We start from the raw sequence: 44,853 nt of genomic DNA, 5'->3' as shown, positions 1-44,853 counted from the left end.
GGCGATGGCTGGTCAGGTGGTGAACTTGCCCTGGGCATCGTCGTCGGCGTTGCGATAGTTCGCCATGGCGATCTTGATGCTCTCCTCGGCCTCAGTGAGGACGTCCTTGAACTTCTCCAGTTGGGTGAGAAAGCCCTGGTGGTCGGTGGCGACCTGCACCAGGAGAGGCGCCATGATCTTGGCATTGTTGCTGCTGCCGAGCTTAGGCTGCTGGGCAAGCGCGTTGAGCTTGTAGACAGAGTTTGAGTACCACTGCTGCATCTCGCGGATGGCGGCCAGGATGGCGTCGCCGCCGTGCTGGTTGACGGTGAACTCGCCTGCTCTGGCGCTGGCGGAGAACTTGCTCATGTTCTTGGCCATGCCGTCCATGTTTGCCCACTCCATAGTCGTGCCCCCTGATGGAATCCGTTGGTGTGGAATCCGATGGTAGTGAGGGGGTGATAGGGCGGTGGGAGGTTTCGGGGATTGGCCGCGGCGAGGTGGCGCAGGGCATACGCTCGGGGGGTGAGTGCGATGGGGTCGCCGGAGTGGCGGCATGAGCAGGCGGACGCGGCTGGGCGGTGGCGGGCCAGCCTGGGGCAGTTGCGGGACAGGGCTGACAACCTGGACGCGTCTGTGGTGCTCGCCGCGCGGGAGATTGACCGGCAGCCGACCGAGAAGGCTCGGGAGCACTACCTCGACATGTTGGTGAAGCTGACGCACGTCGCCGACGGGGTGCGGGCGTTGGTGGACGGCGAGATGGAGCGGGTCGGGGTGCGGCTGGAGTCCATCAGGAACTTCGACCCCGACGCGTCGGGCGAGTCAGCCAGCGGCTGAGCGGGGGCCCGAAGCGGCTAGCCGGCAGGCTTACCGGCATGGCACAGGCCGTGGTGGTGACCTTCGATGACCGGGCCGACGCGGCGGTGCGGGCGCTGTGGGGCAAGCTCGACGCGGCCGGGCTGCCGTCGGCGCGGAGGTTTCCGCCGCATCTGACGTTCGCGATGGCGTCGGACATTCCCCGCAAGACTCGGGCGGCGCTCAAGGCCGACCTCGGGCTGTTGTCCATGCCGAGCATGTGGCTTTCCGCGTTGTCGACGTTCTCCACCAGTGCGAACGTGCTCATGCTGGCCGCGGTGACCGACGGCGAGCTCTTGGCCGTGCACTCGGCGGTGCATGACGTGCTCGCGGGCAAGGTCCGCAATCCGAACGCCTACTACCTGCCCGGGTCTTGGATGCCGCACTGCGCTCTCCTGCACGGCGTTAGCGACGCGGAACTGGTCACCGGGTTCGGCACGGTCTTCCCGGTCGAGCCGATTCAGGCCAGGGTGCGTCGGGTCGCGGTCCTGGACACGCTTACCGACGAAGTGGACGTGCTGGTCGAGCGGTAGTCACCGGCCGAGCACGTCGGACAGGAAAGCCTCTACCGCGCCCCGGTAAACGTCCGGCGCGGAGTCGTGCACCAGGTGGCCGCTGCCCGGCACGATCAGGTGCTTCCCGCCGCCGGGCGCGCGGGCGGGGATCTCCGCCTGCTGGCCGGGCGGCATCACCGTGTGCTCGGCTTCGATCGCCAGCACCGGGCACCGCACGCGCTCCACGAACTCCCAGTAGTCCCGCCTGCCCCACTCGGCGGCGATCTCTAACAACTCGTCCACGTCGGCGATCAGGTGATAGCCGTCGGCGCGCTCCTCGACGCACTCGGCGAAGTAGGCGCCCGCGGGCCCGAAGAACTCGCGCACGTGCGCCAGCGACGGGAACGGCACCGGCCACGCCTCGAACAGCTCCCGCCAGCCGTCCACGGTGCGCCCGCGCAGGTCGACGCCCACGTCCTCGACGACCAAGCCGCGCACCAAGTCGGGGTGCTCTGCGGCGAGGACGATGCCGTGCAGCGCGCCCATCGAGTGCCCGACGACCACGGCGGGCTCCCCGAACCCGGCGACCAGCTCGGCGGCGTCGCCCACGAAGTCCGGGGTGCGCCACTGCCCGCCCCGGTGCGGGTTGCGGCCGTGGGCACGCGCGTCGAGCCCCACGACCCGGCCGTACGCGGTGAGCCACCGGGCGACCGGCCACCACGTGCTGGCCCGGCCCATCAGGGCGTGCAACACCAGGATCGGCGGCCCGTCGCCGCCGAACTCGACCACGTGCGGCCTGCTCATGGCCCGAGTGTGCCCGAGGCAACTCCGGCTACACAGGGCACGGGTCATGATGGAGGCCCCGACCAGCTTGGAGTTGCTCGATGTCCCCTCGCCTCGTCTGCGTCCTGCTGGCCGCGACCGCGTTCACGGGCTGCACGAACGTCGCCGAGGAACCCGCGCCGACGACGCCCCCGCGGCCGGAGCCGGGCCCGCAGGTGACCGGCGGTGTCGGTGCCGAGGGCATCGGCGACCCGTACTACCCGGACGACGGTAACGGCGGCTACGACGTCACCTCTTACGCGGTGAGCATCAGCTACGACCCGTCTACCAAGCGACTGGAAGGCGACACCACGGTCACCGCGACCGCCGCGGACGCGCTGACCCGGTTCAACCTGGACCTCACCGGCTTCGAGGTCGCCTCGGTCGAGGTCGACGGCGCGGCGGCGGCCTTCGCCCGCGCCGGTGAGCACGAACTGGTCGTCACCCCGGCCGCGCCGCTGGCCAAGGCCGCGTCGTTCCAGGCCAGGGTCAAATACGCGGGCCTGCCGGAGGTGGGCAAGGACACGCCGCTGGGCGCGGGCGGCTGGCAGATCGCCAAATCCGGCGGCGCGTTCGCGGCCGGGGAGCCGTTCTCGGCGAGCAGTTGGTTCCCGGTGAACGACCACCCGCTGGACAAGGCGACCTTCCGCCTGTCAGCGCGGGTTCCCGAAGGGTGGAGTGTGATCTCCAACGGACGGGAAGAGCCGCCGGTGTCCGACGCGGGCTGGACTACCCACACCTGGGTAGAGCCGAACCGGATCGCGCCTTACCTGACCACCGTCGGCATCGACAAGTGGACCATCGAGCGGTCGACGCTGCCGGACGGCACCCCCGTGGTCAACGCCTACGCCCCCGGCGCCGAGGACAAGAAACCCATCCAGGCCCGGATGCCGGAGGTGCTGGCGTTCCTCACCGAGAAGTTCGGCCCGTACCCGCAGAGCGCTGCGGGCGGGATCTTCCTCAACGAGAACATGCCGTTCTCCCTGGAAACCCAGGGGCGGCCCATCTACGCCAAGTGGGCGGAGCTGGAAGTCGTCGTCCACGAGCAGGCCCACCAGTGGTTCGGCGACAGCGTGTCGGTCAAGAACTGGTCCGACATCTGCCTCAACGAGTGCTTCGCGTCCTACTCGCAGTGGATGTGGGCCGAAGCCAAGGAAGGCGAAAACCTCGACCAGCGCTACCGCACCCAGGTGGCCCGCAACGCCGAACGCCCCCGCTACTGGAACCGCAAACTGGTCGACATGGGCGCGGGCAACGAGTTCACCGCCGTCTACGACAAGGGCCAGCTCGCCGTCCACGCCCTGCGCAGGCAGATCGGCGACCCCAAGTTCGACGAGCTCATCAAGAAGTGGACCTCGACCCACAAGGACGGCAACGCGTCCTGGGCGGAGTTCGAGACCATGGCCACGCAAGTCGCGGGCCAAGACCTCACCCGCTTCTTCGACGCCTGGTTCCACCAAGCGGCCAAACCCGCCGACGAGTTCCTCTACCCGGGGCCGCTGCGCCAGTAGGCTGGCGGCATGGCAGTCGTGAAGATCAATGCGATCGAGGTGCCCGATGGCGCCGGACCCGAGTTGGAGAAGCGCTTCGCCGCGCGCCTGGGCGCCGTCGAAGGCGAGCCCGGATTCCTCGGGTTCGAGCTGCTGCGCCCCACCTCGGGCGAAACCCGCTACTTCGTCTACACCCGCTGGGAGACCGAAGAGCACTTCCGGGCGTGGATGAGCGGCTCAGCCAAGGAAGCCCACTCCGGCGAGCGCGCCAAGCCGGTCGGCACCGGCTCCAGCCTGCTGGAATTCGAGGTCGTGCACACCGCGGGCCCCCGCACCGCCGAGTGACCGACGCGCTCGACCGGGCGGCGGCCATGGTGGCCGCCGCCGACACCGTGCTGGTCTGCGCGGGCGCGGGCATGGGCGTGGACTCCGGCCTCCCCGACTTCCGCGGCAGCGAGGGCTTCTGGCGCGCGTACCCGCCGTACGCGCGGCTGGGCCTGCGGTTCGAGGAACTGGCCGACCCGGTGCACTTCGCCCAAGACCCCGAACTGGCGTGGGGCTTCTACGGGCACCGGCTGGCCCTGTACCGCGCGACAGTGCCGCATTCGGGATTCGAGATCCTGCGCGAATGGGACGCGCGGGTGTTCACGTCGAACGTGGACGGACAGTTTCAAAAGGCGGGCTTCGCTGACGTCGCCGAGGTGCACGGTTCTATTCACCACCTCCAGTGCACCCTTCCGTGCCGGTACGAGGTGTGGCCCGCTGGGGCCGATGTCGAGGTCGACCCGGAGACTTTGCGTGCTGTCGGGCCGCTGCCGGAGTGCCCGGACTGCGGCAGCTTGGCGCGGCCGAACATTCTCATGTTCGGCGATGCGCACTGGGTTCCTGATCGCAGCCAGACGGGTCTTGACGCGCTGATGGCGTGGCGCCGGGCTCAGCATGGGCGGAATCTGGTGGTGGTGGAAATCGGGGCGGGGAACGCGGTGCCGACTGTTCGTCGGCACGCTGAGCTGGCTAGTGCTGCTACGGGGAACTTGATCCGGATCAATCCGCGGGAGCCATCGATCCGGCATGGCCGGGGTGTCTCGCTCGCGATGGGCGCTGTTGAGGCGCTGACCGGGATTCAGTCGCGGCTGTGACGGTCGTGGGGGCTGGCTGTGGGGGTTGCTCGATGGGGTGGAGCATCTGGCGGCTTTGGGTGCGGTTGGCAGGTGGGCGGGTTCGCTGTTCCAGCCCATCGAGCACCTGGCAGGGCTAGTGCTGCCTGGCAGGAGGACGGACGCGCAAGGCGTGCGTGGCAGGCCGCGCCATGTCCTCGGAAAACCTTCATTCGAAGCCCCGACAGCCCCACAACAAAGCCCCACCCACCCTGGGGGCTGACCCCGCTCCAGTCTATCGCCGCAGGTCAGCGCGGGGAAGGGGACGAGCGCGCCTGTGGATAACTCGCGATCATGAGTGGTCCGGAAGATCGGGGACAGTTGGCGGGTTCAGGGCGGGTGTGCCTGTTGGGCGGGCTAGTTTCGCGGGCCTGGAGGGAGTGCCAGTTCGGCGAAGACGGCGTTGTGGTCGCTGCCGGGGAGGTCGTAGACGGCGACTTTGGTCACGCCGACTCGGCGGTCTACCAGGATGTGGTCAATGGTCACCGGGGGGCCGAAAGGGGGTTGGGACCAGGTGGGGCGTAGTCCTTCGCCCGCTAGTTCCGCCGCGTCGTGGTAGCCGCGGTCCAGGAGGTCGTTCAGGGCGCGGTGGTCGAGGGTGGCGTTGAAGTCGCCGGAGAGGATTCGGGGGCGGGCGCGGGCGTCGGGGGGTGGCATGGCGGCCAGTTCCTGGTTCCAGCGGTGTCTCACGGTGGCGTTGGGGACGGGCGGGATTGTGTGCACCGACAGGATTTCGATGTCGACCGGTCCCGATAGGTCCACTACGGCAGCGGGTTGCTCGAAGGACATGCGGTTCTGGACCAGCACTATCTGGCGCAGTGGGACGCGGGCCAGGATGCCGCTGCCTTCGCCGCCCGTGCGGGTGCGTAGGACGCGGTAGGGCAAGAGGTCGGCGAGGCCTGCTTTGTCCAGGGCGGCCATGGCCTGCGGGGTCAGTTCCTGCAGGGTGACGATGTCGGCTTGGGTGTCGCGGATGAGCCGCACGACGGTGGCCGGGTCTGCTCTGCCGAGGAGCAGGTTGGCCGAGAACACGCGGACGTGTTGGCCCTCGGGGATCAGGTCGCCGTCGGACAGCAGGCGGGGGATCACCAGGATCGCCAGGGACGCGGTGAGCACCAGCGCGACCAGGGTGATCAGGGCGCGGCGCAGGGCCAGCGCCAAGAGGGTCACGAGCAGGCCGTACCCCGCGAAATAGGGGGTCAGGGCTAACGCCGCGACGGTAAACCGGTTGCCGTCGATCCGACCGAGCCGCAGCACGCAGATGGCGAGTAGCGGTAGGACTAACAGGACCAGGAAAGCCGTGACTCCGCGCCTGCGCCGCCGCCGGGGCGGTTCAGGGTCCAGGTCTTCGATCGCGGTGGGCTGTCTACGCACACCGCTCCTCAGCTCGCCGTTGTGCCATGTGACCAGGATGCCTGACCAGCGGCGGTTGACCGCTGTCACGCGGCGACAGTGCTAACAGCGTCGTGTGCGAGGGCTGACAGCGCTGCCGTGCACTCTGGATCGCATAAGAGACAGAGGGGGACTCACGGAATGACTTACGCGATCGAGGCCGAGGGGCTGGTGAAACGGTTCGGCGACACCCGTGCGCTCGACGGTGTCGACCTGGCCGTGCCCGCGGGGAAGATCCTCGGTGTGCTCGGGCCGAACGGGGCGGGGAAGACGACCGCCGTGCGGATTCTGGCGACGCTGCTGCGGGCCGACGAGGGGTGGGCCCGGGTCGGCGGGTACGACGTGGCGCGGGAGGCGACCGCGGTGCGCGGGCTGATCGGGTTGACCGGGCAGTACGCGTCGGTGGACGAGGACCTGTCCGGCACGGAGAACCTGGTGCTCATCGGGAAGCTGCTGGGCCTGTCGAAGGCGGCGGCGAAGGCGCGGGCGGCCGAGTTGCTGGCGAACTTCGAGCTGACCGACGCCGCGTCCCGCGGGGTGAAGACCTACTCCGGCGGTATGCGCAGGCGGGTGGACCTGGCGGCGAGCCTGGTGGGCCGCCCGGAGGTGCTGTACCTGGACGAGCCGACGACCGGCCTCGACCCGCACAGCCGCAACGAGGTGTGGGCCACTGTCCGCGGGCTGGTGGACGACGGCGTGACCGTCCTGCTGACCACGCAGTACCTGGAGGAGGCCGACCAGCTGGCCGACCTGATCACGGTGATCGACCACGGCAAGGTCATCGCCGCGGGCACGCCCAACGAGCTCAAGCGCCGCACCGGCGGCCAGAGCCTGCAGGTCCGCCCCACGCTCGCCGCGGACGGCAACGCGGTCGCCGCGATCCTGCGCCAGCTCACCGGGGTAGACCCGCTGGTCGACAAGGAGACCGGCGTGCTCTCCAGCCCGGTGGACAACCCGATGCTGCTGTCCGCGCTGGTCCGCAGGCTGGACGAGGCGGGCATCACCGCCGACGAACTCGCCCTGCGCCTGCCCAGCCTCGACGAGGTGTTCCTGACGCTGACCGGCCGCGTCCCGGCGACCGAGGGGAGCGCGGCGTGACGACCCTCCACATCGGACCCGCCCGCCACATCGGACCGGCGGCGACCGTCCGGCACGGGCTCGCGCTGGCGGGCCGCAGTGTCACCAAGATCCGCAAGAACCCCGAGTCGCTGCTGGACGTGACGCTGCAGCCGATCATCTTCCTGCTGCTGTTCGTGTACCTGTTCGGCGGCGCGCTCGCGGGCAGCCCCGGCGAGTACCTGCAACTGCTGCTGCCCGGCCTGATGGTGCAGAACATCGCGTTCGCGAGCCTGGGCACCGGCATGGCGCTGAACACCGACATCACCAAGGGCGTGTTCGACCGGTTCCGCAGTATGCCGATCGCCCGCTCGGCGCCGCTGATCGGCGCGGTGCTCGGCGACGTCGTGCGGTTCGTCGTCACCCTTGCCGTCCTCATCGGCTTCGCGATGATCCTCGGCTTCCGGGTGCAGACCGATCCCGGCCGGTTCCTCATCGCGGTCGTGCTGATGATCCTGTTCGGGCTCTGCCTGTGCTGGGTGTCGGTGTTCGTCGGGATGCTGGTCAAGAGCCCGCAGGCGGTGCCGGGCACGCTGGTGGCGTTCATCTTCCCGCTCACCTTCGGCAGCAACGTCTTCGTGGACGCGGCCACCATGCCGGGCTGGCTGCGCGGCTGGGTGGAGGTCAACCCGGTCACCCATCTGACCAACGCGGGCCGTGGTCTGCTCCTGGGCGGAGAGTGGGTCGGCGACGCCGCCTGGGCCTTCTTGTGGGCCATCGCGATCGCCGCGGTGTTCTTCCCGCTGGCGTTGCGCGCTTACCGCCGCCGAGTCGGCTGAGGTCGAGACCGCGAAGGCCGCTTCCGGGAGTCCCGGAAGCGGCCTTCGTCGTCAGCCGTTGCGCGCGGCGGTCCGGAAGGCCGGGACGAGGCCCGAGGTGGCGCGGATGGCGACCTCGGAGGGGACGTGCACGGCCTTGCTCCAGACCGGAGCCGGCGGCAGACCCGCCGGGCTGGGCGTCCATCGGCCCGCGCTCGTCGGGTCTCCGATCATCGTGTCGGCACCCGGGTAGAGGGCGCGGAATGGGTTATGGGGTTCGACCATGACTGGGCATGTTGACAGCTCACCCCGCCGCCCGCAGCGCCATTCGGGCGTGGCGGGCGAAGACCATTCCATCGAGTGACTGGTTTCCGCTTACCGCGCGAGCAGGCCAGGCCAGTCGCGGGCTTCGACCCGGCCCGCGCGTCCGGCGGTCAGCGCGCGGGCGGCTTTGGCGGCCTCGCTGCCGTCGGCGAGGTCGACCGGGCGAATGAGGGCTGGCCAGGCGCCCGCGCCGATGAGGTGGCGCTCGTCGGCTTGACGGCTGGCGTAGCACGGGTCGTGGGGAAGTCCGGCTTGGACGCTCAGCTCGCGCATCGCCGCGGCGGTCTCTTCGCCGAAGACTCCGTCGGGAGTGACCGTCTTACCGCGGTCGCGTAAGAGGTATTGGGCGGCGAGGACACGGGGACCGGTGTCGCCGGGCCGCAGCAGCGGCCAGGTTTCGCGCGGGGCGACGGTTTGGCCGAGTTGGTCGGCCACGGCTTGCCGTAATTCCGGTAGGCGTGCATAGAGGATGTTGCCAGGACACTCGGTGGTGTTGAAGTCCCGGTGGCCGCGGATCTCGGCGGGCGCGATGCCGTACTGCCGCGCGATGTAGGCGACCAAGCCGACCAGCGAGTCCCACAGCGGCGCGGGCACGTCGAGGTCGGTGTAGGTGCCCTCGTTCTCGATGCCGATGGCCGCGCTGTTGTGGTTGGCGACGTGGGCGCCCAGCACGTGCTTCGTGCCGTGGCCCAGCGCTTCGAGGCTGCGGTGGCGGCCCTCGGCGAGGTGGCCGCCGCGGCTGTTGGTCAGCTGTTGACCGCTGTCGATCCAGCCGCGCGTGTCCATGTGCAGGTTCTGGATGTGCCGCGCGAGGGCGTAGGCGTGCTCCAGCGAGAAGTCGTCGCTGTTCTCGGTGGCGGTGTGGTGCACGACGATGTAGGTGGGCTTGCGGTCGAGCATTTCGACGGGCGCCGCGGCCGGGCGGGCTCCCCAGTCGACGCAGGTGGCGATCACCGGGACGGCTGGGCTCGCGTGCGCGGGGCCGGTCAGCGCGGGCAGGCTCGCACCGGCCAAGCCGACGGTGACGCCGGTTCGCAGCAGGGCGCGTCGGGTCAGGGCCATGGCGACCTCCCTCAGCAACGATATGTAGCCGAGGGTAGGTGCCGCACCACGATCCGGCAACGCTTGACCAACTATCGTGTTACTTAGTTACTCCCTGTCGGTGCTCGCCGGGGAGGGCGAACCGGCCGTCCTCGGTCTGCTCGACCAGGCCGTCCACCACCAGCGAGTGCAGGCACCGGTCACGCTGGCAGGCATCGCTCCACACCAGGTCGAGGCGGGTTTTCGGGGCCGGGTCAGTCGACCCGCGCAGCACGTCGAGCAGCAGCCCGCGCACCTGCCGGTCAGTCCCGGCGAACCGCTGCACGGCCTTGGCTGGCCCGTCGTAGGCCGGACGGCCCGCGCGCTGCCAGGCGCACGACGACACGACCGGGCAGTCACCGCATCGAGGGGCCCGAGCGGTGCACACAACCGCGCCCAACTCCATCAGCGCCGCGGACGCGCGCGCCGCGGTGGCCGGGTCGGCGGGCAGCAGCGCCTCGACGTCGGCGAGGTCGCGGGTGGTCGATGGCGGACCGGCGTCGCCTGCGCCGTGCGCCGCGCGGGCGACGACGCGGCGCACGTTGGTGTCGACCACCGGGCAGCGCTGCCCGTAGGCGAACGCGGCGACGGCCCGCGCCGTGTACGCCCCGATGCCCGGCAGGGCCAGCAGCGTGTCGATGTCGGCGGGCACGACGTCGTTGTGCTCCGCGGCGATGACCCCGGCTGCGGCGTGCAGGCGCAGCGCCCGGCGCGGGTACCCGAGCTTGCCCCACGCCCGCACGACCTCGCCTTGGCTCACCGCGGCCAGCGACGACGGCAGCGGCCACCGGGCCATCCAGGCCAGCCAGATCGGCTCCACCCGGGCGACCGGGGTCTGCTGCAGCATGATCTCGCTGACCAGCACACCCCAGCCGGTGGTGCCCGGCTTGCGCCAGGCGAGGTCGCGGGCGTTCGCGTCGAACCAGTCGAGGACTTCGATCACGTCGAGGCTGGGCACCCGGAGAGTCTAGGTCGAGACAGGATTCGGCTAGAGCACCTCGGTGAGCGCGGCGGTCTGCACGTCGTAGACGAAGCCGCGCACGTTGCCGGTGTGCGGGACGAACGGGCTGCGCCGCACCCGCTCGACCGACTGCCGCACGCTGTCCTTGACCTCGCGGAACGCCTCGACCGCCCACGGCGGCCGCAGCCCGGTGTCCTCCGCGACGCTGTCCCGGAACTCGTCGTCGGTGAACGTGGACAGGCCGCACAGGGTGTGCTGCATGACGATCACCTCGCGCGTCTGGAGCTTGCGCTGGCTGATCGACAGCGAGCGGATCACGTCGTCGGTGACGATGCCGCCCGCGTTGCGCAGGATGTGCGCCTCGCCGTGCCGGAGGCCGAACACGTCGAAGACCTTGATGCGCGCGTCCATGCAGGTCACGATCGTCAGGTGCAGGTTGGGCACCGGGGTCGGGACCTCGGGCGCGCCATGGTCTGGGCCATCGATGTGGCGCTGGAGCAGGTCGTCGATCGCGGTCACGGCCACCTCCGGTTGGTTCTGTTGATCACTGATTGGACCTTGTGTCCCAGTTGTCCCACAAGGCGTATTTGGTAATTATCACTGTTCGTGTCGCCACCCGGGGCGAGACCCGCCTATCGGGTGAGCGAAAAACCGGCGTTCGGAGGCCGCGGCGCGGATACCGTTCCCGAGGTGATGGAGCCATCCGGACCTCTGCCCAAAGGCGTTTACCTGCGGCGTCGGATTCTCGCCGTCGCCGGGACGGCATTCGGCGTCGTCGTGCTCATCTGGCTCATCGACGGCCTGATCGGCGACCAGCATGACCTGCCGCCGGGCGCCGCCGCCGTCGCCGACTCCGGCCCGACCAGCTCACCGCCATCCACCTCCTCATCGCCGCCGACCGCGTCCACGACCTCTGATTCCCCGCCAGCGGCGACCTCAACCGAGACGTCGACCACACCGCCGCCACCTCCCCCGCCGGACCCGAGCGAGCCCTGCCCGGACGCCTCAGTCGCGGTCACCGCCGAACTGGGAGCGCCGACATACCGGGTCGGGCAGAAGCCGGTCCTGCGGCTGGTCGTGGCCAACACCGGGCCGCACCCGTGCACCAGGGACATCGGCCGCGCGCAGCGTGAACTGGTGGTCACCGGCCCAGATGGCGCGACGCGGCTGTGGTCGAGCAACGACTGCTACGCGGCCAAGGGCGAGCACTGGCACGTCCTGGCGCCCGGCGAGCGGCACGACTTCGACCTGACCTGGGCAGGCCGCACATCCGCCCCGGGGTGCCCGCCCACGCGCACGGCCGTCCCGCCGGGCGACTACCTGGTGACGGCCAAGCTCGGCCCGCTGGCAGGACCGGGCGTGCCGATCACGATCACGCCGTGATCAGGGGCCGAACCAGCGCTCGTCCGCGGTGCGCGGCGGCGCCGAGGTGGAGCCGAGCACCAGCTCGGTGTCCAGGGTGATCTCGCGGGGCCGGGTCGGGTCCACCGAGGCCAGCAGCAGCTTGCCCGCCGCGCGCCCCTTCTCCAGGACGGGCTGGCGGACCGTGGTCAGGCCCACCCGCTCGCCGTCGGGGATGCCGTCGAACCCGGTGACCGTGAGGTCCTGGGGCACCCGCAGCCCGCGCCGCTTCGCCTCGGTGAGCGCGCCGAGGGCGAGGATGTCCGAGGTGCAGATCAGCGCCGTCACGTCCTGGTCGGCGTCGAGCAGCTGCGCGGCCGCGGACGCCCCGCTGGCGGTGCTGTGGTCGAACCGCTCGACAACCGGCACCCGCGCCCAGTCGACGCCGACGGCGCCGAACGCGCCCTGCAACCCGGCGAGCCGGGAGCGCTGGACGTGGAAGTGGGCGCTGTGCTGCCGGTCGACCGACACGAAGCCGTCGTTGCGGTCGCGGGCGAGGCGCATACAGATCACGCCGATCCGGCGGTGCCCGAGGGCGATGAGCCGGTCGGCGAGCGCGGTGATGGCGGCCTTGTCGTCGATGCCGACCCGGTCGACGCCCTCGACGGTGGGCTGGTCGGCCACCACGGTCGGCACCGGCCGGGAGAGCACGGCGGCGAGGTGCGGGTCGTCGTCGGGCACCGAGTAGACGACGAAGCCGTCGACGCCCGCGCGGTGCACGGCGGCGACGTCTTCGCGCTCGGGGTTGACCGGGACGAGGTGCAGGCCCTGGCCCGCGCCCTCGCAGGCCAGCGCCAGGCCTTCGAGGAAACCGAGGGCGGCGGGGTCGCGGAACGCGTAAGAGAGGTTCTCGGTGAGTAACAGCCCGACCGCGCCCGCCTTGCGGGTGCGCAAGGAGCGGGCGACCGGGTCGGGCCCGGGATAGCCGAGCCTGCGCGCGGTCTCCAGAACCCGTCTGCGCAGCTCCGGGGACAGCTGGTCCGGCCGGTTGTAGGCGTTGGACACCGTGGTCCTGGAGACCCCGAGTTCCGCCGCCAGCGACGCGAGAGTCGCCGGCCGTCGCACATGCATTGACCGCGCCATGGACTGACCGTAACGGTTCAGAACCAATTGCAGAAGTCCGGTCCGGTCACGCCCTGGTTAGCGCGGCCACCCGATCGATGGGCGCAGGTGGGCTATGGTGACGACAACGGTTTCCATTGTCGCACCGAGGCGACCACCAATCACCCAGGAGAGCGCACATGACCTCGCGTCCCAGAAGGTCCGGCACGGCACTCACGGGCCTGGCCACCCTGACCCTGCTCGGCGCGGCGGCGTGTGGAGACTCACCGAGCACCCCCGCCGGCCCGGCGGCGGACAACAAGATCAGTGTGGTCGCCTCGACCAACGTGTGGGCGAGCGTGGCGCAGGCCGTCGGCGGCGACGCGGTGACCGTCAAGGCCATCCTGAGCGACCCGGGCGCCGACCCGCACGGCTACGAGGCCAAGCCGTCGGACGCCACCGCGTTCGAGGGCGCCAAGGTCGCGCTGTCCAACGGCGGCGGCTACGACGACTTCTTCACCGGACTCGCGGACACCGCGGGCAAGGACGCGCGCAAGATCGTCGCGTTCGACCTGTCCGGCAAAGGCAAGGAAGAAGAGGGCCACGAGTCCGAGGCCCCCGACGCCGACGGTCACGCCCACGAGGTCAACGAGCACGTCTGGTACGACCTGCCGACCGTCCGGAAAGTCGCCGACAAGCTCGCCGAGGAGCTGACCGCCGCGGCCCCGGACAAGAAGGACGTGTTCACCGCCAACGCCACCGCGTTCGGCGGCAAGCTCGACGAACTCGCCAAGCGGGCCGCCGAGATCGGCGCGGCCAAGCCGGGCGCGAAGGTCGTCGCCCCCGAGCCCGTCGCGGGCTACCTGCTGGAGACCGCGGGCCTGGACGACGTGACCCCCGAGGCGTTCGCCGAGGCCATCGAAGAGGAGACCGACCCGCCCGCGGCCGCCGTCGCCGAGACCGAGGCGCTGGTCACCGGCAAGCAGGTCGCCGCGGTGGTCTACAACGAGCAGACCGAAACCCCGATCACCGAGCAACTCAAGGGCAAGGCCACCGCGGCGGGCGTGCCGGTCGTCGGTGTGACCGAGACCCTGCCCGAGGGCGCGACCGGCTACCTTGACTGGATGAGCAAGCAGGTCGACGCGCTTGCCGGAGCCGTGGCGAAGGCATGACGGTAGAGCGTTCCACGGCACCGCCCGCCGCGCCGCCCGTTCCCGGCGGCGCGGCGGCGGTGTCGCTCACGGACGCCCGGCTCGCCTACGGGGACCGCGTCCTGTGGGACGGCCTGGACTTGGACGTGCGTCCGGGCGAGTTCCTGGCCGTCCTGGGGCCGAACGGCTCCGGTAAGACCAGTCTTATGCGAGTCCTCTTGGGACTGCAAAAGCTTTCCGGCGGCACGGTAAACGTGGCCGGTGAGCCGCCCGGTAAGGGCAACCGACGCATCGGATACATCCCGCAGCAACGCGCCCTCGACCCCACACTGGCCCTGCGCGGCCGCGACCTCGTCGGCCTCGGCTACGACGGCCACCGCTGGGGCCTGGGCGTGCGCGGCATCCGCGAACGGAGGCGGCGGGTGGACGAGGCGCTGGCCGCGGTCGGCGCGACCGGCTTCGCCAACCGCCCCGTCGGCCTGCTCTCCGGCGGCGAACAGCAGCGGCTGCGGGTCGCCCAGGCACTGGTCGGCGACCCGACCGTCCTGCTCTGCGACGAGCCCCTGCTGTCCCTCGACCTGGCTCACCAGCGCGCGGTAAGCACCCTGATCGACGCCCGCAGGCGCGCGGCGGACACGGCGGTCCTGTTCGTCACGCACGAGATCAACCCGGTGCTGCCCCTGGTCGACCGAATCCTGTACCTGGTCGACGGCCACTTCCGGATCGGCTTGCCCGAGGAGGTCATGACCTCGGAAACCCTGTCGCAGCTGTACGGAGCCGACGTCGCCGTCGTGCGCGTGCGCGGCCAGATCCACGTCGTCGGCGCCCACAGCGACCTGTGCGAGGACAACCCGCACCACCACCTCGCGGAGCACTAGATGGACAACCTGTTCGACGTCGAGCTGACGATGAAGCTGCTGAGCCTGGACTTCGTGCTGGGCGCGCTGCTCGTCGCGGCGATCCTGGGGCTGCTCGCGGGCGTCCTGGGACCGCTGATCGTCGCCAGGAACATGGCGTTCTCCGTGCACGGCACCAGCGAACTCGCCCTCACCGGCGGCGCGGCTGCCCTCCTGCTCGGCTGGGAAGTCGGCAACGGCGCCCTCGCCGGAGCCATCGTCGCCGCGCTCGTGCTGGGCCTGCTGTCCCGCCGAAGCTCCGACTACGACTCGGTGATCGGCGTCGTCCTCGCGTTCGGCCTCGGCATGGGCGTGCTCATGCTGTGGCTGTACAAAGGTCGCGCGTCGAACAAGTTCGGCCTGCTCACGGGGCAGATCGTCGGCCAAGACTTCGCCAGCATCGCGCTGCTTACCGGCTGCGCGGTAGGCGTTTTCGTCGTGCTGGCGTTGCTGTACCGGCCGCTGCTGTTCGCCAGCGTGGACGCCGATGTGGCGCGCGCCCGCGGGGTGCCGACGACCGGGCTGGCGCTGGTGTTCGCGGTCCTGGTCGGCGTGGCCACGGCGCTGGGCGTGCGCACGGTGGGATCGCTGCTGGTGCTGGCGCTGATGGTCACGCCTGCCGCCGCGGCTTGCCGGGTGACCGCCAGTCCCCTGCGGGCGACCCTGCTGGCGATTCTGTTCGCCGAGGTGTCGGCCGTTGGGGGAATCGTGCTGTCGCTTGCGCCGGGGGCTCCGGTGAGCGCGTTCGTCACGGCGATCTCGTTCCTGATCTACCTGGTGTGCTGGGTGATCAGCCGCGTTCGCCGCGCTGCGTTTGCTTAGGTTGCCTGGTTCCGCGGGGTCCGCTCGATGGGGTGGAGTGGGTGCCGGTTGGCAGGCGAGCGAGTGCGGCAGACCGAACGATGCCCTCAAACGACCTTCATTCGCCGCCCAGCAGCCCCACAACAAAGCCCCACCCACCCTGGGGGCTGACCCCGCTCCAGTCTATCGCCGCAGGTCAGCGCGGGGAAGAGGACGGTCCGCGCCTGTGGATAACTCGCGATCATGGGGGTGCCGTTGAGTGTTCGCAAGCGGGGCCCAGGCGTGCATGAGGGCGGCGTAGGCGGGTGAGGTGGCCAGCAGGGTGGGGTGGTCGCCTAGGTGGGTTTCGCGGCCGTCCATGAGCAGGACTTGGGGGGCGCGGATGGCGGAGGTCAGGCGGTGGGCGATCACGATCAGGATGCCGTCGCGGGTGGCGAAGGCATGTTCGGCTTGGGCTTCGGTTGGGGGGTCCAGGTTGGCGGTGGCTTCGTCCAGGACGACGATGGTGGCGGGGCTTGCGTAGACCCTGGTCAGGGCCAAGAGTTGCCGTTCGCCCGCGGATAGGCCTGCGCCTGCGTGGTCTAGGAGGGCGGAGAGGCCGCCTAGGCGGTGGATGAGGTTTGCCGCGCCGACCGCGTCCGCCGCGGCTTGCAGGTGGCGGTCGTCCGCGGTGGGGGCCAGGAGGGACAGGTTCTCTCGGACTGTCCCGGCGAAAATGTAGGACTCCTGAGGGGTGAAGGCGATCAGGCGATGTCGGTGCGCCGGGTCGATGTCGGTGACGGGGACACCGCCTAGGCGGACTTCGCCGCTGGTGGGCAGGAGTGTGCCGGTCAGGATTCCGGCGAGGGTGGACTTGCCGATGCCGCTGGGGCCGACCACAGCCAGGTGGTCGCCGGGGGCCAGGTCCAGATCGAGGTCGCGCAGCACCGGTTCGGCGTGCTCGCCCCAGCGGTGGGTCAGGGCTCGGACGGTGATGACGCCGTGGGCGGGCTTCTCGGTGCCGACGGTGGGGGGTGGGGGGTGGACTTCGTCCAGTCTGCGGAGGGCGACTAGCAGTCGGAGGACAACGGTGCTCGCGGTCGCGGCGAGGCTGTGCAGTGCGGGGGTGAGGGTGCCGGTGAGGTAGACCAGGGTGCCGAGTACCGCCCCGGCGGTAAGGCTGCCGTGGCTCACCGCGGCGGGAGCCGACAGGAGAACCAGCACCAACGGCAGGAACGCGCCGACCGCGATGACCAGGGTCCGTGAGGCCGCCGCGGTGGCCATTCGGACCGCGGCCCCGGCCTGGGCGCGGACAGCCGCCCGCACCTCCCCCGCCGCCACGTCCCGCGCCCCGCAGGCCACCACGTCCCGCATTCCGGTGAGGACCCCGCCGACCGTGCCCGCCGTGTGCTCGTCGGCCAGGGCGAGTGCCCGCTGCCTGCGGGCCAACGTGGGCAGCAGCGCGACGAACACCGCCAGCGCGGCCACCACCGGGACCGCGACCAGCCAGGCCAACTCCCCCGCCATGGCCGTCACCCCGGCCAACGCCCCGACGACGGTCACCACCAGCCCCCGCGCCTGCACCAACAACCCCGCCGTCGCGTCCCGAATCACCTCCACGTGCTGCGTGATCCGCGCCACCCCAGCCGCGTCCGGCCCGCCACGCGGTGGCGCCGGATCGTGCAGCACACCCCCCACGACCAGCCGGACAAGACTGTCCCGCAGCGGCTCGATGACCACCCCAAGCCGCTGCCACACCAGTCGCGCCCCGAACGCCCCCACCACGGCCGCCACCGCGAACCCGGCAAGCCAGGCCAGCCCCACGCCAAGCCTGCCAACGGCGAACCCGTCATCAACGGCGCGCTGAACCAACCTGCCCGAGAGAAACGCGGGAAGCGCCTCTAACAAAGAGCAGGCAAGCAGCGCCGACCAGGCCCGCCAGTGCCCGCCGAGCCCCCGCCAGTACGCCCTGGTGACAGTCACCACGCCCCACCCCCCAGCAGGCCAACCCGGCACGCCACCCGAGCGGCCGCCAAGTGGCGGTACCTGACTGTGGATGCGGCGTGGCAGATAAGTGGATTGGTTCGACAACTGGAACAGGGACAGCGACCCAGCCCACCTGGCGACGAAACCCGCCCCTGCCAGGCGCTCGATGGGGTGGAGTGGTTTCTTCGGGGGAGAAGGAAGATCGCCAAGCTGGCTCCGCACGTGTGCGGCCGAAGGCTTCCCACCCGTCTTTCACACGGCGATCTTCCTTCGTAGGGGCCCCGGAGAAACCACTCCACCCCATCGAGCCAACCCCACGAAGCACCGACAGCGGTATTCACCGTGCCTCCTCTTCAGTGAACACCGCGCGGTAAGCGGACTCCCCCCAGAGAACGTCATGGGGCCCGAACCCACGCACCCGCCCACCGTCCAACCACACCACCAGGTCCGCGCGGCTCGCGACACCCGCGCGGTGAGTGATCGTGACGCGGGTGTGCGGCCGAGCGGCGAGGGCGGCCTCCACCTGCGCCTCGGTAACCGTGTCCAGGCTCGCCGTGGCGTCGTCAAGAACCAGCAAGCGGGGAGTGCGAACGACCGCTCTGGCCAGCCCAAGGCGTTGGGCTTCCCCACCGGATAGCGGCGTCCGGGACAACGGGGTCGCGTAACCGTCAGGAAGGCGAACCACCAAGTCGTCCACCTGCGCCAACCGACAGGCCGCACGCACCGCCGCCTCGTCTGCCGTCACGCCGTAAGCCACCGCCGCGCGGACGCTCGACCCAAGCAGAGCAGGCCGTTCAAAAGCGCAGCCGATAGTGGCCCGCAAGTCCGCGTCGGCCACAGCGGACAGCGGCACTCCGTCCAACCGCACCTCACCGCGGTCAGGCCGCCGGAGTCCCGCGAGGACCGACGCCAGCACCGACTTGCCCGACCCGGACCGCCCGACCACCGCCACCGCGGTCCCAGCCGGGATCACGAAGTCGACCTCGGACAGCGCGCCGTCGACGCCGACCCGGCGCACCTCGACCACGCCCGGTCCCGGCGGAAGCGCCTGACCCGCGCTGTCTTCCGCGGGGGTGTCGAGCACGGCGGCTATCCGGCTCGCGCAGGAGCGGGCCCGTGACAGCGTTGTGAGCAGGGGGATCTGGCGCACCACGCCCAATCCGAGCACCGCGTACCCGAGTGCGGCGAGCATGTCGCCGATGGTGAGCCGTCCGGTAAGCACGCCGAACCCGGCCGCGGCCAGGACCGTGACCTGCACGGCAGGCATGAGCAGGCCCGCCCGCCAGACCATCCGCGCCTGGGTGCGCCACATGCCCGCGCCCGCCGCGCTCAGCCGAGGCAGGGGCCGCAGCACGCGGGCCGTCTCCTGGTCGGCGACACCCGCTGCGGTGATGGTGCGCAGGCCTGCCACCGCGTCGAGCAGGCGGGCGCCGAGTTCGCCGGAAACCTCTTGGTACGCCTGCACATCCGCGGCTGTCAGCCGCAGGTGGGAACGCGCGAGCAGCAGGGCGAGCGGCACCGCGCACAAGAACACCGCGGCGAGCCGCCAGTCCAGCAGCGCCAGCGCGGTGATCGCGCCCGCGGACATCAGCAGCGCCCCGAGCAGTTGCACGGCAAGCGCGGCGATCTGCCCCGCGCCTATGCAGTCCCCGGTAATGCGACTTACCGCGTCACCGTCAGCGAAGTCCGAGTGCGTGCCGAGACGGACCAGGTGGTCGCCAAGATCGGCGCGTAGGCGCGCGGTGGCGTTCGCGGTGACCCGGGCGGTCAGGACCACGCCCGCGACTTCGGCGAGGATGCCGACCGCGCCGAGCACGACCACCCACAGCACGGCCGAGCCTCCCGCCCGCACGCTGTCGAGCGCGGCGGCGAGCGCGGCGGGCAGCAGCAGCCCCGCGGCCGTGGCGATCAGGGCGGTCGCGACCAGCAGCGCCACCCAGCCGCGGTCGCGGCGCACCATCGACCGGAGCAGCCGATCGCCGGGAACGCCCACGTCCGGCCCTTTCTCGCGCCAATGCCAACAGTCCAGAATGGAAGCGGGAGCGGCGCACCAGTCCTGCGCCGCTCCCGCTTGCCTACTTACCTAGTGGCAGGTCAGCAGGCTGACGGTGCTGTTGGCACAGGAGGCGAGCAAGCTCAGGTTGCTCGCGCCGCCGTGTCCGCCGCCGTCGTTGTGGCTGAGCTCGTTGGGGGCCTCGAGCTCCTGGAGGTTCAGGATCATCTCCATGATGTGTTCCTTTCTTTCTCACCGGCCGGATGACCGGAGATCGGGGGGTGCGGGGCATCGCCTAGGAAGGGCAGGACCCGGCCGTGGCCGTCGAGGGTGGCGGTGACGGCGAGCAGGACGCCCGCGCCGCCGGTGGCGAGGTCCATCGAGAGGCGCAGCAACTGGTTTCCCGGCATGGCGATGCCGCCGTCGCCGTGCGGGACGGCGTGCCAGCCCAGCGCGGCCAGGTGCCTGCCGATCACCTCGGCCCGCTCGGGGTCCGCCGCCCGCCGCTGGGCCGCGGCGAGGGTGACCAGCAGCCCGCACCGGCCGAAGAGCAGGCCGGGGTGGATGACGAACTCGCCGTGGCAGGCGCGCAGCAGGTCCGGTTGGCGTTCCAGGATCGCCGAGTCGGGGCGGCGGGCGGCCAGTTCCTCGGCCACCAGGGCGATTCCCGCGCTACCGATCGACAGGTAAGGCAGGGTCCGGGCGCCCTGATCGCGCACCTGGAGAACGCCGTCGTCGGTGGTCACGCACTCGTCGAGGTCACGGGATATGGCCTGCTCAGCGAGGTCGAGCCAGCCGCGGTCGCCGGTGTCGTCGTGCAGCCGCAGGAACAGCAGCGCGACCCCGGACCAGCCGTTGAGCAGGCCCGCGCGGGCGAACGGGCTCGGTGTGGCGGCGCGCAGGGCGTCGGCGAGCCGGTCGCCGATGCCGTGGGCGCGGGTCCGCAGGTCCCGGTCGTGCCGGGTGCCCGCGAAGTGCAGCAGGTTCAGCGCGATTCCGGAGAGCCCGCCGTCGAGGCTGTGGTCCCGGGTCTGCGCGACCAGGTTGTCCGCGCCGTCGAGCACGGCGGCGGCGTCCTCGTGGTGGCCGAGGTTCTCCAGGACGTGCGCGATGCCGTGCGCGCCGTCGAAGAATCCGGGTCGGGCGGGCGGCGTGCGGCGGACGGTGTCGATCAGCCAGCGCTCGTGCTCGGGATACCGGCCGGTCCCGGCGGCGTCGAGGGCGTGCAGCACGCCCGCCGCGCCGTAGCCGAAGCAGGCGCCGCCCACCCGGAACTGCTCGATGTCCCCGGGGAACAGCCGGTCGTCCCGCTCCGGGGTGGCGCTGGCGAGGATGGCCACGGCGAGGGCTTTGCGGACCTGGCCCCAGTCGGGGTCGGGCCGGTCGAGTTCGGTAGCCGCCGGGGCGGTCGCCGCCTGGTCGGTCTCAGCCTGGTCGGTCTGCCGTAGCTCGCGGCGGATGCCGTCGCCGTAGCCGGGCGGGAGGGGGAAGCGGCGCTCGATGACGTCCACGAGGGCGTCGAGCCTGCCGGGGGCCAGTTCGAGCAGGGCGTTGAGCGGCAGGAAGATCCATAATCGGAGGGCGGCCAGCGCGTACCGGTCGACGTCGAAGCCCGTGCGCCCGGCCGGTGCGCGAAACCCCGGTGCGCCGAGCGCGGGTCTGCCCGGTTCGGCCGCGGCCGAGGCCATCTCGAAGTCGATCAGCGAGACCCGGTCGTCGTCATCGATGATGATGTTGAGCGCGTGCAGGTCGCCGAACATCACGCCGCGCTCGTGCACCCGCGCCAGCAGGTCCTCGACCCGCCCGAGCACAGTGAGGGCGCGCTCGGTGTACTCGGCGACGGCCTCGTCGCTCGCGTGCTGCCGGGTGAGCGGGTACGTCCGGGCCAGCCACGACCCGAGCGACTGCCCGGCGACCGGCTCCATGGCCAGGAACGTGTGCTCCCAGACCGTGACGAGGTCGTGCGCGGCGGGGACGCCGTCGACGTCGGCGAGTCGGACGAGGATGTCGTGCTCGCCGCGCAGCCTCGCCACCGCGTCCACGCCGTCCCGGTCGAGCCCGGCGTGCGGGCGGGCCTCCTTGAGGACGACCTCGGCTCCGTCGGACTTCCGGGTGGCCCGGTAGACGCCGCCGCCGTTGGAGAAGTGCATCGACGCGGTGACCCGGTACGGGAAGTCGTCGGGGTTGCCCGCTTTGCGGGCGGCGATGTGCGGGGCCAGGCAGTCCGGGACCGTGACCCAGTCGGGGACCGAGAACGTGGGCTCGCGTTTGTCCGGCACGAGCGTGCCGTCCGGTGTGCGCACCGCGAGCACCCGGGTCCCGTCGATCTCCACCCACTGCTCGGCGAAGCCGCCATAGCGGACATAAAGCGGTCCGGAACCAATGCGCAGGTCACTGAGGATGTACGGGCCTGCCTCGCCGTCCAACAATGTCGACAATTCGGCCAGCACCTGGCTGAAACTGTCGTCGTCCACCGGATAGATGGTGACAAGTTTTCCACTGCCGGAGCGGGGCGCGTATTTGGAATTGCGCGCGAGCAGCACGCTCGGGCTGAGCAGGTGCTTGTAGGCGAGCCCCCGGTCGAGGCAGTGCGCGTGCACGGCCGACAGCACCCGCTCGGCGTTGCCGAGGGTGGCCGAGACATGAATCTTCCAGCCCTGACCAGGCAGAGTCACACCAACGGGGCGCAGCATCCGCCAGATTCCCGCCACTCCGTCGACCCAGCCCTCATGCGGAGCGGGCAATCTTGTCGAGAACCCGTTTAATGTGGTGGCCGTCTGTCGAGGCTGATCGAAGAAAAGGGGGTCGACAAAGCAGAACGCCTCATACTGTAGATCCATGTCGCACCCCTCCGGCGAAGTCGACCATCGTGGGTTTTGATCGGAAATCCGCAGACGCTGCTTTTACGACGCCGCAACATTCCCTCACGATCTACCGTCGGGCGCTATCCGCCAATCCGGGGATTCCGACTCGGCCAACCGCGTGACAGCACGTCGCCCAATCGGGCAAGAGTGCCACGTTCTGTGGAACAAATTGACGACAGAACCACCCGTTTGACGTGTTTCATCGGCGATTTTCACTCTCTCCAGCGAAGACGCTGGATCGGTGATTCTTTTTCGCGCTCAGAAACGACGAAGGCGGCCTCCCCCAGAGGGGAGACCGCCTTCACGTCGTGCTTGCCGCTAGCTCACTCGGTGGGCTCGGAACCCTCGCCCGACTCGGCGCCGCCGCTGGGCGCGGACAGCTCGACCGGCAGCGAGTCCGGCACCCGGGTCGGCTTGGGCTCGCCGCGGAAGACGAACTTCGCCTTGTCCGCGCTGCCCTCTTCGCCGTCCCAGCCCTCGACGTCGGTGATGATGATCTGCCCTGCCTCGATCTCGCCGAACAGGATCTTCTCCGACAGCTGGTCCTCGATCTCGCGCTGGATCGTCCTGCGCAGCGGGCGGGCGCCCAGCACCGGGTCGAAGCCGCGCTTGGCCAGCAGCTTCTTGGCCTTGTCGGTCAGCTCGATGGCCATGTCCTTGTTCTTCAACTGCGTCTCGACGCGGTTGATCATCAGGTCCACCATGGTGATGATCTGCTGCTCGGTGAGCTGGTGGAAGACGATGATGTCGTCGATGCGGTTGAGGAACTCGGGCCGGAAGTGCTTCTTGAGCTCGTCGTTGACCTTGTTCTTCATGCGCTCGTAGTTCGAGCCCTGGTCGTTGCCGCTGGTGAAGCCGAGGCCGACCGCCTTCGAGATGTCCTGGGTGCCCAGGTTGGAGGTGAAGATGATCACAGTGTTCTTGAAGTCCACCGTGCGGCCCTGACCGTCGGTCAGCCGGCCGTCCTCCAGCACCTGCAGGAGGGTGTTGTAGACCTCCTGGTGCGCCTTCTCGATCTCGTCGAACAGCACGACCGAGAACGGCTTGCGCCGCACCTTCTCGGTGAGCTGGCCGCCCTCCTCGTAGCCCACGTACCCGGGCGGGGCGCCGAAGAGCCGCGACGCGGTGTAGCGGTCGTGGAACTCGCCCATGTCGATCTGGATGAGCGCGTCGTCCTCGCCGAACAGGAAGTTCGCCAGCGCCTTGGACAGCTCGGTCTTACCGACACCGGACGGACCGGCGAAGATGAACGAGCCGGACGGCCGCTTCGGGTCCTTGAGGCCCGCGCGGGTGCGGCGGATCGCCTGGGAGACGGCCTTGACGGCGTCTTCCTGGCCGATGATCCGCTTGTGCAGCTCGTCCTCCATGCGCAGCAGGCGGGAGGTCTCCTCCTCGGTGAGCTTGAACACCGGGATGCCGGTCCAGTTGGCCAGCACCTCCGCGATCTGCTCGTCGTCCACCTCGGCGACGACGTCGAGGTCGCCGTCCTTCCACTGCTTCTCCCGCTCGGCCTTCTGGCCCAGCAGCTGCTTCTCGGTGTCGCGCAGCTTCGCGGCCCGCTCGAAGTCCTGCGCGTCTATCGCGGACTCCTTCTCCCGGCGCACGTCGGCGATCTTCTCGTCGAACTCGCGCAGGTCCGGTGGCGCGGTCATCCGGCGGATGCGCATCCGCGCGCCCGCCTCGTCGATGAGGTCGATCGCCTTGTCCGGCAGGAACCGGTCGTTGATGTACCGGTCGGCCAGCGTCGCGGCCGAGACCAGGGCGGCGTCGGTGATCGTGACGCGGTGGTGCGCCTCGTACCGGTCGCGCAGGCCCTTGAGGATCTCGATGGTGTGCTCCAGCGACGGCTCGCCCACCTGGATCGGCTGGAAGCGGCGCTCCAGGGCCGGGTCCTTCTCGACGTACTTGCGGTACTCGTCGAGCGTGGTCGCGCCGATGGTCTGCAGCTCGCCGCGGGCCAGCATCGGCTTGAGGATCGACGCCGCGTCGATCGCGCCCTCGGCCGCGCCCGCGCCGACGAGGGTGTGGATCTCGTCGATGAACAGGATGATGTCGCCGCGGGTCTTGATCTCCTTGAGCACCTTCTTCAGGCGCTCCTCGAAGTCGCCGCGGTAGCGGGAACCGGCGACCAGCGAGCCGAGGTCGAGGGTGTAGAGCTGCTTGTCCTTGAGCGTCTCGGGCACCTCGCCCTTGACGACCATCTGCGCGAGCCCCTCCACGACGGCGGTCTTGCCGACGCCGGGCTCGCCGATGAGGACGGGGTTGTTCTTGGTGCGGCGGGACAGCACCTGCATGACCCGCTCGATCTCCTTGGTGCGGCCGATGACCGGGTCGAGCTTGCCCTCGCGGGCGGACGCGGTCAGGTTGCGGCCGAACTGGTCGAGCACCAGCGAGGAGGACGGGGTGCCCTCGCCGCGGCCACCGGTCTCGGTGGACTCCTTGCCGCCCTGGTAGCCCGACAGGAGCTGCAGGACCTGCTGGCGGACCCGGTTGAGGTCGGCGCCGAGCTTGACCAGCACCTGGGCGGCCACGCCCTCGCCCTCGCGGATCAGGCCGAGCAGGATGTGCTCGGTGCCGATGTAGTTGTGGCCCAGCTGCAGCGCCTCGCGCAGCGACAGCTCCAGGACCTTCTTCGCCCTCGGGGTGAAGGGGATGTGCCCGCTGGGCGCGTGCTGCCCCTGGCCGATGATCTCCTCGACCTGCTGCCGCACGCCTTCCAGCGCGATCCCCAACGACTCGAGCGCCTTGGCCGCGACACCCTCACCCTCGTGGATCAAGCCCAGGAGGATGTGCTCGGTGCCGATGTAGTTGTGGTTGAGCATCCTGGCTTCTTCCTGGGCCAGGACGACCACCCGCCTCGCGCGGTCGGTGAACCTCTCGAACATTCGCACTCCCTGACTGCTGCGCCGGCGGCCCTTCTCCACATCCTTCGCGTGGATTCAGCACCGTGAGACCACTGTAGTAGGCCCGGCCCCGGCACTGGCGTGCCAGTTGCGACCGGACCCGTGCCGCCTCGGCCTGACGGTGGTCCCTTTCGTCATACCCAACGTGCGACGGCGCATTCGGATTCCGCAAGACGCGCCCTGTCCGCTGAGCGCGAACACTCCGCCACCCACAAGTGTGCGCTTCCCAACGGGCGATCCGTCTGACGGATGTCAGCGAGATTCGGTAAGGTAAGGCAATCCTCACTACCCGGACAGCCCAGTAAGGAGGCACCCATGTGGCCCAACGTGTGCCTCCGATGCGCGGAAGGTAGGCGGCGATGACGGCCGGATACCGCATCGAGGCAGGCCTCAGGGACCGGCAGGGCTACCTCGCGGATTCACTCGATCGGGTAAACCCGCGGCAGGCCCGCGCGACGGTGCGGTTCGGGCTGCCGGAGGACCGCTCGCGGTGGACCCGGTGCGCCGACTTCCTCGCCATGCCGGACGGATTCGCCCGATGGCGTGAAGGTCTCGCCAGCTGGCTGACCGAGACGTACGGGGATTCACCCGAACGTACGACCGCGGGCTACGTGATGAACTGGTACCTGACCGTCCCGGGCTACGTCGCGGGCCTGCTGTTCCACCACGAGCGCCGCGTCCCGTCGCTGCGGCCCGCCGACCTGGCCTTCCGGATGGCCCAGCCGCGGCCGCACCCGGACGCCATCGCGGTCCTGTCGCCGCGGTTCGTCTGCCTGCCCGACGACCCGGCCGCGGGGACCCCGGAGGCGACCGTGGTGTCCGACGAGCGGGCGCTGGCCGCGGTCCTGCGCGGGCGGTTCACCGCGCACGCGGCCCGCTTTGTCGAGGTGTTCGCGCCGCAGGTGCGGCTGGGTCGGCGGATGCTCTGGGCGGCGGCCACCGACGTGCTGGACAACTCGCTGTGGCTCGCGGGCCGCTACGGCGGCGACGAGGGCGCTGGCGTGCTCGACGCCGCGCTCGTGCTCGCGGACGGCCCGGCCCCGCTCACCTCGGACTCCACGCTGCGCCCCCTGGCCGAGAGCGGCGGGCCGACGCGGTGGACGCGGCGGCGGGAGAGCTGCTGCTTCCACTACCTGCTCGAAGCGGGACAGGGCACGTGCCAAACCTGCCCCAGAGTGTGCCGGAAAAACTGATTTCGCGCGGCGACACTTCCACACTTTGCCGACGCCTAACAAACGATCAGCGGAAACGCAAGAGGCTGCCTACCCAAACGGCAGCCTCTTTAGTGACCTCGTCACGCCTGCTGGTTGTACGCGTCCAGAACGTCCGACGGGATTCGCCCCCGGTCGGAGACCTTCATACCCTGCTTGCGGGCCCACTCGCGAATTGCCTGGTTCTGCTCGCGATCGGCGGAAGCCGTGCGCGGCACGCGACCGGACGCGGCCTTCCCGACCGGGCGTTTGCGCCCGCCGGAACGACGAGCGTGATCGATGAAGTCGGCGAGCGCCTCGCGCAGCCTATCGGCATTGTCCCCGGACAGATCGATCTCGTAGGACGCGCCATCCAACCCGAACTGGACAGTCTCCTCGGCTTCGGAGCCATCGAGGTCGTCCACCAGCGAAACCGTGACCTTCTGCGCCACCTGCGCCTCCTTGCCGCTTGAATGTGCCTGCCCGATGAGCGACTCGCAAGAGCTCTCACGTTGAGCGTTCCGGCCACTGGTGCGAATACTGTCAGCAGCAGGTTAGCGCAAATCTCGCGGATTGCGTTAGTACCGGATACCCGAACGGGTCATTCGGGACGGACCAGCGGGAAGAGGATGGTCTCCCGGATGCCGAGCCCGGTGAGCGCCATCAACAGCCGATCGATGCCCATTCCCACACCGCCACTTGGTGGCATTCCGTACTCCATCGCGCGCAGAAAGTCCTCATCGACGCGCATGGCCTCGTCATCGCCCGCCGCGCCCAGCCGCGCCTGATCCTCCAGCCGTTCGCGTTCCACGACCGGGTCCACCAGTTCGGAGTATCCGGTCGCGAGCTCGAATCCGCGGACGTAGAGATCCCACTTTTCGGCCACCCCGCGCTCGGTGCGGTGCTGGCGGGTCAGCGGCGAGGTCTCCAGCGGGAAATCCCGCACGAACGTCGGCGCGTGCAGGTGGTCGCCCACCAGGTGCTCCCACAGCTCCTCGACCAGCTTGCCGTGCCCGTAGGCGGGGTCCAGCTCCAAACCGAGCGCCACCGAGTGCTTGCGCAGCAGGTCAGCGGGGGTGTCCGGGGTGATTTCCGTGCCGAGCGCGCCGGAAAGCGACCCGTACATCGTCAGCGTCGTCCACTCACCGGACAGGTCGTACTCCGACCCGTCGTCAAGGGTGACGACCTGCGAGCCGAAAACGGACTCCGCGGCCTCCTGCACCAGCGCGCGGGTCATCGCCGCGTTGGTGTCATAGGTCGCATACGCCTCGTAGTACTCCAGCATCGCGAACTCCGGCGAATGCGTGGAATCGCTGCCCTCGTTGCGGAAGTTGCGGTTGATCTCGAAGACCTTCTCCAGCCCGCCCACCAGGCACCGCTTGAGATACAGCTCCGGCGCGATCCGCAGGAACAGCTCCATGTCCATCGCGTTCGACTGGGTGCTGAACGGGCGCGCCGCGGCGCCGCCGTGCACGGTCTGCAACATCGGCGTCTCGACCTCGATGAAACCGCGCGAGTGAAAACTCTCACGCAGCGAACGCACCACACCCGCGCGGTTGCGGACGGTCTCCCGCGCGCGCGGACGCAGGATCAGGTCGACATAGCGCTGCCTTATCCGCACTTCCTCGCTGAGCGCCTTGTGCGCCACCGGCAACGGCCGCAGCGCCTTCGCCGCCAATCGCCACTCGTCGGCCAGAACCGACAACTCGCCGCGCCGGGAGGTGATGACCTCGCCGGAGACGAAAACGTGGTCGCCGAGGTCGACATCGGACTTCCACGCCGAAAGCGCGTCCGCGCCGACCTTGTCCAGGCTCAGCATCGCCTGCAGTTCGGTCCCGTCGCCTTCGCGCAGGGTCGCGAAGCAGAGCTTGCCGGTGTTGCGCACGAACATCACGCGCCCGGTGACCGCGACCTTGTCGCCGGTGGCGGTGTCGGTCGGCAGATCGGAATACGCCTCGCGGACCTGCGCGAGGGTATGCGTGCGCGGCAGTTCCACCGGGTACGGCTCGACACCGGCGGCGAGCAGCCGCTCCCGCTTCTCCCGGCGGATGCGCATCTGCTCGGGCAGGTCGTCGCCGGTCGGGGAGTCAGGCAGCTCTTCAGTCACGGGCAAAGGGTACGGAGAACCCCGGCGGCGACCCAAACCGGTATCCGCGGCCGACAGGGATACGGTTTCGACCATGGACGAGTCGGAGTTGTTCGCCAAGCGGGCCAGTTCTTTCGGCGCCAATGCGGCCGCCTACGCCCAGCACCGCCCCGGCTATCCGGCCGAGGCGATCGAATGGGTCATCGGCGACCGGATGCGGGTGCTCGACCTCGCCGCGGGCACCGGGCGGCTCACCGAGGGCCTGCTCGCCTTCGGCCTTGAGGTCACCGCCGTCGAGCCGGACGAGGCCATGCGCGCGGAGCTGACCCGCCGCATCCCCGACGTGCCCGCGCTGGACGGCTCGGCTGAGGACATCCCACTGCCGGACGCCTCGGTCGAGGCGGTCCTGGTCGGCCACGCCTTCCACTGGTTCAACACCGACAAGGCCCTCACCGAGATCACCCGCGTGCTGCGCCCCGGCGGCGTCTTCGGCGCCCTGTGGAACCACGACGACCTGACGGTCGACTGGGTCGCGGGCCTGGCCGAGCTCACGGCGACCAGCCTCGGCGAGGTGCAGCGGGTGAAGGTGGACGTGCCCAGCCACGACCTGCTCGAACCGCACGAGCTGAAGACGTTCCCGCACCGCCAGCGCCGCACGGTGGAGTCCCTGCTGGCCACCCTCGGCACCCACTCCCAGATCTCCGTGGCCGACGCCACCGAACGCGCCCAGGTCTTCGACCGGGTCCGCACCTACCTGTGGTCCCGCCCGGAGACCTCGGCGGGCGAGTTCGACCGCCCGCTGATCACCAGCGTGGTACGCGCGATCCGGCGGTAAGACTCAGCGGGAGTTGCGCTCGAAGACCAGGCGCAAGCCCATCAGGGTCAGGTCCGGGCGGTGGTGCTGGATCGTGTCGGACTCGTCCACGACCAGCGGGGCCAGGCCGCCGGTGGCGATCACGGTGACCGGGCCCTGGTGGCCGGTGCGCTCCAGTTCGCGGGAGATGCGGGTGACCAGGCCGTCGACCTGGCCCGCGAAGCCGAACATGATGCCCGACTGGAGGCATTCGACGGTGTTCTTGCCGATGACCGAGCGGGGCCGGACCATCTCCACCTTGCGCAGGGCCGCGGCGCGGGCGGCGAGGGCGTCCACGGAGATCTCGATGCCGGGCATGAACACGCCGCCGAGGAACTCGCCCTTGGCGGAGATGACGTCGATGTTGGTGGAGGTGCCGAAGTCGACCACGACGCACGCGGTGCTGAACAGGTGGTGCGCCGCCAGGGTGTTGATCACCCGGTCGGCTCCGACCTCCTTCGGGTTGTCCACCAGCAGCGGGACGCCCGTGCGGACCCCGGGCTCCACGATCACCCGGGGCACGCGCGGGTGGTAGCGGCCGAGCATGACCCGAAGCTCGCGCAGCACCGCGGGGACGGTGGACAGCGCCGAGATGCCGGTCACGCGGTCGGCGTGCTCGCCGAGCAGGCCGCGCATGGTGAGCGCGAGTTCGTCCGCGGTGATCCTGGCGTCGGTGCGCATCCGCCAGTCGCGCAGCAGGTCGCCGTCGGTGTGCAGCCCGAGTGCGATGTTGGTGTTGCCGACATCGATGGTGAGCAGCACGCCCGGCTCAGCTCTCGTGGGCGAGCAGCGCGTCCAGCTTGGCGGCGTCGGCGGTCTCGGCGGGCGGGTCGGCGGTGACCGCGCCGCTGCGCAGGCCCGAGTCCGCAGGCGCGTGCCCGGCGTCGCCGCCGAGGTGGACGATCCTGTTGTCCGCGTCCACGAACACGATCTTCGGCACGTACGCGGCCGCCTCCGCGGAGTCCATCAGGCCGTAGGAGATCAGGATGACCAGGTCGCCGGGGTGCACCAGGTGCGCTGCCGCGCCGTTGATGCCGATCACCCCGCTGCCCCGCTCGCCCTCGATGACGTAGGTCTCCAGGCGGGCGCCGTTGGTGATGTCGACAATGGCCACCTGCTCGCCGGGAAGCAGGTCGGCCGCCTCCAGCAGGATCGGGTCGACCGTCACCGAGCCCACGTAGTGCAGGTCGGCCTGGGTGACGGTGGCCCGGTGGATCTTCGACTTGAGCATCGTGCGGAACATCTCGGCACCTTTCCTTAACCGTGCTGGGCCAGGTCCGGCCTGCCGAGCAGCACCGGGACGTTGTCGATGAGGCGGGTGTCGCCGAGCTTGGCGGCCACCAGCAGGCGCGCGTCGCCGCGCTCGGGCGCAGGCCCGAGGTCGGGGTCGCGCAGGGCGACGTAGTCGACCTTGAGTTCGGGGGTGCGGGCCAGGACGTCGCGGGCCGAGGCGAGCACGGCCTGCTCGCCTTCCCGGCCCGCGTACTGGCCCGCGGTGAGGGCGGCGGACAGCGCCACGGCGGCGGCGCGCTGATCGGCGTCGAGGAAAGCGTTGCGGGAAGACAGCGCGAGCCCATCGGTCTCGCGGACCGTGGGCACTCCGATGATGTGCGGCTCCATGTCCAGGTCGCGCACCATCTTCTTGATCAGCACCAGCTGCTGGTAGTCCTTCTCACCGAACAGCGCGTAGTCGGGGCGCACGATGTTGAACAGCTTCGCGACCACGGTCAGCACACCGGAGAAGTGCCCGGGGCGGGCCGCGCCTTCCAGCTCCTCGCCCAGCGGTCCGGCGTGGACGGTGACCTGCGCGTCCGGCGGGTACAGCGCTTCCCGCGCTGGCGTGAACACCAGCTCCACGCGCTCTTCCTCGCAGGCGGCCAGGTCGGCGTCGAGGGGGCGCGGGTAGCGGTCGAAGTCCTCGCCCGCGCCGAACTGCAGCGGGTTGACGAAGATCGACGCCACCAGCACCGTGTTCGGGATGCGGCGGGCGCGGCTCATCAGCTCGCGGTGGCCAGCGTGCAGCGCGCCCATGGTCGGCACGAACGCGATCTTGCGGCCGGTGGCGCGCAGCGCCCGGGTGACCTTCGCCAGCTGCTCCGGCGAGGTGTGGACGTGCAGCTTCCCTGCGGTGAACCGGGTCATGGGGTCTCTTCCTCGATGGCGGCGGCCACGTCCGGCAGCAGGTCGGCGCGCAGCAGACCGGCCTCCACGGCCCGGCGGGCGGTGCGCGAGGCCAGCGCCCGGTAGGCGGGCAGCATGTCGGGGGCGTGCTCGGCGAGCACGCCGACGTGTTTGCGGACAGTCCCCGCGTCGCCCCTGGCCACCGGCCCGGTCAACGCGCGGTCGCCGTGGCGCAGCGCGTTGTCCAGGGCGGCGGAAAGCAGCGGGCCGAGCAGCCGCTCCGGGGTGCCGATGCCCGCCGAGCCGAGCAGGTCGGCGGCCTCGGCGACCAGGGTGACCAGGTGGTTCGCGCCGTGCGCGAGGGCGGTGTGGTAGAGCGGGCGGGCGGCTTCGGGGATGCGCACCGGCTCCGCGCCCATCTCCACGACCAGCGCCTCGGCCACGTTCCAGGCCACCTCGTCGCCGTCGGCCGCGGTCACCCCGAAGCAGCAGGCCGCGATGCGCTGGAGGTCTTCCGGGCGGCCGGTGAACGTCATCGCCGGGTGCAGCGCCAAGCCGAGCGCGCCGAGTTCGGCGGCGGGGGCGAGCACATCGACGCCGTGCGCGCCGGAGGTGTGCACGACGATCTGCGTCGGCCCCAGCGCCCCGGCGGCGGCGAGCCCGCGGACCATGCCGGGCAGGGCGTCGTCGGGCAGGGCGAGCAGCACGAGTTCCGCGCCCCGGGCGACCTCGTCCGGCGGGGCGATGGCGACGTCGGGCAGCAGGTCGTCTGCCCGGCGCAGCGACTCGCGCGAGACCGCGGACACGGCGGCGACGGTGTGCCCGGCGCGGGCGAGCGCGGCGCCGAGGACAGCGCCGACGCGACCGGCGGACACGACCCCGACCGACAGCCGGGCGGGGCGCGTCACCGCGAACCCCAGCATGTCGAACCCGTCGAACACATGGCGAAGCGCTCCCTACCTCGTTCCAGTCCCGCATCGGCGCGGGTACCAGACGACGGGCGCGAGAGTAGCCGTCCGTGCCCGGCGAGGTGGCATTCGGGTGACCAGCTTCACCGCACCGGGCGAGTGATTCAGGCCCGCTGGGCCGCCGCGACCGCGGCGGCCCGCGCCTCCCGCAGCACCTGGATCAGCAGCGCCTCCCGGGCCGGGCCGCCCTGGCCCGAGGTGCCCACCGCCATCGCGTGCCACAGGAACGCCAACTCGCTCACCGCGGCCTGATACTCCCCCACCGCCCGCGCGGCCTCCCGCCCCGACCGCGCGCGCACCTTCTTGCGCCACTTGCGCCGCCCGGTCAGGCTCGCCAGCAGGTCGACCTCGGAGGCCACGATCCAGTTCGACTCCACCATCGCGGGCAGCGCGGCGGCGACGATGCGCTGCTCGCGCTTGCGGTGCCAGTTGACGAACAGGGCGACCACGACGAACAGCGGGACCATCACCAGGAAGTACATGCTCAGGAACGTCGACGCCGAGCCGAGGGTCGCCGAGCCGTTCCACAGCGCGTGCAGCAGCACGGCGGCGAGGTAGCCGCCCAGCGGCGCCAGAATCCGCACGGCCCGCGCGGTCGACCGGGCCGCGACACCGACCCCGATGCCGATCATGACCGTGAACAGCGGATGCGTGAACGGCGACACCACGCCGCGCAGGATGAACGCGGCGAGCACGCCCGGGGTGGTGCTGTCGCCGAACCCGTACTCGGCGAAGGCCCGGCCGAAGTAGTAGATGTTCTCCATGAAGGCGAACCCGGCCGCGACGAACCCGGCGTAGACGATCCCGTCGACCAGCCCGTCGAACTCGGCGCGCAGGAACAGGTAGATCCCCAGCACGAAGACGCCCTTGGCGGCCTCCTCGAACAGCGGAGCCGACACCACGGCGCTGATCTTGTCGCCGTTGCCCTTGCCGAGCAGCAGGTCGCCGACGGCCTCGGCGGTGTTGTTGATCAGCAGCGCGGTCAGCGTCGCGCCGCACGCGCCCCACCCGAACGCCAGCCACAGCCACCGGGCTGGCTCCGGCTCCCACCGGTCCAGCCACAGGAACGCCGCCACGACCGGGCCGACCGGCAGCAGCGCCGCCCCGACCCCCACCAGCTCCGCGACCAGCCCCACCCGCGCGGTGCTCACCGCGAGCAACGTCAGCCCGCACCCCGCCAGCACCACCAACCCCGCCACGGGAAGCAACACGGTCAGCCGACGGGGCGTGTGGCGGGATAAGGGCTGCTCAGACACGAAAGATGATCATAGGGCTAGCGCTGTGGCCGGAAACGTCTGCTGTGGTCAGCGGGTCGACCGCGGTGAACGTTCCGGTCACCGCACCAGTGGCAGGCGCATGACCCGTTCACTCGTCGTCCCGCCGCCGACGCCGCCGCGGACTTGCCGCCGCCCCGTTAGCGGCCAGCAACTCGCTTACCGACTTCCCGGAAGCGTGCGACCCGGTCTCCGCGGACTCGTCGTCGGCCCGCCGCCTGCGGCCGCCGCCGTCGTCTTCCTGCACCGCCCGCCTGCCGGTGGTCTCCTGCGCCGCGCGCCGTCCCACGGCGTCCTCGTCCGGCGCTGCCCGCCGCCCGGTGGCGTCCTCGCCCGGCGACCCGCGCCGCCCCGCGCCCTCGTCGTCGGGCAGCGCCCGCCGCCCCCGGCTCTCCTGCGCCGCCCGCCGCCCGGTGGGCACGGCTTCCGCGTGGTGTCCGCCGGGCTCCCCGCCGTGCCGTCCGACCGGCTCGGCGACGGCGTGCCGGGTGCCCGCCTGCCCACCCGCCGCGGCCTGCCTGGCTTCGTCCACGGCAGGGCTGACCGGCGGGAACTTCCCGGTGACCGCGCGACGGCGACCGCCCTCCTGGGGCCGCTCCGGCTCGTCGGGGAGCGGTTCCTGGGGCGGCCAGTCGGCCGGTTGCCGTGGGGGCTGCTGGGCACCCGGATGCTCCTGGGCAGGAGTGCGGGACCCCGCGGGCCGGCCCGGCGGCATCCCGGCGGCGCTCGGCCTGCCGGACGCAACGGCTCCTGCCTGCCCATGCGCGCCCCGGGTGGCGGTCTGGTCCACATCCGCCTGCCCGCGACCCCGAACAGCCGCCTGCTGGTTCGGGTCCGCTTTCCGGTCCACGGTCGGGTTCCCACGAGCCCCGCTGGCCTGCGCCTGCTCGCTCGTCTGGCCCCCACCCGCCACACCGTGGGCGCCTCGGGCAGCGGGCTGGTCGGTGTTCTGCCTGCCGGGGGCCACCCTGGCCGCATCGGTGCCCGGCCTGCCCTGGCTCGCCGCGGGCTGGACCGGGGGAATCCTGGCCGCTGTCCGCTCAGGGGCCTGGTCGGCCTGCCGGGCAGCGGGGGGGCGGGCCGAGGACTGGGGCGGGTTCGGCTGGACCGGGGCCATACCCACGGCGGTCCGGTCGCCCAGTGGCTGGACCGGGCGGAGTTGCGCTGAGGTGCGCTCGGCGTCTCCCGCGTCGGGTCTGGCGGGAGCGTGGCCTGGCCTGTCTTGCTGCGGCCGGTTCGGCGGGCCGCCGGGGGCCGGAAGCCGCTGGCTGGTTCGCGGGGCCGGTTGGCTCTCCGCGGCCCCGGGAACGGGGAACTCCTGGCTGTTCTGCGGCGCGGGCATCGACTGGGTGGACTGGCCCACCGCCGAGCGCGGGCGCTGCGGAGCACCTCGACCGGGTTGACCGTCAGCGGCGGATTCCGCCCGCACCCCGGCCCCCGGTCTGCTTAACGACTCGTTGCCCCGGCCCGCGCGCGCCTCGGCCTCGGGCCGCTGCGGCGCGGCCATCCCGCGGGCCGCCGGGCGCTGGTCACCGGCATCCAGCCGCTCGGACACCCGCCGCCCAGGGGCATCGCCCTGACCGGCCGGGGAATCGCGGTTGGGGGCGGCCCGGTTACCCGGCGGTTCCGGCCGCTGCGGGACAGCCATCCCCTGGCTCGCGGACGAGTCCGCACGCGCCCCCTGGCCGGTGCGCGCCCGCTGATCGGCCTGCGCGCGCGCGGCCTTGAGGCCGGGGACGCGGTGCTCGCCGGATTCCCAGGACGGGGTCCAGTCGGGGTCGATGCGCTCGTTCTCGGCCTCATCGACCGAGTCGACGGAGAACCAGCGGTCGGACTTGCCGCGGCCGTCGGTGCGGACGCGTTCGATCAGCTCGGTCTCCGGTTCGCCGGACGCGGCCGCCGAGAGGCGGCGGAGCCTGCCGTTGTGCCGGGAACCGATCGCCCGCGAGTCCTGGGCGCCCGCGCGCATCCGGGTGGCCTCGGCGTGCAGGGCGAAGCGCTCCACCAACACTTCGCCCCCGAGCAGCTTCTCCAGGTTCTCGCGCATCGCCCGCAGTTCCTCGCGCAGCGCGGCGAGGTCGGCGAGGTCTTCGCGGGCCTTCTCGTCGGCCTTGCGCCGGGTCTCGGCCTCGATCTCCAGTTCGTACTCGCGGCGGGCAGCGATCTCGCGTTCGAGTTCGAGCTGGTAGACCTCCTGAAGCTCGGCGGCTTCCTCGGCCCGGTCGACGACCTGCCTGCGGTACTTCGCGGCGACGAACGCGCCCGCGAGCGCGGCCCACAGCGCGGCGACGACGCCCAGCCGCAGCCAGCGCACCGAGTCGCTGAGCACCAGCACGGCGGTGGAGGCGACGGCCAGCCCCAGCGCGGCGAAGAGCAGAACGCGCGCGCCGGATGAGCCTGCGTCCTGATCTTCGGCGGATTCGGTCCGGGCCGTCATGGGCACTACCGTACCGGTCCGTTATCTTGACGAGACCAAACGGATGCCCTGTCGTTTACCGGGCACCGTCCCGACGCTGGTCATTCGGATCGTCGGGCGTTCGGCAACATGACTCTAGCCACAGCGCCGCACCGATCAAGGCGGCCGCGCAAACGGCCCCGATCACCGCGCTCGGGACGTCGCTCTTGGCCGCTTCGACCTGTCCGCTTTCCGGCAGCACATAGGCCAAGACACCCAGCCAGGCGCCGAGCATGATCGCGCCCAGCAGCGACGAGGCCTTCGCCAGCGCGACCGCGCGCGCCGCGCTCAGCGCCTGCACCACCCTGCCCGGCGTCGTGCGCCGGATGCGGGCGCGCAACGCGAACCCCAGCGCGGTCTCCGCGATCGCCAAGACGAGCAGCGTGACCCCGGCGAGCGTCGGCAGCGGCACCAGGTCGCCGTAGAACAGCCGGAAGGCGAGGTGCACGACCACGGCGGTGAGCACGCCCGCGGGCACCAGGTCGCGCGGCTGGGTGAATCTCACGTCAGCTCCAGGTCGGGGCGCTCGCGGACACCGGCGCTGTCCAGGCCAGCGAGCAGCGCGCGGGCGCTGCCGTGGCCGGGGACCTCGGCGTCCGGCTCGATGTCGAGCCAGGGCACGAGCACGGTGGCGCGCTCGGGGGTGCCCGGGTGCGGGAGCAGCAGTTCCGGCTCGTCGCTGCGCACCCCGTCGACGGTGACCACGTCCACGTCCAGCGTGCGCGGACCCCAGCGCCGCTCGCGCACCCGGCCCGCCCGGTTCTCCAGGTCCTGGCCGCGGCGCAGCCAGCCCCAGGCGTCGGTCGTGTCGTCACGCACGATCAGCACCGCGTTGAGGAAGTCGGGTTGGTCGGTGACGCCCCACGCGGCCGTCTCGTACACCGGGGACACCGCGACGAGCACATCGGCGAACCCGTCGACGGCCACCCGCAGGTTGGCGAGCCGGTCGCCCAGGTTCGACCCGATGGACAGCACGGCCCTGGTCACCGGCGCGCCCGCCGGGACCGCCGCACGGTGACCGCGACATCGGCGAAGGACAGCGGGATCGGCGCGCTCGGCTTGTGCAGGGTGACCTCGACGGCGTGCACCCGCTCGTCGGCCATCTCGCCCTCGGCGATCTCGGCGGCCACGGTCTCGATGAGGTCCCGGGAGGGGCCCGTGACGATCTTCGCGGCCCGTTCGGCGAGTTCGCCGTAGTGCACGGTGTGCCGCAGGTCGTCGGTGGCGGCGGCCCGGTCGAGATCGATCCACAGGGTGATGTCGACGACGAACTCCTGCCCGTCGCGCTTCTCGTGGTCGAACACGCCGTGGTTCCCGCGCACGCGCAGCCCGGTGAGGGTGATCCGGTCGGTCATACCTGCCTTCCCTTCGGGGCTCCCGTCATGGCGGCGGCCACCGCCACCGCGTCGAGTGATCGGTCCACATCGTGCACCCGCACGCCCCAGGCGCCCGCCGCTGCGACGAGCGCCGACACGGCCGCGGTCGCGTCCTCCCGGCCGTCGGGCGGGCGGGGCACCCCGTCCTTGGCGAGCAGGGCGCCGAGAAAACGCTTGCGGGACGCGCCCACCAGCACCGGGAACCCCAGTTCGAGCAGCGCGCCGAGGTCGCGCAGCAGCGTCCAGTTGTGCTCGGCGTTCTTGGCGAACCCGAGCCCCGGGTCCAGCGCGATGGCGTGCTCGGACACCCCGGCCTGCAACGCGGCGTCCACCCTGGCCAGCAGCTCGGCCCGCACTTCCGCGACGACGTCGACGTAGTCGGCGAGAGCGTCCATGTCCCGGCTGTGGCCGCGCCAGTGCATCAGAATCCACGGCACGCCCGTCTCGGCCGCGACCCGCGCCATGTCCGGGTCGGCGAGCCCGCCGGAGACGTCGTTGATCACCGTGGCGCCCGCGGCCACCGCGGCCTCGGCCACCCGCGCGCGGGTGGTGTCGACGCTGACCACGACCCCGGCCGCGACCAGTTCCCGGATCACCGGGACCACCCGCGCGGTCTCGGTCTCGGCGTCGACGCGCCCCGCGCCCGGCCGGGTGGACTCCCCGCCGACGTCGATCAGGTCGGCGCCGCGCGCCCAGGTGTCCAGGCCGTGCGCGATGGCGTCGCCGCGGTCGAGGTAGCGGCCCCCGTCGGAGAACGAGTCCGGGGTCACGTTGAGCACCCCCATCACCGCGCACCGGTTGGGGCTGGGCAGCAGAGTCATCGGATGCGCCCGCTGATCAGCTGCAACGCCTCGGCCCGCGACGACGGCGAGGTCTGCAGCAGGCCGCGCAGCGCGGAAGTGGTCGTGCGCGCCCCCGGTTTGCGGATGCCGCGCATCGCCATGCACAGGTGCTCGGCCTCGATGACCACGATCGCCCCCAGCGGCTCCAGCTTGCGCATCAGCGCGTCGGCGATCTGCGAGGTCAGCCGCTCCTGCACCTGCGGGCGGCGGGCGTAGAGGTCGACCAGGCGGGCCAGTTTCGACAGCCCGGTCACCTTGCCGTGCTCGTTGGGGATATAGCCGACATGGGCGACACCGTGGAATGCCACGAGATGATGCTCACAATTATGCCCCAAATGCCCGGCGATCAGAAAAGTCGGGTGTGGGTCGCAGGTGAAACTGTAAACGGTGTGCGTCCCGGAACCCGGTATTTCCCGAACCGACTCGACCCGGGCCCACTCCGACTCGGCCAGCACCGTCCCATGTGACCGCTGGTCGAACCCGTGCCTGCGCGTCCAGGCGTCCGCGCCGGGGAGCGCCGCCGCGAGAACTGGCCTCTTCGCGCTGGTCAGCGCACTTTTCCGGGAAGCGAGACCGCCCTCAGGGGTCCACTCGACGAACGTTCCGGCGACGTCCTTGGCCTCCCGCCACCCGTCCGGTGTGGCCATCGGGTGGTCCGGGGTCACCGTGAACGCGCCGCCTGCCGTGGTGACCTCGACCAAGTCCCGGGTGTCGCGGGCACTGACCTCGACAACGGAAGTCGGCTCCACCGTCCCGTTCACCAGGGTCCACAGCCGGTCGCCGACGCGAACATCGGCCGCCTGTTTCCGGCCGCCGACCGCGTTCACGGTCTGCGTGCTGGGAACACAGGTGGAATACATCGGGATATCGGTGACGAGGACGAGTTCGTCGTGGCTCTCGTCGAACGTCTTGTCCAGGACGGAGTCCGGATCGCTGTAGAGGCCCGCGAACAGCTCCGCATACGCCCGGGCGACCCGGGCCGGGGTCTCCAGCAGGCCGTCGCGGTCCGGGTCCTCACCGCAGGCGATGAGCAGCTCCCGGACGGCCCTCTCGGCCCGGTCCTTGTCGAACACCGGGGCCGAGGCGAAATCCGCCCCGGCCCCGTCACGGCTGGTCGTCATCGGCGCCTCCGCAGATCGTCGCGGCTGAATGCCGCCACCATCGCATTAGGAACCGTTGGCGCGTCCATCGGAGTCCTGATCCCGGCCAGTGGGACCGTGCGGCCGTTCGCCGTGCTGGTTCGCCTCGTTCTGCCGCTCACCCCACGACGGCTGCCACGACTGGTGCGGGCCGCCCTGCGGGTGGCCCGGCGTCGTCGCCGGGGTCCACCCGGGCGGCGCGCCGTAGTGCGGCGGGCCGTCGCGCCTGCCGGTGTGCTGCTGCGGCTGGCCGTACGGCGGCGGCTGCCCATAGGGCGGCGGCTGCGCCCCATACGGGCCGGGCTGTCCGTACGGCGGCGGCATCCCGTTGGGGCCAGCGCCGTTCGGGGTGCCCGGGGGCAGCTCCGGGTTGGTCCTCGGCGGGCCGCCGGGCAGGTCTCCCGCGCCCGGGATGGCCGCGACCGGGGTCGGCACCGGCTCCCGGTCGGTGTCCTCGGGCCACGGCTCGCCGCGTTCCTTGGCGAGCTCGCGCGGGGTCTTGATCGGCGGCTTGTCGGACGGGGTGCGCTCGCCGAAGTCGTTGAACGCGGTGATCCGGGGCCGCTTCTCGACCCGGGAGAAGATCCGCTCCAGGTCCTTGCGGGTGAGCGTCTCCTTCTCCAGCAGCTCCACGACCAGGTCGTCAAGCACGTCGCGGTAGGTGTTCAGCACGTCCCACGCCTCGGTGTGCGCGGCCTCGATGAGCTTGCGCACCTCCTCGTCGATCTCGTGCGCGACCTCCAGCGAGTAGTCCGGCGCGTGGCCCATGGAGCGGCCGAGGAACGGGTCGCCCTGGTCCTGGCCGTACTTGACCGCGCCCAGCCGGGCGCTCATGCCGTACTCGGTCACCATCGCCTTGGCGATCTTGGTGGCCTGCTCGATGTCGCTCGACGCGCCCGTGGTCGGCTCGTGGAACACCAGTTCCTCCGCCGAGCGGCCACCGAGGGCGAACACCAGGCGGGCGATCATCTCCGAGCGGGTCATGAGCTGCTTGTCGTCCTCCGGGACGACCAGCGCGTGCCCGCCGGTGCGACCGCGCGGCAGGATCGTGAGCTTGTAGACCGGCTCCAGGTCGGGCATCGCCCACGCGGCGAGCGCGTGCCCGCCCTCGTGGTAGGCCGTGATCTTCTTCTCCTTGTCGGAGATGATCCGGCTCTTGCGCGCAGGTCCGCCGATCACCCGGTCGACCGACTCCTCCAGCGCGGCGCCGGTGATCAGCGCCCCGTTCTGCCGGGCGGTCAGCAGCGCCGCCTCGTTCAGCACGTTCGCCAGGTCGGCGCCGGACATGCCCACGGTGCGCTTGGCCAGGCTGTGCAGGTCGGTGTCCGGGGCCATCGGCTTGCCCTTGGAGTGGACCTCCAGGATCTTCTTGCGGCCCAGCAGGTCGGGCGCGGACACCGGGATCTGCCGGTCGAACCGGCCGGGGCGCAGCAGCGCCGGGTCCAGGATGTCCGGGCGGTTGGTGGCCGCGATCAGGATGATGCCGCCGCGCGCGTCGAACCCGTCCATCTCGACCAGCAGCTGGTTGAGGGTCTGCTCACGCTCGTCGTGCCCGCCGCCGAGGCCTGCGCCGCGCTGGCGGCCGACCGCGTCGATCTCGTCCACGAAGATGATGCACGGGGAGTTCTGCTTGGCCTGCTCGAACAGGTCGCGGACACGGGAGGCGCCGACACCGACGAACATCTCCACGAAGTCCGAGCCGGAGATCGAGTAGAACGGCACCCCGGCCTCACCGGCGACCGCCCGCGCGAGCAGCGTCTTACCGGTTCCCGGCGGGCCGTAGAGCAGCACGCCCTTGGGGATCTTCGCGCCGAGAGCCTGGTAGCGGGCCGGGTTCTGCAGGAAGTCCTTGATCTCGTAGAGCTCCTCGACCGCCTCGTCCGCGCCCGCCACGTCGGAGAACGTGGTCTTCGGCATGTCCTTGGGCAGCTGTTTGGCCTTGGACTTGCCGAAGTTGAGGACTCGGTTGCCGCCGCCCTGGACGTTGTTCATCATCCACATGAGCAGCAGCAGGAGCAGGCCCAGCGGGATCAGGAAGATCAGGATCTGGGTGAGGAACGAGTCCTGGGTGACGCTGGTCTTGAACTCGGTCCCGGTCTTGGCGATCAGGGCCTCGTAGACCTGGGAGGTTGCCCCGGCCGGGTACTGCGCGAGGATCTGGGTGACCTGTTGCCCGTCGTGGTCGATCGGGTTGTTCAGGGTGAGCTTGAGTTGCTGTTCTTTGTCGCCGAGTTCGGCAACCTTGACGTTGCCCGCTTGGATCTGCGCGACGGCCTTCGACGTGGGCACCGAGGTGTAGCCACGCGTGTCGTCGAACAGCATGCTGAAGGCGAAGTAGATCAGCAACACCGCCACGATCCACAGCAGCGGGTTGCGAAGCAGGCGCTTGCGGTCCATTCACTTACGGCCGCGACGCGGCCTCCACCCTCCCTGACTTGCATGTGAGGGCAATGACGACCCATTACCCGGCCGGACGAGGCATTCCGGTCTCACCAGAGTACCGTCCGCACGGGCACCCTCACCGGGCGAAGTGCCGGCTTGGACGCCCATGGTTGACAACGTGGAGCCGCCGGGCATGGTTCCCGGCCGCTCAGCGCGCTGGCGCGGTCACCTCCGAGACCAGTTCCGCCACCCGGTGCCGGAAGGTGGGCGCGTCCGCGGGGGCCACGGTCACCCAGTCCTGCCCGTCGCGGCCGCGGCGCATGGTGCTCAGGTAGCGGCCAGAGGGCTTGTCGAACCAGGACAGCACCCGCCCGCGCTTGCGGCCACCCATCCGGTCACGGCTGGTGACCGCGATCTGGCCGCCCCGCAGGTTCGGCGACGACACCAGCCTGGCCAGCGCCTTCTTGGTGTCCTCGGCGGCGACGCCGTTGCCGCGCCCGCCGGCGGCGAACTCGGCCGCGGGCAGCGAGATGGAGGTCTCACTGCCGCGCGGCGCGCCCGGCAGCATCCCCACGACCTCGGTGACCAGGGCTTCCGCCCGGATCGGGGTGAGCAGCAGACCCCCGCCTGCCTGCACGGCCAGCACCCCGTCGCCACCGGCCACAGCGGCGAACGCGGCCACGGCGGGCCCGCCGACCTCGGGCAGGAACACCGAGTCGATCGCGATCTCCGGCCGCGCGATCAGCGCCAGCGACCGCTCGATGTGCGCCTCGACCCGACCGGTCCGGTCGAGCAGGCCGCGCTCACGCAGCTCCTCGTGGACGCGCCTGCGCAGCAGCGCCCGCTCGTCCACGGTCGCCCCGTGCGACCGGACCTCCAGCGGGTACGGCAGGTCACCCGCGCCAAGGGCCTCCCACAGGAAGTCCAGCGCCAGCGGACTCAGCGTCTCGGCTGCTCGCACGCTCATCGACCCACCTCCCCAGTCCAGTGCCCCCGCACGCCCACGCACTGTGTCAATGATTCCGCCGCGCGCTCGCTCACCGGGCCACCTCATCAGTCCGGCCGCCCCACACGCTCACGCACAGCGCCCACGATCCACCCGCACGCTCGCTCACCGGGCCACCTCGCCCATCCGGCCACAGCACACGCCCACGCGCGACGCCCACGAACCACCCGCAAGCTCACTCATGGGGCAGGCCACCTCGCCCACCCGGCCGTCCCGGGCGCCCACGCGCAGCGCCAACGTTCCACTTCCAGGCTCGCTCATGGAGCCACCCCACCAGCCCGGTGGCCGCGCGCGCTCACGCTCCGTGCCGACGATCCATCCGCGATTTCGCTCATTGGCCGATCACCGGGGGCGCGGTGATCTGGTCGGTGCCGAAGGTGTCCTCCGGGTCCGGCTCGATCAGGTAGGAGGGGCGCTGGTGCTCGGTGTCCTCGTCGCCCTGCCCGCGGCCGCCGCCTGCGCCCGCGCCCATGCCGGACGCGTTGCGCCCGCCGGTGCCCGCGCCCTGGCCCTGGCGGGCCCGCGCGGCTTCCTCGGCCGCGGTGAGACCGGGGCCACCGGGACGGCCACCGCGCCCGTCGGCGTCACCCGCGCTGAAAGCGCCCGCGCCACCGCGCGCGCCGAGCCCGGCGCCGCCGCGGCCACCCGCGCCGCCGACGCCGCCACCCGGCCCGAAGCCGCCGCGGCCACCGGCGAAGGGTCCGCCCCCGAAGCCGCCGCCCTGCCCGCTGAGGTTGGGGTTGGCCCCAGTGGCGGAATAGTTAGGCACATGCGTGGTGCTGCTCGGCGGCGTGTAGCCCGCCGCGTTGGTGCCGCTGGAGAGCCCGCCGGGAGTCTGCGCACCGGGAATCGACGGAGCGTGCGGAGTGTTCGGGGTGTGCCCACCCTGTCCGCCGGGCGTGAGGCCGGAGGGGCTGGTGTGGCCGGAGCCGCCGGGGGTCAGGTCGGCCCCGCCACCGGGCCCGTTGCGGTAATCGACCCCGCCGCCACCGCGGAACCCGCCGTCACCGCCCCCGCCCTCGATCCGGGTCTCCGGCGGCACGAAGGACGGCGTGGCCGAGTCGACGGCCGTCATCGCCTGGGTGTAGTTCTCCAGGTAGGTGACCTGCTCCTGCTTGACGGCCTTGGCCTCTTCCGCCTTCGCCGCCATGTCGGCCATACCCGCGATCGGGTTGGGGTTGGCCAGAGCCTTGTTCAACTCGGTCGACGCGTCGAACTCCACCGGCTGCGGCAGGTTCTTCACCGCCGCCGCTGCCGTCGCCTGCCGAGCCATGGCCGTGCCCATGTACTGCGCGGTGACCCCAGCCTGCCCGGCCTGTGCCGCCAGCGGCGTCAACGCCTGCCGCGCCGAGTCCGCGGCAGCGCCTTGCCAGGCGTGCTCCAATTTCGCGACCGCTTCGTAGAGCCGGTTCGCGGCCTCGACCAGCCGGTTGCCGCTCTCGTTGAAGCCCCGGCCAAGAGTGTCCGCGGTAGTGGGGTTGTTGATCTGGGTGGCAGCCGCGAACAGTTCGGTGCTCGTCCGGCTCGCCCAGTTCTGCGGCTGGACCACCCGGTCATCGCCCATCCGCACCTCGGGCGCGAGCTTCGCGGCCTGACTCGCGGCGATGCTGTGCTGAATCTCGTGACTCGTGGAGCGGTCTTCCTGCGGCATGTTCCGCTGGCCCCGCTGCACGTCTGCGGCGCGGTCGCCCGCGTACTCCTGGGTGCCGTACCGATGC

The 44,853-nt window shown here is 71.1% G+C and carries 41 protein-coding genes and 2 pseudogenes (1 of these 43 cut by a window edge); 13 read left to right on the top strand and 30 right to left on the bottom strand.

All coding sequences use genetic code 11. The features are described from left to right. Positions 1 to 12 precede the first annotated feature (12 nt). Positions 13 to 369 carry a hypothetical protein gene (locus BLS56_RS27550; RefSeq protein ID WP_091456739.1) on the bottom strand — a complete coding sequence of 119 codons (357 nt, stop codon included), beginning with the start codon at positions 367 to 369 and terminating at the stop codon, positions 13 to 15. A gap of 135 nt (positions 370 to 504) precedes the next feature. On the opposite strand from BLS56_RS27550, the gene BLS56_RS27545 reads away from it, so the two are divergent. Continuing rightward, entirely contained in the window at positions 505 to 816 is a 312-nt protein-coding gene (locus BLS56_RS27545) for a hypothetical protein (RefSeq protein ID WP_139191026.1), read from the top strand. A 38-nt stretch (positions 817 to 854) separates the two neighbouring features. Continuing rightward, positions 855 to 1,367, top strand: coding sequence for a 2'-5' RNA ligase family protein (locus BLS56_RS27540; RefSeq protein WP_091456735.1), 513 nt, complete (start codon positions 855 to 857; stop codon positions 1,365 to 1,367). Here BLS56_RS27540 and BLS56_RS27535 read toward each other — a convergent pair whose 3' ends face one another. Then, positions 1,368 to 2,132, bottom strand: a complete 765-nt coding sequence (locus tag BLS56_RS27535) for an alpha/beta fold hydrolase (RefSeq protein ID WP_091456732.1) — start codon at positions 2,130 to 2,132, stop codon at positions 1,368 to 1,370. It lies immediately after the preceding gene. Between the two features lie 80 nt (positions 2,133 to 2,212). Between BLS56_RS27535 and BLS56_RS27530 the strand changes: the two genes are divergently transcribed. The 3 genes from BLS56_RS27530 to BLS56_RS27520 are packed head-to-tail and all read left to right on the top strand — an operon-like array spanning position 2,213 to position 4,779. Continuing rightward, positions 2,213 to 3,661, top strand: a complete 1,449-nt coding sequence (locus tag BLS56_RS27530; protein WP_091456730.1) for a M1 family metallopeptidase — start codon at positions 2,213 to 2,215, stop codon at positions 3,659 to 3,661. A 9-nt stretch (positions 3,662 to 3,670) separates the two neighbouring features. Beyond that, positions 3,671 to 3,985 (top strand): antibiotic biosynthesis monooxygenase family protein, encoded by a 315-nt coding sequence (locus tag BLS56_RS27525; protein ID WP_091456728.1) that lies wholly within the window; start codon positions 3,671 to 3,673, stop codon positions 3,983 to 3,985. Positions 3,986 to 4,011: 26 nt separating this feature from the next. Next, positions 4,012 to 4,779 carry an SIR2 family NAD-dependent protein deacylase gene (locus BLS56_RS27520; RefSeq protein WP_091456764.1) on the top strand — a complete coding sequence of 256 codons (768 nt, stop codon included), beginning with the start codon at positions 4,012 to 4,014 and terminating at the stop codon, positions 4,777 to 4,779. A 375-nt stretch (positions 4,780 to 5,154) separates the two neighbouring features. Here the strand turns inward: BLS56_RS27520 and BLS56_RS27515 are convergent, their stop codons facing one another. Next, positions 5,155 to 6,240 carry an endonuclease/exonuclease/phosphatase family protein gene (locus BLS56_RS27515; protein WP_091456726.1) on the bottom strand — a complete coding sequence of 362 codons (1,086 nt, stop codon included), beginning with the start codon at positions 6,238 to 6,240 and terminating at the stop codon, positions 5,155 to 5,157. A gap of 90 nt (positions 6,241 to 6,330) precedes the next feature. Here BLS56_RS27515 and BLS56_RS27510 point away from each other — a divergent pair, with 90 nt between their 5' ends. Together BLS56_RS27510 and BLS56_RS27505 are read left to right on the top strand one after the other, a co-directional pair. Then, positions 6,331 to 7,287: an ATP-binding cassette domain-containing protein gene (locus tag BLS56_RS27510; protein WP_091456723.1), complete on the top strand. Its 957-nt coding sequence runs from the start codon at positions 6,331 to 6,333 to the stop codon at positions 7,285 to 7,287. Then, on the top strand, positions 7,284 to 8,084 hold the full coding sequence (locus tag BLS56_RS27505; RefSeq protein ID WP_091456721.1) for an ABC transporter permease: 801 nt from the start codon (positions 7,284 to 7,286) through the stop codon (positions 8,082 to 8,084). Before BLS56_RS27510 ends, BLS56_RS27505 begins: the two co-directional genes overlap by 4 nt. A 51-nt stretch (positions 8,085 to 8,135) precedes the next feature. Here the strand turns inward: BLS56_RS27505 and BLS56_RS27500 are convergent, their stop codons facing one another. The 4 genes from BLS56_RS27500 to BLS56_RS27485 all read right to left on the bottom strand — a co-directional run bounded on the left by BLS56_RS27500 (position 8,136) and on the right by BLS56_RS27485 (position 10,947). After that, entirely contained in the window at positions 8,136 to 8,348 is a 213-nt protein-coding gene (locus tag BLS56_RS27500) for a hypothetical protein (protein WP_091456718.1), read from the bottom strand. 90 nt (positions 8,349 to 8,438) lie between these two features. Beyond that, a complete protein-coding gene (locus tag BLS56_RS27495) occupies positions 8,439 to 9,449 on the bottom strand; it encodes a peptidoglycan recognition protein family protein (protein ID WP_091456715.1) in 1,011 nt (336 codons plus the stop codon). A 79-nt stretch (positions 9,450 to 9,528) separates the two neighbouring features. Next, positions 9,529 to 10,425, bottom strand: a complete 897-nt coding sequence (locus BLS56_RS27490; RefSeq protein ID WP_091456713.1) for an HhH-GPD family protein — start codon at positions 10,423 to 10,425, stop codon at positions 9,529 to 9,531. 30 nt (positions 10,426 to 10,455) lie between these two features. Continuing rightward, positions 10,456 to 10,947, bottom strand: coding sequence for a beta-class carbonic anhydrase (locus tag BLS56_RS27485; protein ID WP_091456762.1), 492 nt, complete (start codon positions 10,945 to 10,947; stop codon positions 10,456 to 10,458). A gap of 171 nt (positions 10,948 to 11,118) precedes the next feature. Between BLS56_RS27485 and BLS56_RS27480 the strand changes: the two genes are divergently transcribed. Further along, positions 11,119 to 11,811 (top strand): hypothetical protein, encoded by a 693-nt coding sequence (locus BLS56_RS27480; RefSeq protein ID WP_139191025.1) that lies wholly within the window; start codon positions 11,119 to 11,121, stop codon positions 11,809 to 11,811. On the opposite strand, the gene BLS56_RS27475 is transcribed toward BLS56_RS27480, so the two are convergent. Then, positions 11,812 to 12,912: a LacI family DNA-binding transcriptional regulator gene (locus tag BLS56_RS27475; protein WP_091456709.1), complete on the bottom strand. Its 1,101-nt coding sequence runs from the start codon at positions 12,910 to 12,912 to the stop codon at positions 11,812 to 11,814. It lies immediately after the preceding gene. A 158-nt stretch (positions 12,913 to 13,070) separates the two neighbouring features. Between BLS56_RS27475 and BLS56_RS27470 the strand changes: the two genes are divergently transcribed. From BLS56_RS27470 to BLS56_RS27460, 3 genes are read left to right on the top strand one after another with little or no spacing between them, the layout of a single operon-like run. Then, complete coding sequence (locus BLS56_RS27470) at positions 13,071 to 14,042, top strand: metal ABC transporter solute-binding protein, Zn/Mn family (protein WP_091456706.1); 972 nt, start codon at positions 13,071 to 13,073, stop codon at positions 14,040 to 14,042. After that, complete coding sequence (locus BLS56_RS27465) at positions 14,039 to 14,899, top strand: metal ABC transporter ATP-binding protein (RefSeq protein ID WP_091456703.1); 861 nt, start codon at positions 14,039 to 14,041, stop codon at positions 14,897 to 14,899. The genes BLS56_RS27470 and BLS56_RS27465 overlap by 4 nt, the downstream gene beginning before the upstream one ends. Next, positions 14,900 to 15,739 (top strand): metal ABC transporter permease, encoded by an 840-nt coding sequence (locus BLS56_RS27460; protein ID WP_091456700.1) that lies wholly within the window; start codon positions 14,900 to 14,902, stop codon positions 15,737 to 15,739. A 162-nt stretch (positions 15,740 to 15,901) separates the two neighbouring features. On the opposite strand, the gene BLS56_RS27455 is transcribed toward BLS56_RS27460, so the two are convergent. The 5 genes from BLS56_RS27455 to BLS56_RS27435 form a co-directional block, all read right to left on the bottom strand. Further along, positions 15,902 to 17,680: an ATP-binding cassette domain-containing protein gene (locus BLS56_RS27455; RefSeq protein ID WP_091456759.1), complete on the bottom strand. Its 1,779-nt coding sequence runs from the start codon at positions 17,678 to 17,680 to the stop codon at positions 15,902 to 15,904. A gap of 340 nt (positions 17,681 to 18,020) precedes the next feature. Then, on the bottom strand, positions 18,021 to 19,643 hold the full coding sequence (locus BLS56_RS27450; RefSeq protein WP_175483077.1) for an ABC transporter ATP-binding protein: 1,623 nt from the start codon (positions 19,641 to 19,643) through the stop codon (positions 18,021 to 18,023). A 123-nt stretch (positions 19,644 to 19,766) separates the two neighbouring features. Further along, positions 19,767 to 19,910 carry a SapB/AmfS family lanthipeptide gene (locus BLS56_RS27445; protein ID WP_091456696.1) on the bottom strand — a complete coding sequence of 48 codons (144 nt, stop codon included), beginning with the start codon at positions 19,908 to 19,910 and terminating at the stop codon, positions 19,767 to 19,769. Beyond that, positions 19,901 to 22,516 (bottom strand): class III lanthionine synthetase LanKC, encoded by a 2,616-nt coding sequence (gene lanKC / locus BLS56_RS27440; RefSeq protein WP_091456694.1) that lies wholly within the window; start codon positions 22,514 to 22,516, stop codon positions 19,901 to 19,903. Before lanKC ends, BLS56_RS27445 begins: the two co-directional genes overlap by 10 nt. A 347-nt stretch (positions 22,517 to 22,863) precedes the next feature. Then, entirely contained in the window at positions 22,864 to 25,425 is a 2,562-nt protein-coding gene (locus BLS56_RS27435; RefSeq protein ID WP_091456691.1) for an ATP-dependent Clp protease ATP-binding subunit, read from the bottom strand. 377 nt (positions 25,426 to 25,802) lie between these two features. Between BLS56_RS27435 and BLS56_RS27430 the strand changes: the two genes are divergently transcribed. Further along, positions 25,803 to 26,636 carry a (2Fe-2S)-binding protein gene (locus tag BLS56_RS27430; protein ID WP_091456689.1) on the top strand — a complete coding sequence of 278 codons (834 nt, stop codon included), beginning with the start codon at positions 25,803 to 25,805 and terminating at the stop codon, positions 26,634 to 26,636. 101 nt (positions 26,637 to 26,737) lie between these two features. Here BLS56_RS27430 and BLS56_RS27425 read toward each other — a convergent pair whose 3' ends face one another. Together BLS56_RS27425 and lysS are read right to left on the bottom strand one after the other, a co-directional pair. Continuing rightward, the gene (locus BLS56_RS27425) at positions 26,738 to 27,085 is read right to left on the bottom strand and encodes a histone-like nucleoid-structuring protein Lsr2 (RefSeq protein ID WP_091456686.1); all 348 of its coding nucleotides are present in this window, start codon (positions 27,083 to 27,085) and stop codon (positions 26,738 to 26,740) included. 149 nt (positions 27,086 to 27,234) lie between these two features. Continuing rightward, a complete protein-coding gene (lysS, locus tag BLS56_RS27420; RefSeq protein WP_175483076.1) occupies positions 27,235 to 28,689 on the bottom strand; it encodes a lysine--tRNA ligase in 1,455 nt (484 codons plus the stop codon). Between the two features lie 124 nt (positions 28,690 to 28,813). On the opposite strand from lysS, the gene BLS56_RS27415 reads away from it, so the two are divergent. Next, the gene (locus BLS56_RS27415; RefSeq protein WP_091456681.1) at positions 28,814 to 29,554 is read left to right on the top strand and encodes a class I SAM-dependent methyltransferase; all 741 of its coding nucleotides are present in this window, start codon (positions 28,814 to 28,816) and stop codon (positions 29,552 to 29,554) included. 3 nt (positions 29,555 to 29,557) lie between these two features. Here the strand turns inward: BLS56_RS27415 and BLS56_RS27410 are convergent, their stop codons facing one another. The 15 genes and pseudogenes from BLS56_RS27410 to BLS56_RS27340 form a co-directional block, all read right to left on the bottom strand. Next, a complete protein-coding gene (locus BLS56_RS27410) occupies positions 29,558 to 30,334 on the bottom strand; it encodes a type III pantothenate kinase (protein ID WP_091456678.1) in 777 nt (258 codons plus the stop codon). A 7-nt stretch (positions 30,335 to 30,341) separates the two neighbouring features. Continuing rightward, positions 30,342 to 30,815, bottom strand: coding sequence for an aspartate 1-decarboxylase (panD, locus tag BLS56_RS27405; RefSeq protein WP_091456676.1), 474 nt, complete (start codon positions 30,813 to 30,815; stop codon positions 30,342 to 30,344). A 14-nt stretch (positions 30,816 to 30,829) separates the two neighbouring features. After that, entirely contained in the window at positions 30,830 to 31,714 is an 885-nt protein-coding gene (panC, locus tag BLS56_RS27400) for a pantoate--beta-alanine ligase (RefSeq protein WP_091456674.1), read from the bottom strand. Next, positions 31,711 to 32,601 carry a Rossmann-like and DUF2520 domain-containing protein gene (locus BLS56_RS27395; RefSeq protein ID WP_091456757.1) on the bottom strand — a complete coding sequence of 297 codons (891 nt, stop codon included), beginning with the start codon at positions 32,599 to 32,601 and terminating at the stop codon, positions 31,711 to 31,713. The genes panC and BLS56_RS27395 overlap by 4 nt, the downstream gene beginning before the upstream one ends. Before the next feature lie 164 nt (positions 32,602 to 32,765). Continuing rightward, entirely contained in the window at positions 32,766 to 33,872 is a 1,107-nt protein-coding gene (locus BLS56_RS27390; RefSeq protein ID WP_091456672.1) for a PrsW family intramembrane metalloprotease, read from the bottom strand. A gap of 154 nt (positions 33,873 to 34,026) precedes the next feature. Next, positions 34,027 to 36,372 (bottom strand): DUF6779 domain-containing protein, encoded by a 2,346-nt coding sequence (locus BLS56_RS27385; protein WP_091456669.1) that lies wholly within the window; start codon positions 36,370 to 36,372, stop codon positions 34,027 to 34,029. Positions 36,373 to 36,427: 55 nt separating this feature from the next. After that, complete coding sequence (locus BLS56_RS27380; protein ID WP_091456666.1) at positions 36,428 to 36,895, bottom strand: DUF3180 domain-containing protein; 468 nt, start codon at positions 36,893 to 36,895, stop codon at positions 36,428 to 36,430. After that, complete coding sequence (gene folK, locus BLS56_RS27375; RefSeq protein ID WP_091456663.1) at positions 36,892 to 37,377, bottom strand: 2-amino-4-hydroxy-6-hydroxymethyldihydropteridine diphosphokinase; 486 nt, start codon at positions 37,375 to 37,377, stop codon at positions 36,892 to 36,894. Before folK ends, BLS56_RS27380 begins: the two co-directional genes overlap by 4 nt. Continuing rightward, positions 37,374 to 37,745 carry a dihydroneopterin aldolase gene (gene folB, locus BLS56_RS27370; RefSeq protein WP_091456662.1) on the bottom strand — a complete coding sequence of 124 codons (372 nt, stop codon included), beginning with the start codon at positions 37,743 to 37,745 and terminating at the stop codon, positions 37,374 to 37,376. Before folB ends, folK begins: the two co-directional genes overlap by 4 nt. Then, the gene (gene folP, locus BLS56_RS27365) at positions 37,742 to 38,587 is read right to left on the bottom strand and encodes a dihydropteroate synthase (protein WP_091456659.1); all 846 of its coding nucleotides are present in this window, start codon (positions 38,585 to 38,587) and stop codon (positions 37,742 to 37,744) included. The genes folB and folP overlap by 4 nt, the downstream gene beginning before the upstream one ends. Then, positions 38,584 to 38,931 (bottom strand): annotated as a pseudogene (gene folE, locus BLS56_RS27360) (GTP cyclohydrolase I); the annotation flags it as partial. The gene folP and the pseudogene folE, both read right to left, overlap by 4 nt. 522 nt (positions 38,932 to 39,453) lie before the next feature. Continuing rightward, positions 39,454 to 39,729, bottom strand: a pseudogene (locus tag BLS56_RS27355) (GTP cyclohydrolase I); the annotation flags it as partial. 45 nt (positions 39,730 to 39,774) lie between these two features. After that, complete coding sequence (gene ftsH / locus BLS56_RS27350; protein WP_091456657.1) at positions 39,775 to 42,144, bottom strand: ATP-dependent zinc metalloprotease FtsH; 2,370 nt, start codon at positions 42,142 to 42,144, stop codon at positions 39,775 to 39,777. A 193-nt stretch (positions 42,145 to 42,337) separates the two neighbouring features. Then, positions 42,338 to 43,096 (bottom strand): ESX secretion-associated protein EspG, encoded by a 759-nt coding sequence (locus BLS56_RS27345; protein ID WP_091456655.1) that lies wholly within the window; start codon positions 43,094 to 43,096, stop codon positions 42,338 to 42,340. A 370-nt stretch (positions 43,097 to 43,466) separates the two neighbouring features. Next, positions 43,467 to 44,853, bottom strand: partial view of a hypothetical protein gene (locus BLS56_RS27340; RefSeq protein ID WP_091456652.1) — the 3' portion only. It continues 20 nt past the right edge of the window; 1,387 of the gene's 1,407 nt are visible here — the last part of the coding sequence; its start codon lies beyond the right edge, outside the window; it ends in the stop codon at positions 43,467 to 43,469.

The organism is Actinokineospora iranica (genome assembly GCF_900101685.1).
GTDB lineage: Bacteria > Actinomycetota > Actinomycetes > Mycobacteriales > Pseudonocardiaceae > Actinokineospora > Actinokineospora iranica.
The sequence above is the reverse complement of the archived record's forward strand: the minus strand, read 5'-3'. Positions and strand labels throughout refer to the sequence as shown.

What these genes read in the sequence shown, in the direction of transcription:
- BLS56_RS27415 (WP_091456681.1), top strand. Translation starts at nt 28,814, where the DNA reads ATGGACGAGTCGGAGTTGTTCGCCAAGCGGGCCAGTTCTTTCGGCGCC.
- BLS56_RS27435 (WP_091456691.1), bottom strand. Translation starts at nt 25,425, where the DNA reads ATGTTCGAGAGGTTCACCGACCGCGCGAGGCGGGTGGTCGTCCTGGCC.
- folP (WP_091456659.1), bottom strand. Translation starts at nt 38,587, where the DNA reads ATGACTCTGCTGCCCAGCCCCAACCGGTGCGCGGTGATGGGGGTGCTC.
- BLS56_RS27430 (WP_091456689.1), top strand. Translation starts at nt 25,803, where the DNA reads ATGACGGCCGGATACCGCATCGAGGCAGGCCTCAGGGACCGGCAGGGC.
- BLS56_RS27540 (WP_091456735.1), top strand. Translation starts at nt 855, where the DNA reads ATGGCACAGGCCGTGGTGGTGACCTTCGATGACCGGGCCGACGCGGCG.
- ftsH (WP_091456657.1), bottom strand. Translation starts at nt 42,144, where the DNA reads ATGGACCGCAAGCGCCTGCTTCGCAACCCGCTGCTGTGGATCGTGGCG.
- lysS (WP_175483076.1), bottom strand. Translation starts at nt 28,689, where the DNA reads ATGCGCATCCGCCGGGAGAAGCGGGAGCGGCTGCTCGCCGCCGGTGTC.
- BLS56_RS27495 (WP_091456715.1), bottom strand. Translation starts at nt 9,449, where the DNA reads ATGGCCCTGACCCGACGCGCCCTGCTGCGAACCGGCGTCACCGTCGGC.
- BLS56_RS27385 (WP_091456669.1), bottom strand. Translation starts at nt 36,372, where the DNA reads ATGACGGCCCGGACCGAATCCGCCGAAGATCAGGACGCAGGCTCATCC.
- BLS56_RS27520 (WP_091456764.1), top strand. Translation starts at nt 4,012, where the DNA reads ATGGTGGCCGCCGCCGACACCGTGCTGGTCTGCGCGGGCGCGGGCATG.
- BLS56_RS27530 (WP_091456730.1), top strand. Translation starts at nt 2,213, where the DNA reads ATGTCCCCTCGCCTCGTCTGCGTCCTGCTGGCCGCGACCGCGTTCACG.
- panD (WP_091456676.1), bottom strand. Translation starts at nt 30,815, where the DNA reads ATGTTCCGCACGATGCTCAAGTCGAAGATCCACCGGGCCACCGTCACC.
- BLS56_RS27470 (WP_091456706.1), top strand. Translation starts at nt 13,071, where the DNA reads ATGACCTCGCGTCCCAGAAGGTCCGGCACGGCACTCACGGGCCTGGCC.
- BLS56_RS27450 (WP_175483077.1), bottom strand. Translation starts at nt 19,643, where the DNA reads ATGGTGCGCCGCGACCGCGGCTGGGTGGCGCTGCTGGTCGCGACCGCC.
- BLS56_RS27345 (WP_091456655.1), bottom strand. Translation starts at nt 43,096, where the DNA reads ATGAGCGTGCGAGCAGCCGAGACGCTGAGTCCGCTGGCGCTGGACTTC.
- BLS56_RS27500 (WP_091456718.1), bottom strand. Translation starts at nt 8,348, where the DNA reads ATGGTCGAACCCCATAACCCATTCCGCGCCCTCTACCCGGGTGCCGAC.
- BLS56_RS27510 (WP_091456723.1), top strand. Translation starts at nt 6,331, where the DNA reads ATGACTTACGCGATCGAGGCCGAGGGGCTGGTGAAACGGTTCGGCGAC.
- folB (WP_091456662.1), bottom strand. Translation starts at nt 37,745, where the DNA reads ATGACCGACCGGATCACCCTCACCGGGCTGCGCGTGCGCGGGAACCAC.
- lanKC (WP_091456694.1), bottom strand. Translation starts at nt 22,516, where the DNA reads ATGGATCTACAGTATGAGGCGTTCTGCTTTGTCGACCCCCTTTTCTTC.
- BLS56_RS27460 (WP_091456700.1), top strand. Translation starts at nt 14,900, where the DNA reads ATGGACAACCTGTTCGACGTCGAGCTGACGATGAAGCTGCTGAGCCTG.
- BLS56_RS27525 (WP_091456728.1), top strand. Translation starts at nt 3,671, where the DNA reads ATGGCAGTCGTGAAGATCAATGCGATCGAGGTGCCCGATGGCGCCGGA.
- BLS56_RS27535 (WP_091456732.1), bottom strand. Translation starts at nt 2,132, where the DNA reads ATGAGCAGGCCGCACGTGGTCGAGTTCGGCGGCGACGGGCCGCCGATC.
- BLS56_RS27550 (WP_091456739.1), bottom strand. Translation starts at nt 369, where the DNA reads ATGGACGGCATGGCCAAGAACATGAGCAAGTTCTCCGCCAGCGCCAGA.
- BLS56_RS27465 (WP_091456703.1), top strand. Translation starts at nt 14,039, where the DNA reads ATGACGGTAGAGCGTTCCACGGCACCGCCCGCCGCGCCGCCCGTTCCC.
- panC (WP_091456674.1), bottom strand. Translation starts at nt 31,714, where the DNA reads ATGACCCGGTTCACCGCAGGGAAGCTGCACGTCCACACCTCGCCGGAG.
- BLS56_RS27445 (WP_091456696.1), bottom strand. Translation starts at nt 19,910, where the DNA reads ATGGAGATGATCCTGAACCTCCAGGAGCTCGAGGCCCCCAACGAGCTC.
- BLS56_RS27475 (WP_091456709.1), bottom strand. Translation starts at nt 12,912, where the DNA reads ATGGCGCGGTCAATGCATGTGCGACGGCCGGCGACTCTCGCGTCGCTG.